Consider the following 46,421-nt stretch of genomic DNA (forward strand, 5'->3'; position numbering starts at 1 on the left):
GCATCGCGTGCACGCGATCGACGGCGGGGAGCCGGCAGGGAATGCACCGCTCCCGCCAGGCTTCGCGCACGCCGCGCTGCACACGTGGAGGATCGTCGCCGACCACGACCGCATAGAGGTCTTCCTCGACGGACGGCGTCAGCCGCTGGAGCTTGCGCCGCTCGGCGCCCCCGCCCTCGTCGGCGTGCATGCGCGGGGCGGCGGCGTGCGCATCGGCCACGTCGCCCTCACCGACACCACTCCCGATGAGTCCGATCGCCGGGCCGTCGTCCCGGTGCCGGGGAGGCTCTGGGCCGCGCTCACGCCCGACGCCCCGTCGACGCAGGGCGAGAGCCTCGCGCTCGCCGCAGGGGAGTCCGCCGGCTACCGCCTGCACGCCGCGCGTGGGGACACGTTCTCCCTGCAGCTCGCGGGGGTGTTCTCCGCCGGAGACGTCATCGGGGTGGATGCCGGAGGGGAGAGCACCCGCATCCTGGTGAGTCACGACGGTCACGTCGTGACGGCGGAGATCCGCCTCACGCACGGGGAGAACCCGCTGCGGATCTCCGCCGTGGCAGGCGGGCCGGTCATCGAGCTGATCACGGTCTCGCCCGGACTCGGCGATGGTGACGCGGGCCCGGTCGACGGCGCGCTCTCGGGCTACGGCAAGGCCCTCCTCGATCCGACCCCGCGCGCGGACGTCGACATCGAGGCGGCGCTCGCGTTCACGGCGACCGAGAGCGGCGGACACGGAGACCTCCTGGTGAGGGCGAGCGCCCTCTCCGAGGGAGGAGAGGGCGCAGACACCCGACTCGGCGTGAACTTCCTGCTCGGGTACTCCGTGCAGCTGCACGTCGACCGGGTGGTGCTGGCCCGGCACGACTACGACGAGCGCATCCTCGCCTCCGCGGCGGCGGACATCGAGTCCGAGGCGCCGCACCGTGTCGTCGTGAGGCTGCGCGGCGAGCGCATCGCCGTCGAACTCGACGGCGTGCCGATCATCGACGTCGCGGACGTCCTCCCTCACGCCACGGGCGCCACCGGCATCCGTGCGGCGGGCGGACATCTTCGCGTGGAAGGGCTCGTGGTGCGCGGGATCGCGCACACCTAGACCGGGACGGCGAACGTCCGTCTCGACGAAGAGAAGGAGCAGCGTCATGCAGAGATCATCCACGGGGCGGCGACGACCCTCCCGTCTGACGGCCGTCCTCGCGGCGGCGGTGCTGGGGGCGGCGGGCCTGGTGGCCCTCCCCACGGCGGCTTCAGCCTCACCGGGTTCGGTGGTCGCAGCGCCGTCGTCGCCGAGCGGCGCGGAGAACAACGACTACCCGCGCATCATCCGGCTGGGCGCCAGCGCGGACCAGAGCCGGCGGGGCGACCTGCTGGTGATGTACAGCGTCAACGACACCGGCGTGCGCACGCACTCCGTCGTCAAGCGGAGCACCGACGGCGGCCAGACCTGGTCGACGCTGAGCACCCTCTACTCGCCGACCGCCGGGTGGGGCATCTACTTCGGATCGATGTACGAGCTGCCGCAGGCGGCCGGAGGTCTGCCCGCCGGCACGATCATCGCCGCGGGCAACGCCTGGGACAACGTGAACTGGTCGAATCAGGAGGTGCAGACCTTCATCAGCACCGACTACGGAGCCACCTGGACCCGCCGCGGCAACTGCGTGACGAAGTCGGGGGCGCCCAACCAGGTGTCCACGGGCCTGTGGGAGCCGGAGATCGTGCTGAACGCCAACGGCGACCTCGCCTGCCATTTCTCCGATGAGCGTCTGCGCTCCTCCGGCTACAGCCAGAAGCTCGTGATGACGACGTCGTCCGACGGCGGCGCGACCTGGGGCAGCCAGACAGACGTCGTCGCGGTGGGGGACAGCAGCTCGCGCCCCGGCATGCCGATCGTGCGGAAGCTGCCCAACGGCACCTACGCGCTGGGCTACGAGCTGTGCCGCGACTCGGTGGGCAACGCCGACCAGACCTGTCGCGTCTACCTGAAGACCTCGCCGGACGGAGCCTCGTGGGGGTCGGCGACCGATCTCGGCACCCTCGTGCAGACGGCGGACGGCCGTCAGCTGCTGCACACCCCCGCACTCGCGTGGAGTCCGGCCGGAGGTCCGAACGGCACCCTCATCATGTCCGGCCAGCGAGTCGTCACGGGGGCGGACGGTCCGACGACGGTCGTCAAGCCCGAGTCGGGACGCGTGGTGTTCACCAACACCAACCTCGGCGTCGGCGCCTGGCAGGCCGTATCAGCGCCGATGACGATCGACCCCACCGGCGACTACAACAACGGACCGGGCAAGCACTGCGCCAACTACAGCCCGAGCATCGTGCCGACGGCATCCGGGTCGGCGATCATGATGGTCTCCCCCAAGTTCGTCGCCGGGTCGACCACGAGGTGCGACGTGCGGTTCGGCACCGGTCCGGTGGGCACTCTTCCCCTCTATGCGCCGTTCGACTCCGGCAACGACATGGGCTGGTCCACGTACGGCGGCGCCTGGTCGGTGAGCGGCGGGGTCTACTCCCAGGCCGGAGCCTCCAGCGGACCGAAGTCCCTGGTGGGCTCGACGGGATGGACCGACGTGACGCTCGACACCGACATCCGCCTCGACACCACCGGTCAGGCCGGCGTGCTGCTGCGCACTCGCGCGCCGGCGGTCGGAGCTGACGCGCACGCGGGGTACTACGTCGGCGTCGAGACCAACGGCACGATCTTCATCGGCAAGCAGAACAACAACTGGACCTCACTTGCCCTGCAGAACGTGACCGGCGGCGTGAGCGCCGGCACCTGGTACCACCTCACGGCGAGCATCGTCGGCTGCACGATCACCGCCACGATCAAGCCCGACAACGGCACGGCATCCACCACGGCGACCGCGACCGACGCCGGATGCTTCGCCTCGGGTCAGGCGGGCGTGCGCACGCACCTGAGCTCGGCGTCGTTCCGCAACCTCCAGGTCACCCAGGCCGGTGCGTCGACGGCAGCCGCCTACGCCGACTCGTGGGCATCCGGCGCCTCGACGGGGTGGGCGGGGTACGGCGGCAGCTGGTCGACGTTCGCCGGCGGCATCGAACGTCAGTCGGCATCCGCGACCGACGGTCCGAAGTTCGCTTCTCCGATCGCCGGTGACGCCTACACGGTGTCGTCCGACGTGCGGCTCACGTCGCTGACCGCGCCGAGCGGAAACGCCGGCGTGCTCGCGCGGATGACCTCTCCCGGAGTCGGCCCCGATGCGTACACGGGCTACTTCGCCGGCGTCGACGGCAGCACCGGACGGCTGTCGCTCGGCAAGGCGAACGGGTCGTGGACGCCGCTCGCCGACACCGGGGTGCCGGGCGGCGTACAGGTGAATTCCTGGTACCGGGTCACGCTCCGCACCTCCGGCTGCACGATCACCGCGACGGGGCAGCGCACCTCGTCGTGGGACCAGGCCAGGGTGTCGGTGACGGATCCGTCGTGCGCGACCGGTGGAACCGCCGGAGTCCGCGCGATGCTCGCCGCGGCCGACTTCAGGGAGTTCCTGGTCTCGAAGGGCTGACGACAGGCATCCGCTCTTCGGGCGATCCCCCGTTTCTCGGACGATCCGCGCAGGATCGTCCGAGAAACGGGCATCCGTCCGATAAACGCACGGATGCCGGACGGATGCCGCGCCCTCGAGCGGTCTGTGATGACGGGTGTTCGAGAAACTGTTTGCGCTTAGCCATTCTCAAACATTGACACAGTCCAAAAACAGCGAGAAGATCGCGCTCTCAGTGGTAACGCAAACATTCAACGGAGAGTGGGACACGATGGCGTGGACAAGACGACTTTCACTGATCGCAGCCGCGGGTGCGAGCATTCTGCTGGCGGGCCTCGCGTCCGTGCCGGCGGGCGCGGCCGTGACCGGGACGTACACGGTGACGGTGGGCAGCACCGGCACCTGGACGAAGCCGGATGACACCCCGGCCGCGAGCTACATCGACAAGGACGGCACCTACTACTTCCAGCAGGCGCACGCCCTCTACGGTGCGACACAGGAGCGGCGATGGTCGTTCTACTCCGGCACGAACATGGACACCGCGACCCTGTCGAGCGCGCTGACCGACTCGGTGAATCCGGCGAACGCGAACGACTCGAACAAGGACACCACCTGGCGCTGCAACAACAGCCCCACCGGACTCGTGTCCTCCTACGCGCCGAGCACGACCACGTACTCCCAGCGCAACTTCTGCGACCTCGCCGGAGTCTGGGTCGATCCGGACTCGGGCGACTGGTACGGCCTCGTGCATAACGAGTTCACCCCGCAGCCCTACGGCGACGGCATCCACTTCGACGGCATCGATCTCGCGGTGTCCAGGGATCAGGGCAGGACCTGGACCATCAGCGACCGGATCATCACCTCGCCGTTCGGCACGACGCGCGGCAGCAGCACGGACTTCCCGCAGCAGACCTACCACTACGGAGACGGCGACCCCCGGCTCGTCGTGGATGCCGCGTCCGGCTACTTCTACGTCTTCTACGGCTCGCGGATCGTGAACAAGAACGGCAGCTGGGCGGCGTTCCATGCGCACGTCGCCCGCGCCCCCATCTCCGGAAAGATGGCCCCGAGCAGCTGGCAGAAGTGGTACGACGGCCAGTGGTCGCAGCCGGGCATCGGCGGCAAGGAGAGCAACATGGTGCCGGTGACGACCTCGAACGCCAACGGGTACACGCCCGTCGGCGCCGAGTACTCGCCGTCGACCCCCGGCACGGTGGCCCAGCAGGTCGCCGCGGGCACGACTCCGCCGACATCTCCTCTCTTCGTGATGGACGTGGCCTGGAACGCCTACCTCGGCCTCTGGATCGGCGAGCCGCAGGCCGTCGATCAGAGCGGCAACGCCCCGCAGCAGATCTACGCGACCGACGACCTGTCCTCGCAGAAGTGGACCCTGATCGGAGACACCGGGGCGTATCACACGGCATCCTGGTACCGCTGGTTCCTCGATCCCGTGAGCAAGACCAGCTCGGCCATCGTCGGCAAGGACTTCCGGATGTACTGCTCGTTCGGATGCTCCGGCGGCAAGTCGGGTGAGTACGTGAACGTCTCGCTCGGCGGCACGGTCGCGACCCCCGTCGACACGACGAAGACCTACCGCATCGGCTCGGGCGGACGGATGCTGGTGCAGTCGACCGCCGACACGAGCGTGACTTCCGCGACAGCCGACAACGGCCGGGCGACCTGGAGGTTCTCGCCGACGGGAGACGGGGCGTTCACCGTCGCGAACGACGCCACGGGCGCCCTGCTCGGGGTGTCGTCGCAGTCGTCGGCCGGACGCGCCTGGGGCGCCCCGCTCACGGCCGTGGCCGCGGCATCCCCGTCTGCGGGTCAGCAGTGGTGGGTGGTGCAGAACCGCTCGGCCACGACGAACGCACCGGACGGCACCGTCCGCCTGGTCAACCGCTACAGCGGACTCGTCATCTCGGTGTCCGCCACGACCGGACGCCTCGCCGAGACCACCCCGGTCCGCAGCTGGACCGCCGCCGGAACCGCGGTCGGAGGCACCCGCAGCGCCGCAGAGCAGACGCTCTCCCTGACCCCGGTCGCGTCGACGGGAGTGCTCGACGGCATCCGCACCATCAGTTCGGGTGGGAAGTCGATCGACAACCCCAACCACAGCACCACGGCCGGAACGCAGCTGGTGATCTGGACGAGCAACACGGGAGCGAACCAGAAGTGGCAGTTCGCCCGGCAGGCCGACGGCTCGTACGAGGTGAAGAACGTCGAGTCGGGGATGTGCGCCGACGTCGACGGAGGGTCGGTCGCCGCGGGGGCCAAGATCATCCAGTGGACCTGCAGCGGCGGGACGAACCAGCGCTGGACCGCGGCCGTTCAGTCCGACGGCACGTACACGCTCACGTCGGTGAAGAGCGGGCTCCTGCTCACCGCGACGGCCTCGACGAACGGCACGGGGCTGACGCAGCAGGCCGTGTCGGCGAGCGCCGTCCAGAAGTGGCAGATCCAGTAGCCGGATGACGCGGATGCGCCCCGGGCTCTCGGAGCCCGGGGCGCTTCGTCCGTGGTTCACAACTCCTCACGAATCGAGTGCGCTCGCGCTGGACCCGGCTCTGCGGGCCCGATCTCGCGGATCCTTGAGGAGTTGTGAACCGAGACCGTTCAGCCCAGGAACTCGCGCGCCGCCGTCGACAGGGCGGTGACGCCGACCTCGATGGTCGGGTGGATCTCGGGGGCGAAGTAGGGCGAGTGATTGGTCGGGATGTCCTCGGCCACACGTCCGGCGGCGTTCGCCGCGGCGAACTTCGCCGGGTCGGCGCCACCCCAGAACCAGAACACCAGCGGGACTCCGGCATCCCTCGCGAACCACGAGACGTCCTCGCTGCCGGTGAACATGCCGGGGTCGATGACCGACGCCTCGCCGAGCACCCGCTGCAGCGCGGCGGTCACACGCGCCGTGGCCTCCTCGTCGTTGATCGTGGCGGGCAGCGTGTGGTCGGTGCGGATCTCCGGCTCGCGCTCGGCGCCGGATGCCGCGGCCTCGGCGCGCACGATGCGCTCCACGCTGGCGAGCACCTTCTCCCGCGCGTCCTCGTCCGGGTAGCGCAGGCTGAGCTCGAGCTTCGCCTCTGCGGGGATGATGTTGTTCTTCAGGCCGGCGTGGATCGAGCCGACCGTCACGACCGCGACGCCCTGGGGGTCGATCTCGCGCGAGGTGATGGTCTGCAGCCGCATGACGGTCGCGGCCGCCATGACGACGGGGTCGATCGTCGCGTGCGGGCGGGAGCCGTGGCCTCCGCGTCCGTGCAGGGTCACGGTGAGGCCGTCGGATGCCGCCATCTGGGTGCCGCCGCGCACGCCGATGATCCCGGCGGGGAGCGGGGTGACGTGCTGTCCGAGCACGATGTCGGGCTTCGGGTAGCGGTCGAGGACGCCGGCGTCCAGCATGGCGCGCGCCCCTGCTCCGTACTCCTCGGCGGGCTGGATGAGCACGACGACGGTGCCGCTCCAGTCGGCGCGCTCCGCGACGAGCTTCTCGACCGCGCCGATCATGGCCGTCACGTGCATGTCGTGGCCGCACGCGTGCATGACGGGGACGGTCGTGCCCGCGGGGTCGACGCCCTTCGCCGTGCTCGCGTACGTCAGTCCGGTCTGCTCCTCGACGGGCAGGGCGTCCATGTCGGCCCGGATCCAGACGACGGGGCCGTCTCCGGACTCCCCTGAGCCTGACGAAGGGTTGCGCAGCACGCCGACGACGCCCGTGACGCCGACGCCCTCCTCGACTTCGAGCCCGAGATCTCGAAGGTGCTGCGCCGCGATGCCGGCGGTGCGGGTCTCCTGGAACGACAGCTCAGGATGCTGGTGCAGGTCGATGTAGAGCGCTTCGAGGTCGATCGTCATGGCCCGAGCCTACCGGCGGGTCGGGGGCGCTCGAGGGCGCCCGGGGCGAGCGTCGAGCTCAGTCCTCGCGCAGGCGCTGGGGGCCGGCGCCCTGGCTGCCGAGGGCGTCGTCGGGGTTCAGCAGCCCGCAGGCCTTCATGGACAGGCATCCGCAGCCGATGCATCCGGTGAGTTCGCGTTCGAGCCGTTCGATGCCTTCGCGGCGCTTCTCCAGCTCGCGCTTCCAGCGGCGGGAGGCGCGCTGCCAGTCGGCGTGGCTCGGCGTCTGCGTGAGGGGCACGTCGGCGAACGCCTCCTGCACGTCGGAGAGGGGGATGCCGAGGCGCTTCGCCACGGTGATGAGGGAGACGCGACGGAGCATGTGCCTGGCGTAGCGGCGCTGGTTGCCGGAGGTGCGGGTGGAGGCGATGAGTCCGAGGCCCTCGTAGAAGTGCAGCGCGGAGGGGGCGACGCCCGTGCGTCTGCTCATCTCGCCGATCGTCAGGGGCTCGTCGGGGGCGTGCGGCGTGCGGTCCGTATCTGCGCTCATCGGGGCGTCCTTCGCTCGATTTGACCTCAAGTGTACTTGAGGTCTTAGCGTTGCAGACGTGACCCGAACACGAGAAGCACGCGCCCCGCATCGGACGGTGCGCGCCCGATGACCATGAACGACACGCGACCGGCGGCCCCGGTCCCCACCGAGGTCGGCGAGGGCCTCAAAGCCGCTTTCCGACAGCATCCGGCCGGCGTCGCGATCATCACCGCGGCGAGCCCCGCCGGGCCCGTCGGCCTGACCGCGTCGAGCGTCGCCTCCGTCGCCGTCGACCCCGCCGCCATCGTGTTCTCGGTGACCAGGGCGACCGGCAGCGCGGGGGCGATCCTCGCGGCCGACGGCTTCGTCGTCCACCTCGTCGACGACGAGCACTCCGCCCTGGCGCAGAGCTTCGCCGTGAGCGGGTCGGAGCGGTTCACCCCCGAGCAGGGATGGCGCACGCTCCCGACCGGGGAGCCGTACCTTCCGGAGGCCAGGGTCGCCCTGCGCTGCCGCCCGATCCAGAGCGTCCCCGTCGGCTCCTCCACCGTCGTCATCGCCGAGGTGCTCGAGGTGCGGCACGGCCGCCCAGGGCGTCCGCTCGTCTACGTCGACCGTCGATTCCACGCGCTGCCTTCCGGCGGCGAGCACTGACCCCCGAACCTCCATCGAAAGGAAGACGCATGTCCGCTCCGTACACCCTCCCCGAACTGCCGTACGACTACTCGGCCCTCGAACCGCACATCTCCGGAACGATCATGGAGCTGCATCACTCCAAGCACCACCAGGCGTACGTCACCGGCGCGAACACCGCCCTGGAGCAGCTCGCCGCCGCACGCGAGACGGGTGACCTCTCCGCCGTGAACAAGCTCGAGAAGGACCTCGCCTTCAACCTCGGCGGCCACATCAACCACTCGGTGTTCTGGGAGAACCTCTCGCCCGACGGCGGCGGCTCCCCCGAGGGCGAGCTCGCCGCCGCCCTCGACGACGCGTTCGGCTCGCTCGACGCCTTCCGCGCGCACTTCACGGCCACCGCGCTCGGCGTGCAGGGCTCCGGTTGGGCCGTGCTCGCCTGGGACGGCGTCGGCGCGCGTCCGGTGATCTTCCAGCTCTTCGACCAGCAGGGCAACGCGCCCCTCGGTGTCACCCCGCTGCTGCAGCTCGACGTCTGGGAGCACGCCTACTACCTCGACTACCGCAACGTGCGCGCCGACTACGTCAAGGCGTTCTGGGAGATCGTGAACTGGCCCGACGTGCAGCGCCGGTTCCAGCGCGCCCAGGAGGCGACGAAGGGGCTCATCGTCGCGAAGTGACGGATTCCCTCCGGATGCTGCCGCCACAGCGGTCCGGAGGAGCACAATGTACTGCCGGGGGTCCGTCCGATCCCCGGCAGTACGCCGTCGAGAGGAATCGCGCATGACAGAGCAGCACTGGTCCGGTACGGGCACGGCATCCGACCCGTGGCGGCTGAAGACCGCTCCGCTCTCGTCGGAGTACACGATCCATCGCGACGACGAGTCCGATCCCGCGCTCCTCGTGTGCCAGGTCGGTTCCACGAAGCTGACGTACCTCGCCCGCGCGGTCGACGACCTGCACGCCGAGCTGCTGCGCCGCGGAGACTGGGTCGTGCTGGGGGCTGCGGACGAGAAGAAGGATGCCGCGCCCGACACGGTCGAGGCGTGGGGTCGCTCCGCCGACAACCCGGTGGGTGGCTGGTACGGGCAGCGCAAGGGGTACCGGGGCCGGTTCGGCATGTACGTGCCTCCGCTCCTCGAAGCGCTCGGGCTCGTCGAGCTGGAGCACAACCCGCGCAACAACAGGGTGCGCGCGCTTCCCTCCGCGTGACCGCCGCGGCGTGACCTCTCAGGGAAGGCCGCGCACCGCCCGGTAGGCTGGGTTGCGGAGAGTCGGGAAGCCTGGTCGACACATCGTTGTCGAGACCCCGGGAGATCCCATGACCATCCCTCCGCACGTCGCCCCTCAGACCTTCCCTGCGCGCGGCAGTCACCGCGAAGCCCGCCGCATCGGCGCGCTCCTGCGCAAGGAGAGCGTCGGGGGGATCCTGCTCGTCGTCATGGCGGGCATCGCCCTCGTGTGGGCGAACTCGCCCTTCGCCGACGGATACTTCGCCCTACGCGACCTCGAGATCGGCTACGAGCCCTGGCACCTCAAGCTGAGCCTGGGCGCGTGGGCCGCCGACGGGCTGCTCGCGGTCTTCTTCTTCCTCGTGGGGCTCGAGCTCAAGCGCGAGTTCGTCGTCGGCGACCTCCGCGACGTGCGCACCGCGCTCGTGCCGGTGATCGCGGCCGTCGGCGGGGTCGTCGTCCCCGCCGTGATCTACCTCGCCGTGGTCGGCCCCGACCCCGTGCTGCTTCGCGGCTGGGCGATCCCCACGGCGACCGACATCGCCTTCGCCGTGGCGGTCCTCGCGATCATCGGCTCACATCTGCCGAGCGGGCTGAGGCTCTTCCTGCTCACCCTCGCGGTGGTCGACGACCTCATCGCGATCGTCATCATCGGCGTCTTCTACACCGACGACCTCAACCCGATGCCGCTGCCCGCCGCACTCCTCGGACTCGCCCTCTACGCGGCGCTCGCGCAGCGCCGCCGTGGCTTCTTCCTCCGTCACCGGTTCGCGGCGTGGGCGATCCTCCTCCCGATCGGCGTCGCGGTCTGGGCGTTCGTGCACGCCTCCGGCATCCACGCGACGATCGCCGGCGTGGCGCTGGCCTTCATGATCCCGGTGAAGCCCGCAGACGGCTCCTCAGAAGCCGGTCTCGCCGAGGAGTTCGAGCACCGGTTCCGCCCGCTCTCCGCGGGGTTCGCCGTGCCCGTCTTCGCGTTCTTCGCCGCAGGGGTCACGGTGGTGGGCGACGGCTTCGTGCAGACCGTGACCCATCCGGTGACCATCGCGATCGTCTGCGCTCTCGTCATCGGCAAGCCCCTCGGCATCGTCGCGGCCACCTGGATCACCACGACCGTGACGCGGAGCCGCCTGAGCGACGGACTGCGCTGGGTCGACCTCGTCGGGGTGGGGATGCTGGCCGGCATCGGGTTCACGGTGTCGCTGCTGATCGGCGAGCTCAGCTTCCCCGCGGGGGTCGCGCACGATGCGGCGAAGACGGCGATCCTCGGCGCCTCGGTGATCGCGGCGCTCGCGGCATCCGTCCTCCTCGGCCTGCGGAACCGCCGCTACCGCGCGATCTCCGAGAGGGAGGCTCTCGACGAGGACGGAGACGGCGTGCCCGACGTGTATCAGCAGGACGCCTGACACCGGGGCGTCGCGGTCGTGGCGGCGCCGACTCTGATTGGATGGCGGGGTGCGCGACGTCGAGGGGGAGAGGGCCGATGGCGCCCGTGGCGCAGGCATCGGAGCGCTCGTGTGGCTCGCCGTCGCCACGTTCTCGATGGGCATCGACGGCTACGTCCTCGCGGGCCTGCTCTCGCAGATCGCCGATGATCTGAGCGTCGGACCGGCGGCGGCAGGTCAGCTGATGGCGGTGTTCGCCCTGACGAGCGCCCTCGCCGGACCCGTGCTCAGCGCGCTCACCGGAGGGTGGGAGCGCAAGGCGACGATCGTCGGCGCACTCGGGGTCTTCGTGATCGGCAACCTCGTCGTCGCGCTCGCCCCCACCTACGCGGTAGCCATGACGGGGCGGGTGGTCTCGGCGCTCGGCGGCGCTCTGCTCAACGCCGTGATCAGCGCCTACGTGGTGGCGAAGACGCCTCCGGAGCGCCGAGGGCGCGCCCTCTCGCTCATCCTCGGCGGGTGGCTGACCGCCACGGCGCTCGGCGTGCCGCTCGGCCTGCTGCTCGGGCAGAGCGACTGGCGGATTCCGCTGTTCCTCGTCGTCGCCGTCGGCTCGGCGGCGCTCGTCGGCATCCTGCTCCGGGTCCCGCGGCTGCGCCTGCCTCCGCGCTCGCTCCGGGAGACGCTGCAGCCGCTGCGGGAGCCGCGTCTGCTGGCCGCGCTCGTCGTGCCCGTCGGCATCATGTGCGCGAGCTACCTCTGCTTCACCTATGCGACGCTCATCGTGGGTCCGAGGGTGGGCGGAGGGCTCGTCATGGTCCTGGTGATGTTCTGCTACGGCCTGCTGAGCCTGGTCGGCAACGTGCTCACGGGCAGGCTCACCGACCGACGCCCGCCCGTGCAGGTCGTCACCGGCATCCTGGGGCTGCTCATCGCCTCCGCGCTGCTCGGCTCGCTCGGACTGCTGCTGCCCGGCGCGCTGGGCACGGTCGCCGCGATCGTGTGGTTCTTCGCGTGCGCGGTCGGCAACGGCGGCTCCGGCGTTCCGCTGCAGGCTCGCCTCAGCGCGATGGCTCCGGACTCGGCGGCGCTCGTCTTCGCCCTCAACGGCAGCGCGATGGCGCTGGGATCGGCGCTGGGCAGCGGCCTGGGCGGGGCTGCGCTGGAGATCGGGGTGGCCCCCGATCGGCTGCTGCTGATCTCGGCCGTCGTGCTGGCGGCGACGATGCTCGTGCACCTCGCGGTGGGGCCGAGGTCCGCCGCGTCGGCGCTGCGCGCCTGAGGCTCTCGGCGGCCGAGGCCGTCAGGCGAGGAGCTCTCCCGCGAGGGCTTCGATGCGGCGGCGGATCTCGTCGCGGATCGGCCGCACGGCGTCGATGCCCTGACCGGCCGGGTCGTCGAGAGCCCAGTCCTCGTAGCGCTTGCCGGGGAAGAACGGGCACGCGTCGCCGCATCCCATCGTGATGACCACGTCGGAGTCCTGCACCGCCTCGGTGGTGAGCACCTTCGGCGACTCCGCGGTGATGTCGATGCCCAGCTCGCCCATCGCCTCGACGGCGATCGGGTTGATCTGCTCGGCGGGCAGGGAGCCTGCCGAGCGGACCTCGATGCGGTCGCCCGCGATGTCGCGCAGGAAGCCGGCGGCCATCTGCGAGCGCCCGGCGTTGTGCACGCAGACGAACAGGACGGAGGGCACGGAGGCGGTCATGACTCCAGGGTAGCCGCGCACAGGCTAGAGCAGGCGCGCGGTCGTACCGCGGACGTTCAGCTCGTACGGCAGCGCGACGGGCGCGCGGGTGGCGCCGTCGGCGGCGAGCTTGGCGAGCACGGCATCCGCCGCCCTCTCGCCCTGGCCCAGCGGGAACTGGTCGACCGTCGTCAGGCGGAAGAACTCGCCGAGTTCGTGGCCGTCGATGCCGACGATCGAGAGGTCCTCCGGCACGCCGAACCCGAGGTCGCGCGCGGCGAGGATCGCGCCGATCGCCATCTCGTCGGATGCCGCGAACACCGCGGTCGGACGAGGACCAGGCCGGCCGAGCAGCTGCTTGGCCGCGCGGTATCCGCCCTCGACGGTGAAGTCGGCGGGTTCGAGGAACGCCGGGTTGAGCGGGATGCCGGCCTTCGCCAGCGCCTTCTCGAAGCCGAGGCGCCGGTTGGTCGGGATGTGGAAGTCGATGTCGAACTCGGGGTTCGCGCCGATGTGCGCGATGTCGCGGTGGCCGAGGCCGATCAGGTGCTCGGTGGCGAGCTGCGCGACGGCGACGTCGTCGACCGTCAGGGTGTCGAGCTTCGGGTTCGGACCGCCGATCGCGATGACGGGCAGGCCGAGGTCGAGCAGGTACTGGGTCTCGTCGTCGTCGAGCTCGATCGAGACGGCGATGACGGCATCCACCCGCTGGCGGCGCAGGAACGTGTCGAACACGTGGCGACGCACGTCCTTGTCGGCGGTGATGTTGTACAGCGTGATGTCGTAGCCCTCGCGCATCAGCGCCGCGGAGACGCCGGAGAGCACGGTGCTGAAGAACCACCGGTCGAGGAACGGCACGATCACGCCGATGTTGCGGGTGCGTCCGGACGCCAGGCTGGACGCTCGCGACGACACCACGTAGCCCAGGGCGGATGCCGCCTCCTGCACCCGCAGGCGCGCGGACTCGGAGACGTGCCCGCGGCCGCTCAGCGCGCGCGACACGGTCGCCGTCGAGACCCCGGCGAGCCGGGCGACCTCATCGATGCTCGCCATGGGTGTTCCTTTCGGGGGTTCCTCGTTCCGGTCGCGGACTCGGTCGTGATCTGACGGTGCAGAGGACCAGGTTCGCGACCGGAACGGGGGAGTCGGCTCAGGCCGTGGTATACCAGACGGCCGTGTCGACCGGGAGGGCGTCTCCCGTGAAGGGCTGGCTCTTCAGGACCACGGCGGCGCCGGCGGGCAGGGGCAGCGGCGCGGTGCCGAGGTTGGCGAGCACGTGGACGTCGCCGCGGCGGAAGGCCACGGCATCCTTCCCCGCGTCTTCCCACACCAGCGAGCCGGAGCCGAAGCCGTGCTCACGGCGCGCGGCGAGCAGCTCCTTGTACAGCGACAGGGTCGAGACGGGGTCGCCCTCCTCGGTGTCGCGCGCGTAGCTCGCCCAGTCGGCCGGCTGCGGCAGCCACGAGAGGCCGGTGTCGTTGAAGCCGAACGCCGGAGCATCCGCCTCCCACGGCAGCGGCACGCGGCATCCGTCGCGTCCGTAGCGCTCGCCGTCGGTCCGGAACCACGTCGGGTCCTGACGGAACTCGTCGGGGATCTCCATCGCCTCGGGCAGACCCAGCTCCTCGCCCTGGTACAGGTACGCCGAACCGGGCAGGGCGAGCATCAGCGTGGTCGCCGCGCGGGCGCGGGCCAGGCCGATCTTCGTGTCGGGCTTGTGCGGGGTGTTCGGGCCGATGCCCTCGCCCTGCGGGTTGTCGGCCGTCAGCGCGAGGCGCGAGGCGTGCCGCACGACGTCGTGGTTGGAGAGCACCCAGGTGCTGGGGGCCCCGACGGCGCCGAAGTCGTCGAGCGACTCGCGGATGACGTCGCCGAGAGCCTTCGCGTCCCACGGGGTCATCAGGTACGGGAAGTTGAACGTCTGGTGCATCTCGTCGGGGCGCACCCAGAGAGCGGTCTGCTTCAGCGTCGGCATCCACGCCTCACCGCACAGCGCGCGGTCGCCGTCGTACTCGGCGAGCACCTTGTGCCAGTCGCGGTAGATGTCGTGCACGCCGTCCTGACCCCAGTACGGCACGTCCGCCTCACCGCCGCCCATCGAGTCGGCGTCTGCGGGGGGCGTGTAGTCGGGCAGCCCCTCGGCCTTGATCATGCCGTGCGCCACGTCGACCCGGAAGCCGTCGACGCCGCGGTCGAGCCAGAAGCGCAGTATGGAGCGGAACTCCTCGCGCACCTCTTCGTTGGTCCAGTCGAAGTCGGGCTGCGTGGCGTCGAAGATGTGCAGGTACCACTGGCCGGGCGTGCCGTCGGGCTCGGTGATGCGCTCCCACATGCCGCCGCCGAACACGGACTCCCAGTTGTTCGGGGGGAGCTCGCCGTTCTCGCCCTTGCCGTCGCGGAAGATGTAGCGGGCGCGCTCGGGGCTGCCGGGGGCCGCCTTCAGGGCCTCCTGGAACCAGACGTGCTGGTCGGAGGAGTGGTTCGGGACGAGGTCGACGACGACGCGGATGCCGCGGGAGTGGGCCTGCGCGAGCATCTCATCGAAGTCGGCGAGAGTGCCGAACAGCGGGTCGACGTCGCGGTAGTCGGCCACGTCGTAGCCGGCGTCGCGCTGCGGGCTCGTCATGAACGGGCTCAGCCAGATCGCGTCGACGCCGAGCTCCCTGAGGGAGTCGAGGCGGCTCGTGATGCCGGGCAGGTCGCCGATGCCGTCGCCGGAGGCGTCCGCGAAGGAGCGGGGGTAGATCTGGTAGATGACTGCGCTGCGCCACCACTCGGAACCGGGGGCTGCGATCTGCTCAAGCTGTGCCATGGGATCAGGCTAGTGCAAACGCTTACATTCTCGCCAGAGCAGGAATCGAATCGGTTCGACGGGGGGTTCTCCGCCGCGGGTCAGGGGCTTGTTGCATCCGTGTGGGCGGAGTGGAGGCGGGATCGCGCAGGCGGGACGGCGTCGCGGGATCGTGCAGGCGTGTCCCACCGTCGGCGAGGCGACCCGCGGCCAGGGGGATGCCGGGGAGTAGTGTGGCGGCATCCGACGAGTGGAGGCTGTCATGGTTCCCGAGATCAACTACTGGGCCGTCCTTCTGGCGACCGCGTCGAGCATGCTCGTCGGGTCGATCTGGTACGCGCCGAAAGTGTTCGGCACGCGGTGGTCGAAGCTGGCGAACGTCGACATGGACCGCCCCGGATCGAGCGCGACGATGGCGATCATCACGACCGTGATCGTGAGCTTCATCACGGCGTGGGTGCTGGCCGGAGCATCCGCCATCGCCTGGCACTTCTACGGAGGATTGTTCTTCTGGGGCGCGATCATCACCGCGGTCACTCTGTGGGCCGGATTCACCGCCGCGCGCTTCATCACCCACGACGCGTTCGAGGGGCGCCCGACCGCGCTGACCACCATGAACATCGCGCACGAGCTCGTGACCGTGGTGGTCATGGCCGTGCTGATCGGCGTGTGGCCGCCCGCACTCGGCTAGTCCGCGGAGAACTGATCGCGATGGCGTCTCCTCGGTCGCGGCGTCGGCATTCGACGAACGGACAGGGGATGCTGGACCTTCGCCGCTACCCCGTTGTCAACCAGCATGCCAGGATTCTGAACACGACCTCCTGGTCGTCCGCGCGTCCGCGCCCGTGGACCGCGGCTGAGTCCGAGAGGTCTCCATGCCGGGTTCTCCGTGTCGTTCCGCGCTGTGGGCCGTCGTCGCCGCGCTCGTCGTCGCGGCTGCGGTCGGGGGAGCGGCGCCGGCAGCATCCGCCGTCGTCACGATGCACGACCCTTCGGCGGCCGACGTGACCCCGCTCGACCCCGCGCTGTCGGTCGCGCGGGCCTACGAGTTCCTCGATGCGCGCGTCGACGAGTTCTGCGACGGCGACGGACACTGCCTGCCCCGCAGCTACCAGGGCGGGTTCTTCACCACCCCGAGCTGGGACTTCACGCCGTCGTTCGTGTACGACGACGCCCTGGTCGTGATCGCGTACACCGCCCGAGGGCTGCCCGACGACCTCCGCCGCGCGCGGACGGTCGGCGACACGCTGCTCTTCGTGCAGGCGAACGACCCCATCGGCGACGGCCGCGTCAGGACCTCCTACGAACCGCACGGGATCCGACAGGGGCGGGTGGAGATCACCGGGCCCGGAACCTTCACCGGCAACGAGGCCTGGGTCGGGATGGCCCTCGCTCGGCTCTTCCACGCGACCGGGGATCAGCGGTACCTCGACGGGGCGCTGCGGATCGGCGGGTGGATCCAGACGAACACGGCCGACATGACCAGAGCCCCCTACGGGTACACGGGAGGGCAGACGGATGCCGGCGCCTCCCTGACCTGGAAGTCGACGGAGCACAACGCCGACGTGGCGGGCTTCTTCACCCAGCTGGCGCAGCTCACCGGCGACGCGGTGTGGGCCGACAGGGCGGCCGTCGCATCCGGATTCGTCGCCGCGATGCAGGCGCAGGACGGACACGTCGACACCGGTACCCTTCTCGACGGCTCCACCGTCAACACGCATCCGATACCGCTCGACGCGCAGACCTGGAGCTCTCTCGCCACGGGAGACGGCCGCTACGGAGCGGCGCTGGACTGGACCCTCGCGAACCTCATGGCGACCGACGGCCCGTACCAGGGGCCCTCGATCAGCGACGTCGACGTCTCGAAGGTGTGGTTCGAGGGGGCCGGTCACCTGGCGCTGTCGCTCCGGCTCCGCGCCGGCGCAGGAGACGCCGATCGCGCGGAGAGTCTGCTGAGCAGCATCCGCCTGGCGCAGCGCGACGCCCCGAACGGCGACGGCAAGGGCATCGTCGCCACCTCGAGCGACGGCTTGGACTCCGGCTTCGGCGACCTCTACTACGCGAGCCTGCACACGGGGACGACGGCGTGGTACCTGCTCGCGGCCGCGGGCGACGACCCCTTCCGCCTCCCGGCCGACTGACCGGGCTCTGCCGACTGGCCGGTCCCGGCTGACTGAGCGGGCTCCGCCGACTGGCTGGGCCCCGCCGACTGAAGGGTCCAGTCGACTGGCCGGTTCCCGCTGACTGGCCGGTCCCGTCGACCGAGCGGGTCCCGCCGACCGGCGGCTCACCGGACGACTGCCCGGGTCCTGGCCGGCGGGCAGCCTCCCGACTTGCTGACCGGGCCCCGCAACGACGAAGACGGATGCCGCAGCTGCGGCATCCGTCTTCGGAAGGCTGATCAGGCGGCGACGCGCGCGACCGCGGCGATCGCGCTCGCGAAGAAGCCGACGCCGTCGACGCCGGAGCGCATGGCGGCCGCCGTGTCGGGTCCGAAGCCGGGCTCGGTGGCGTGCTCGGGGTGCGGCATGAGCCCCACGACGTTGCCGGCTTCGTTCGTGAGGCCGGCGATGTCGCGGAGAGATCCGTTCGGGTTCACGCCCGCGTAGCGGAAGGCGACGAGGCCCTCGCCCTCGAGGCGGTCGAGCGTCTCCTCGTCGGCGATGTAGCCGCCGTCGGCGTTCTTCAGCGGGATGACGATCTCCTGACCCGTGCGGAACGTGTTCGTCCACGCGGTGTCGGAGTTCTCGACCGTGAGCCGCTGGTCGCGGCGCACGAAGTGCTGGTGGTCGTTGCGGATCAGGCCGCCGGGCAGCAGGTGCGCCTCGACGAGCATCTGGAATCCGTTGCAGATGCCGAGGATCGGCATGCCCTTGGCCGCAGCATCCTTGACCTCCGACATGATCGGCGAGAGCGCGGCGATGGCGCCTGCACGCAGGTAGTCGCCATAGCTGAAGCCGCCGGGGAGGACGAGCGCGTCGACGCCGTCGAGATCGTGCGAGCCGTGCCAGAGGGCGACGGGCTCGGCGCCGGCGATGCGCACGGCGCGCTGCGCGTCGCGATCGTCGAGCGAACCGGGGAAGGTGACGACCCCGATGCGGACGGTCACTCGGCGACCTCGATGCCGACGACGTCTTCGATCACGGAGTTGGAGAGCACCTCGTCCGCGATGCGTCGGGCCTCGGCGAGGACCTCGTCGGTGACCTCGCCCTCGACGGTGAGCTCGAAGCGCTTGCCGATGCGGACGGCGGTGAAGCCCTCGACGCCCAGGCGGGTGAATGCTCCGGACACGGCCTTCCCCTGCGGGTCGAGCAGTTCGGGCTTGGGCATGACGTCGACGACGATGGTGGGCATGACGGCTCCGGAAGTCGTGGGAGGACGGGCGGTTTCAGTCTACCGGCTCGCGCGCACCGCCTTTTCGCGGGTCCCCGCCGACCTCACGTGATGTCGCCGAGGGAACGGGGCGTCGTCGAGCGAACGTGATGTCGACGAGTGAACGGGATGCTGACGCGAGGATGCCGTGCACTCGGCGATTGCACGTGATGTCGACCGCACTGGGCGGAGGGCGGGTCAGGCGTGGAAGACGGTGTGCAGGTCGCCGATGGCCTCGCGGCCGCCGAGCCCGTCGATCTCGAACAGCACCGAGATGCCGATGACGTGGCTGCCCAGGCGCTCGACCAGTTCGCGGCCCGCCGCGAGGGTGCCGCCGGTGGCGAGCACGTCGTCGATGAGCAGCACGCGCGACCCCGCGGGGAGGTCGTCGTGCATCTCGATCGTCGCGGTGCCGTACTCGAGGGCGTAGTCGACGGATGCCGCTGGTCGAGGGAGCTTGCCGGCCTTGCGGATCGGGACGAGGCCCACTCCGGCCGCGATCGCCGCGGCCCCGGCCAGGATGAACCCACGCGCCTCGATGCCGGCGACGACGTCGAACTGTCCCGCGAAGGGCTCGATGATCGCCTCGGTCGTCACGCGCAGCGCCTCGGCGTCGGCCAGGAGGGGCGTGATGTCGCGGAAGACGATGCCGGGCTCCGGATAGTCCGGGATGGAGCGGATCAGTGCTTCTGCGCGGGTGAGGGCGGGGGAGAGTTCGGGCACCGGTCAAGGCTACTCGGCGTGCCGGCATCCGCCGGCATCCGCCGGCATCCGCCGGCATCCGCCGGAATCCGGATGCTGGCCCGAGATGCGGATGACGGCGGGGGAAAGGACCGGATCTCGGGCGAGTGACCGGATCTCGGAGGCGCCGGTCCGCGCTTGACACTCGTGGGAGCGCTCCCATAGAGTGCTCAGAAGTTCATGGGAGCGCTCCCATAAACGGATCATCCCGCACCACGAACATCCCCACCACGCACACAAAGGAGTGCCCCGTGAATACGCATGCACGCAGACTGACGACGGTCGCCGCCGTCGCCTCCGTCTCCGCCCTCGCTCTCGCCGGCTGCGCCGGAGGCGCCGCCGAGTCCGGCGGATCTGGCGGCGAGATCACCCTCACCGTCGCGACCTTCAACGACTTCGGCTACACCGATGAGCTCCTCCAGGAGTACATGGACGAGCACCCGAACGTGAAGATCGTGCACAACCGGGCCGCGACCAGCAACGAGGCCCGTGAGAACTACTTTCAGAAGCTCGGCAAGAAGGGCCTCGCCGACATCGAGGCCATCGAGGTCGACTGGCTGCCGGAGGTCATGAAGTACTCCGACCTGCTCGCACCCGTCGACGACGGCCTCAAGGACCGCTGGCTGGACTGGAAGACGGCGGCCGCCACCGACAAGGACGGCAACCTCATCGGCTACGGCACCGACATCGGCCCGGAGGGCGTCTGCTACCGCAGCGACCTGTTCGCCGCCGCGGGGCTCCCCACCGACCGCGACGAGGTCGCCAAGCTCCTCGAGGGCGACTGGGCGCGCTACTTCGAGGTCGGCCAGCAGTACACCGACGCCACCGGCAAGGCCTTCTTCGACTCGGCCGGCGGCACCTACCAGGGCATGATCAACCAGGTCGAGGCGGCCTACGAGGACCCGAAGTCGGGCGACATCATCGCCACCGACAACGACGAGGTCAAGGACATCTACGACCAGGTGCTCACGGCATCCGCCACCCAGTCCGCGCACCTCGGTCAGTGGTCGGACGACTGGATGGCGGGGCTCGCCAACGGCTCCTTCGCGACCATGCTCTGCCCCGGATGGATGCTCGGCGTCATCGAGGGCAACGCCAAGGACGTCACCGGCTGGGACATCGCCAACGTCTTCCCCGGCGGCGGAGGCAACTGGGGCGGGTCGTACCTGACCGTCCCCGCGAACGGCGCCAACGTCAAGGCCGCGCAGGAGCTCGCCGACTGGCTGACCGCCCCCGAGCAGCAGATCAAGGCGTTCTCGAACGCGGGCACCTTCCCGAGCCAGAACGACGCGCTCACGGATGACGCGCTGCTCGGCGCCACCAACGCGTTCTTCAACGACGCCCCGACCGGTCAGATCCTCTCGGAGCGCGCACAGGCCGTCACGGTCGCCCCGTTCAAGGGCGCCTTCTACTTCCAGATCAACGATGCGATGCAGAAGGCCCTGACCCGTGTCGAGGAGGGCACGCAGGATGCCGATGCGTCCTGGACCCAGTGGACCGAAGAGGTCAAGGCGCTGAAGTAGCCGGACTCCCGGGTCGTCGAGCGGGCGCGTGTCGTCTCGCTGCGCTCGCTCGACGACCCGCGGGGAGACCGCCCCCGCCCGACGGCCCGGACCCACGACTGAGGACTCGACATGACCACCACTGCACCGCCGAGGCGATTCGGCTTCGGGTCAGCGCGGCTCTCGCGCTGGGACCTGAGGCTCTCGCCCTACCTCTACATCTCCCCGTTCTTCATCCTGTTCCTGATCGTCGGGCTGTTCCCGATCGCCTACACCGCCGTGATCTCGTTCATGGACTGGGATCAGGTGCGCGGCACCGGAACCTGGATCGGCTTCGAGCAGTACGCCTATGTGCTCGGCCAGCCGAAGTTCTGGATCGCGCTGCGCAACACGTTCAGCATCTTCGTGCTGTCGAGCGTCCCGCAGCTCATCGCCGCGGTGTTCATCGCCGCGATGCTCGACCGCAACATCCGGGCCAAGACCTTCTGGCGCATGGGCGTGCTGGTGCCCTACGTGATGGCGCCGGTCGCCGTGGCCCTCATCTTCTCGAATCTCTTCGGCGACAAGTACGGTCTGGTGAACAGCCTGCTGGAGGGCATCGGCCTCGGCCCCGTGCCGTGGCACTCGAACGCCTTCGCGAGCCACATCGCCATCGCGACGATGGTGAACTTCCGCTGGACGGGCTACAACACCCTCATCCTTCTCGCCGCGATGCAGGCCGTTCCGCGCGACTACTACGAGGCCGCGACGGTCGACGGGGCCGGCGCCGTGCGCCAGTTCTTCGCGATCACGCTGCCGAGTCTCCGGCCGACCCTGATCTTCGTGATCATCACCTCCACGATCGGCGGGCTGCAGATCTTCGACGAACCGCGCATGTACGACCAGTACGGCACCGGCGGCGCCGACAGCCAGTGGCTGACGATCACCCTGTACCTCTACAACATCGGCTGGGGCGAGTGGAACTTCGGCAGGGCCTCGGCGCTCGCCTGGATCCTGTTCCTCATCGTGCTCGTCATCGGCGCGATCAACCTGCTCATCACCCGCGCCCTGGTGCGCAGCGAGGGGAAGCGCTCATGACCGTGATCGACAGGACGGATGCCTCCGCCGGCGACGCCGCAGACGACCGGGCGCCCGTGTCGCCGAGGAGAGGAGCAGGTCGCACCCGCCGCATCCGCGGCTCCCGACCGGGGTGGTTCGTGTACGGGGCCCTCGGGGTGGTGCTGCTGAGCAGCCTCTTCCCCTTCTACTGGTCCTTCCTCATCGGCTCGGGCGACGCGTACACGCTGCGCGACCCGAACCGCTCCTGGATCCCCGGGGGCAACTTCATCCAGAACGCCCTGGAGGTCGTGAACGACCCGGCCGTGAACTTCTGGCGCGCGCTGTGGAACTCGATCTACACGTCCGCCCTGATCGCGGCATCCGTCGTGTTCTTCTCCACGCTCGCGGGCTGGGCGTTCGCGAAGCTGAAGTTCAAGGGCCGCGGCTGGCTGCTCGCCTTCGTCGTCGGGACCATGGCCGTGCCGACGCAGCTCGGCGTGGTGCCGCTGTACGTGCTGTTCAGCGAGCTCGGCTGGACCGGCACTCCAGGAGCGATCATCGTTCCCGCTCTGACCAGCGCGTTCGGCGTCTTCTGGATGACCCAGTACCTCACCCAGGCCGTGCCGGACGAGCTCATCGAGGCGGCGCGCATGGACGGCGCCTCCTCGTTCCGGACGTTCCTGACCATCGGGGTGCCGGCCGCCCGTCCCGCTGCGGCCATGCTCGCGCTGTTCACGTTCGTGTCGGCGTGGAACAACTTCTTCTGGCCGTTCATCGTGCTCGACCGGCAGGACCCGACCCTGCCCGTCGCGCTCTCCCTGCTCCAGTCGAACCACTTCGTCGACTACTCGATCGTGCTCGCCGGAGTGCTGCTCTCGACCATCCCGCTCCTGCTGCTCTTCGTGTTCGCGGGTCGGCAGCTGGTCAGTGGCATCATGGCGGGCGCGGTGAAAGGATGACCCCTATGACCCGCCCCTTCCCTCAGGAGTTCCTGTTCGGCGCCGCCACCGCGGCCTATCAGATCGAGGGCGCCGCCTTCGAGGACGGCCGCACGGCCTCGATCTGGGATGCGTTCGCGCGCGTGCCCGGCGCGGTGATCAACGGCGACGACGGCGACGTCGCGTGCGACCACTACCACCGTTACCCGCAGGACGTCGCGCTGATGAAGGAGCTCGGGCTGCAGACGTACCGCTTCTCCACGTCGTGGTCGCGGGTCCGGCCAGACGGCGGCGCGGTCAACGAGAAGGGCGTCGACTTCTATAGTCGGCTGGTCGATGAGCTGCTGGATGCCGGCATCGTGCCCTGGCTCACGCTGTACCACTGGGACATGCCGCAGGCGCTGGAGGCACAGGGCGGCTGGACCAGCCGCGACACCGTCGACCGCTTCCTGGAGTACGCGGGCACCATGCACGACGCGCTCGGCGACCGGGTGCGGTACTGGACGACGCTCAACGAGCCGTGGTGCTCGTCGTTCCTGTCGTACACGGCCGGCATCCACGCCCCAGGGCGGATGGATGGCGGAGACGGCATGCTCGCCGCGCACCATCTGCTGCTCGCCCACGGGAAGACCGTGCAGGAGCTGCGCTCGCGCGACTCCTCCCTCGATCTCGGCGTCACGCTGAACCTCACGGTGGCCGACCCGGCCGACCCCGACGCCCCCGGCGATGTCGACGCCGCCCGCCGCATCGACGGGCAGTTCAACCGCTGGTTCCTCGACCCGATCTTCCGCGGCGCCTACCCCGCCGACGTCATCCGCGACTTCCGCACCGTCGACTCCTCCGCTGTCGCCCGGTGGGAGCAGGCCGTGCAGCCGGGCGACATGGAGGCGATCTCATCTCCGCTCGACGCGTTCGGCGTGAACTACTACCACGGGGAGCTGCTCGCCGGCACCGCCCCGGCCGAGGAGCCGCCGGCGGGAGACGCCCCGACCGAGCGGGCCGTCGCCTCCCCGTTCCCCTCGCACGAGGGCATCCACTGGGTCGAGCGCGGGCTGCCCCGGACGGGCATGGGCTGGGAGGTGCAGCCTGAGGGTCTGACGCGTCTGCTGCAGCGGGTCGGGTCGGAGTACGCCCCCGGCATCCCGCTGTACGTCACGGAGAACGGCGCCGCCTACGACGACGTCCGCGAGGGCGACACGGTGCCGGATGCCGATCGCACCGCGTTCCTCGTCGCGCACGTCTCCGCGGTGCGCGACGCGATCGATGCGGGCGTCGACGTGCGCGGCTACTTCTACTGGTCCCTGCTCGACAACTACGAGTGGGCGTGGGGGTACGAGAAGCGCTTCGGCATCGTGCGGGTCGAGTACGACACCCAGGAGCGCGTCGTCAAGGACTCCGGCCTCCAGTACGCTCGGATCATCGCAGCGCGCGCCGTCTGAGGCTGCTGCCGCGACAGCATCAGAGCGGGGAGCAGGCGATGGTCAGGGCGACGATCGAGGAGGTCGCGGCGGCGGCGGGGGTGTCGCGCTCGACCGTGTCCCGCGTGGTGAACGGTTCGACGTCCGTGAGCCCCGAGGCGCTCGCCGCAGTGCAGGACGCGATCGCCCAGCTGCACTACGTGCCCAACCCCGCGGCCCGCACGCTCGCCAGCAGGCAGACGAACGCGATCGCCCTGGTCGTGCCGGAGGACACCACGCGCTTCTTCGGCGACCCGTTCTTCGCGACGATCGTCTCGGGCATCAGCGCCAGGATGACGAGGTCCGACTACATCCTCAACCTCCTGATCGCGAGCGAGGAGGGCGGCGCGAAGACCGCCGGATTCGTGCGCAACGGAGGCGTCGACGGGGCGATCATCGTGTCGCACCACACCAGCGACTCCTTCGTCGACCGCATCGCCGAGGCCGTCCCCGTCGTGTTCGGCGGACGCCCGGTGCGCGCGCGCCCCGGCGACTACGTGGTGGACGTCGACAACGTGCTGGGCGGCCGCATGGCGACGCAGTATCTGCTCGACCGGGGTCACCGGCGGATCGCCACGATCTCGGGTTCGCTCAGCATGCCCGCGGCGGTCGACCGCGTACAGGGTTTCCGGGACGCGTTGGCGGATGCCGGCATCCCCCCGGCCGCGGAGCTCGACGGCGACTTCACCGAGGAGGGAGGGGCGGAAGCCGCCCGACGTCTTCTCGCCGCGGGTTCGCCGCTCCCCGATGCCGTGTTCGTCGCGAGCGACCTCATGGCCAGGGGTGTGATGCGCGTGCTCCGCTCGGCGGGCATCCGGATCCCCGAGGACGTTGCGATCGTCGGGTTCGACGACTCTCAGGTGGCGGTCGCGGTGGATCCGCCGCTGACGACCGTGCAGCAGCCGATGTACGCGCAGGGCGAGGCGATGGCATCCGTCCTGCTCGACGTGCTCGCGGGGCGCGAGGCTCCGCGGTCGACGATCCTGCCGACCGAGCTGGTGGTGCGCGCCTCGGCGTGAGGTGTGGTGGCGGCGCTCCCGGCGGCGGTCTCTCCGCGTCTGCGCGCAGAAGGGGCCCGGCCGAATGGGCCGGACCCCCGCTGAGACGTCACGCCGTGTTGGGCGAGGGGCCTCAGTTTCCGTACAGCGCGACGATGCCCGCGCGGTCGGTGCTGGTCATCGACAGGTCGTCGGACGAGCCGTTGCACTGCGGGTAGTGCATGATCGACGCCGAGTCGTACGGGGTCAGCGGGCGCCAGTTGTTGTCCTCGAAGCAGGTGCCGGACTCCGGACGGGTGTGCTCGTGCCGGAAACCGAGGACGTGCCCGAGCTCGTGGCCGAGGATGTTCGTCGGGGTCCAGGAGCCCGAGCTCCAGATCGAGTCGTCGATGAGGACGTTCTGCTGGCGGTCCGGCGTGCTCGGGAAGAACGCGCGGGCGATGTACTGCGTCGTCTGCACGGGCTCGACCGAGAACACGACCGACTTGTTGCGCGTCGTGCAGTTGCCGTCGGCGCTGCTCACGTACTGGAACTTGATCTTCGACGATGCGGCCTCCCAGAGAGCGGCGCCGCTGGCCATGGCGTTCACGACGTCTGCGTGACGGGTGCCGAAGGCGGTGCTGACGCAGTACGTGAGGTTGCCGACCTGCTGCGCCGACCACTTGTCGTCGGTGCCGCTGACCGTGTTGACGATGAGGCCGTCGATCGGTGTCGCCGGGCCCACGAGCACGTCGTAGAACTTCCGCAGCTCGCCGCGGTTGGAGATCACCTCGTCTCCGTTGACGATGTAGCTGCCGTCGACGTCCCGGAAGGTCGACGCGGCGAACTCCTGGAAGGTGGGCACGTCGGAGCCGTCGTCCGGACTGGTCGCAGCGGCGGCCGGGATGACCGCGCCGATGCAGAGCGCTGCTGCCGCGGTGGCGGCGAGCGCGAGTGTTCTCGTGAGTCGCATGGATGATCCTTTTCGATCTGAGCGATGCCGCACGCCCGGTCGGCGAGCGGACTCCGATCCGGAGGACGGGCTTCCTTGCGCCGCCGCCGTGCCGAAGCCCGCTCACGGTAACCGCGTCGATTCGAGCGGGTCAAGGTCGGCGACGGCGTGCCCACGAATTCTTGTACTCAGGTAAACAATTGCGTGCGCTCAGCCTGGCCGAAGGTGTCGACCGGGCTCGACGGACGTCGATGTCTGACGTCCGTCGAGGAAGAGGGGAACACGGGTGCGGACATTTGTTATGCCCCCCGGCCAGGTCCGCACCCGTGGGTCTGTGGTCACCCGGTGAGGGTGCGCAGGATGTCTCCGCCGAACAGCGAGAACGCCGTCACCCCGGCGGAGAGCAGCAGCACGCCGGCTGTCGCGGCGATCGCGATCACCGAGACGCCGCTGCCTCCGAGGCGCTGTCCGCGCAGGCCGACCGAGACGCCGGCCCTGGCGGCGAGCTCGCCGGCGTTGTCGTCGCGATACAGCTCGGTGCGCGCGGCGAAGCGACGGTGGAACTCCTCGGCGAGGACCACGGCCGCGGCCATCGTGTCGGCGCGGTCGAAGCGCGTCCGCGCCGGCAGATACACGTAGAGACGGTCGGAGACGAGCTCGATCTCCGCGCCGGAGCCGAGATCGAGCACGCGGGCCATGAGGTCGGGCGTGAAGATGTAGAGCGCGTCCTGCTGGTATCCCTCGGGCACGATCAGGCGGAACACCGATGCGAACTCGCTCTCGAGCTGCATCTTCGCCGCGCCACGGCCGAGACCGAGGGTGGGGATGATGCTGCGTCGGCGATTCGCCAGCACGATGTGGGGCACCGCCGACGGCAGCGGCAGCTCGATGAAGGCGAAGGGACGCTGGATCGTCGCCGCCTCCTGGCCGCGCGCCACCGAGTGGTGCATGCCCAGCTCGAACGGCATCCGCTCGTCGTCACAGGCGACGACCGCGCGCTCCTGTCCTCGGTTCACGCGGGCGAACGCCGCGCCGGGGCGCCGCGTGCTCTCCAGGAGATCGGCGTAAGCCCAGCCGTTGCGCCAGGCGAAGGCCGCCACCTTGACTCTGCGGCCCAGTCCGATCGCGTACCAGACGAACCCCACGGCGGCGAGTACCGTGTAGCCCACCACGAACACCCCGAGGATCGGCGCGACGGCAAGGATGTCGCTGCGTCCGAGGAACCAGAGCGCCCCGAGCATCGCCACGGCGAACAGCAGCACCGCGACGAGGATGAACACGAAGCGGCGGTGCAGCGGCGTGCGGCAGATGCGCTCGTACGCGAGGATGTCGCGGAAGCCGGCCCCTCGTCGAAGAGGGTCGAGGTCTACGGTCACAGGCTCCATGACAGCGTCGCCCACGGACCGTTGCGCTTCGCGGTGGCCGCGGCCTGGAAGTCGACGCACCCGTCGCCGAACTTGTCGAAGGACTTCTCCTCGACCTTGCCGTCGCTCCAGTGCATCACGCGGCCGGCGATGTAGCTGAGGCCGAAGTCCGCCCACGACGAGAAGGCGGGGCGGCCCTCGACGTTGATGCGGTGGATGATCTGGCGCGCCTCGGCGACGTCGCCGTGTCCGAGCGCCACACCCCACGTGGTCATGCCCACGGCCTGGCCGAGCGCGTAGCCGTCGAGGGTCTTCACGAACAGGTCGGGCGTGACGATGTCCTTGCCGACGCGCTTGCGGATGAGACCCTCGGTGTACTCGATCGAGGTGACGAACGTGCGCGCATCGCGCTTGTCCCCGCCCTCGGCGACGATCGCGTTCAGCCACTCCTTCGCCTTGGGGACGCGGCCGAGCTGCTCGGCGAGCTGCGCGCGCACGGCGAGGTAGAGGACCCACATCTCGCGGCGGCGGCGCACGGTGACGAGGCGCTCGATGTTGTCGAGCCAGTCCTGGCGCGTGGGGACGCCCCACTGGTCGACGAGCACCTTCTTCTCGCGGTCGCCGAGGATCGACGCCGTCGGGTCGTTCCAGTGCCCGGACGGGAGGTTCACGATCTGCAGGAGGCCGAGAGCGATCTCGTTGGCCTCGGTGTCGGTGGTGGAGAACTTCTCATCGGCCTTGACCTTGAAGCCGGGCATGAGCCAGACCACGATGAAGAAGAGCACCACGGCGCCGACGATCGCCCACACCCACCACTGCGAGATGAGCCACTCGATCAGGGAGCCGAGGTCGTTGAGATCGACGCGGGCGAGGGGATGCATGGGGGCTCCTGGAAGTGGGGGATCTGACCGATCCTCATAGATTGAACGATTATTCAGTGAGTAATCTATACGGTGGGGGCCGTTCAGCAAAGACACTCGTCCGCATCGCAGAGGAGGATGCCTCGTGGCACGCTCCGATGAGCAGAACCGCATCGCCAGGGAGAGGGCGCGGGAGAACATCCTCCAGGCTGCGATCACCCTGTTCTCCGAGCGAGGAGTGGCCGGCGCCAGCATCGCCGAGATCACCTCCAGGGCCGGTGTCGCCCAGGGGCTCGTGAACTACCACTTCGGCGGCAAGGAGCAGCTGGTCTCCGCCGTGATCGACCGCTGGTTCGAGACCGTGCTCTCGTTCGCCCGCGTCGACGGCACGCCGGACGAGGCGCTCGCCGCCGTGATCGACGGCGCCCTCATGGCCACGGCCTTCGCGGTGCCCCTGCAGCGGGCTGTCCTCGCGATGCAGCAGCAGCCCGCGACGCACCGGCTGTTCGCCGAATCCGAGCGGCGTCACGCCGATGCGGTGACGGCGACGGAAGACGCCGTGCGCGACCTGTTCCGCGCGCGCGGCGCGGCAGACCCTGGTCTCGAGGAGGTCATGCTGCGCAGCCTGCTCGAGGGCGTGTTCGTGAAGTTCGCCGTCTTCGGAGACACCTATCCGCTGGAGGACGCGCGGCGCTGGGTCCGCCGCAGCTACGGGCTGCCAGAGCCCGAGGAGCCGCTGCCGCTGGCGATGCCTCCGCGGCGGGGTGAGCCGCGTCCGCGCGCGTCCGGTGCGATGTGCCCCGACACGGGCACGGTGGCCTGAGGTGCGTAGAGGGGGACGGATGCCGCGGCATCCGTGCCCCTCCAGGCGGGTCAGGCGGGGTCGCCGCCGAGCGGGCCGACCGCGGGGATGGGGCCGCCGTCGTCGGCGCCGCTCCGGCGCCAGCGGGCGATCGCGTTGCCCAGGTGGTAGATGACCAGAGCGGCGACCGTGCCCAGCACGATGGCGCCGAGCTGGAACGTGCCCCAGCTCATCATGAAGCCGGCGATCGCGATGACGAACGACACGGCGACCGTGTACTGGTTGACCGGACGCGAGAAGTCCACGCGGTTGTCGACCCAGATCTTGATGCCGATGACGCCGATCAGGCCGTACAGCGCCGTCGTCACGCCACCGAGGACGCCGGCGGGGATGCTGTTGAAGATCACGCCGACCTTCGGCGAGAACGCGAGGAGGATCGCGACGATGCCGGCCACCCAGTACGCCGCCGTCGAGTAGACGCGGGTCGCCGCCATGACGCCGATGTTCTCCCCGTAGGTGGTGGTGCCAGAGCCGCCGAAGCCTCCGGCGAGGGTGGTCGCGAGGCCGTCAGCGACGAGGGCGCGCCCGGTGTGCTTGTTGATCTCCGGGTCGTTGGTCATGGTCGCGACGCCGCGCACGTGGCCGACGTTCTCGGCGATGAGCACGAGCACGACGGGGAGGAACATCGGCACCAGCGCCCACGCCTTCGGGTCGCCGACGGCGGCGAGGTGGAAGTCGGGAAGGCCGATCCAGGCGGCCTCCGCGACGCCGTCGAACTTCACCTGTCCGGTGAAGAGGGCGACGACGTAGCCGACGACCACGCCGAGAAAGATCGAGATGCGGCCGAGGAACCCGCGGAACAGCACGCTGAAGAGCACGACGGCGGCGAGGGTGACCGTCGCGAGCTCCGGCTGCTTCTGGAAGTTGCCCCAGGCGGCCGGCGCGAGATTGAAGCCGATCAGGGCGACGATGGACCCGGCCACGACCGGGGGCATGAGCTTGTCGATCCAGCCGGTGCCGACGGCCTGCACGAGGAAGCCGATCGCGGCGAGCAGCACACCCGCGGCGACGACGCCGACGAGTGCCTGGGTGATCTGCTCGGCCGACTCGAGGGCCTTGCCGCCGTTGAGCGCGGTGATCGGGGCGATGAACGCGAACGACGAGCCGAGGTAGCTGGGCAGCCTGTTGCGGGTCAGCAGCAGGAACAGCAGGGTTCCGGCGCCCGAGAAGAGCAGCGTCGTCGACACCGGGAACCCGGTGAGGATGGGGACGAGGAACGTCGCGCCGAACATCGCGACGACGTGCTGGACGCCGATCGCGATCGTGCCGGGCCAGTTCAGGCGCTCATCGGGGCGCACGACGGCGCCGAGTGCGACGGTGCGGCCGTCTCCGTGCAGCTTCCACAGGGGCATTGCGGGCTCCTCAGGGTCGGGGGTGTCGGAGTGCTGGAGCCACACTACCGATTCCTGAGTGTTGCCTGGGTGTGCCGGATGCCGCGACTCAGGCTCCGAGGCGCTCGATCAGCTCGCGGTAGCGGGCGGCGGTGCGCTCGACGACGTCCTTCGGCAGCGCGGGCGGTTCGCCCTGCTTGTCCCAGTGCAGCGCCAGCCAGTCGCGCACGATCTGCTTGTCGAAGCTCGCCATCCGCGCGCTCGGAGTGGTGCCGACGGCCCAGGCCTCGGCATCCCAGTACCGGGAGGAGTCGCTCGTGAGCACCTCGTCGGCGAGGCGCAGGACGCCGTCGGCATCCGTCCCGAACTCGAACTTGGTGTCGGCGAGGATCAGGCCTTTCTCCTCGGCGATCGCGGCGGCCCGGCCGTAGACGGCCAGCGAGACGTCTCGCAGCTCGGCGGCGCGCTCGCCGCCGACCAGCTCGACGACTCGCTCGAAGGTGATGTTCTCGTCGTGCTCGCCCATCGGGGCCTTGTAGGCGGGGGTGAACAGCGGCTCGGGCAGACGGTCGCCGTTCTGCAGACCGGCGGGCAGCGGGATGCCGCACACGGTGCCGCTCTCCTGGTACTCGGCCCAGCCGGTGCCGGTGATGTAGCCGCGCACGACGCACTCGATCGGCAGCATCTCGAGGGACTGCGCGAGCATCGCGCGATCGGCGACGGACGCCGGGATCTCGCCCTCCGCGAGATGGTTCGGCACATCGGAGAGCGCGGAGAACCACCAGCGGCTGAGGCGGGTGAGCAGGGCTCCCTTCTCGGGGATGCCGGGGGACAGCACGTAGTCGAACGCGCTCACCCTGTCGGACGCCACGACGAGGATGCGCGTGTCCGCCGCATCCTCCGAGGCGTACAGGTCGCGGACCTTGCCGGAGTAGACGTGCCGCCAGCCGGGGATGCTCTGTGCTTCGCTCACCCAGCCATTATCCCGGTGTCGGAGGGTGGTCGTAGCGTGAGGGCATGCCTGAGGAGTTCTTCACCGAGCGTCTGGTGCTCACGCGACCGACACCCAGCGACCTCGATGAGGTCTTCGCGATCCACAACGACCCCCGCGTGTGGACCCACTTCCCGTCCCTGCGGCATCTCGACACGGAGCCGACGCTGGCGATGATGCGGAAGTGGGAGGAGGGGTGGGCGGATGCCGGACTCGGGTCCTTCGTGGCGCGGCTGCGCGAATCCGGGGAGATGGTCGGCAACGGCGGAAGCTCGGTGCGGGGGTTCGGCACCGAGGGAGCGGTGTGGAACGTCGGGTACCGGATCGCGCCCGACCACCACGGGCGCGGGTATGCGACCGAGCTCGCGCGGGCGGGGGTCGAGCTCGCGCGCGAACGCGTCCCGGAGTGGCCGCTCATCGCCTATCTCGTCGAGCACAACACGGCGTCGGCGCACGTCGCGGAGAAGCTGGGACTCGAGCTGGTGCATCGCGGTCCGGATGCCGGAAACCCTGACCCCGCGGTGATGCGTCTGGTCTACGCGGACCGTCCGCTCACCGAGGCGCAGCTCGAGGTGGCGCTGCGCTGATCCGAGCTTGCCGTCGGGGTCGTATCGGGCGTATAGTCCACGTGGACTAATTGGAATGGACTAACAATGCCGGATGCCGTCGACAAGCTCACCCCGATGGGGGTGATGGTGCTCGCGCTGCTGCGCGAGGGCGACATGCACCCCTATGAGATGGTGCGGCTGATGCGCGCGCGCCGCGACGATCGCCTGCTCCCGATCACGAACGGCACGCTCTATCACACGGTCGCGCGCCTCCAGCGGGCAGGACTGCTCGACGAGGTCGGTGTGGATCGCGACGGCAACAGGCCGGAGCGCACCACATACACGCTGACCGCCGAGGGCCGTGAGGCGGTCATCGGCTGGGTGCGGCGCGAGCTGTCGCGCATCGACCGTCCGTCCGACTTCCGCATCGCGCTCGCCGAGGCGCACAACCTCGAACGACCCGACGCGATCGACAGCCTCCGCATCCGGCGGGCGGCTCTCGCCGATGCCCACACGCAGCACAGCGACGGGCTGCGCGGGGCCCGCGCCAACGGGGTCCCCGAACAGGTCCTCGTCGAGTTCGAACGCCAGGAGATGCTGCTCGACGCAGAGCTCCGCTGGCTCGACTCCCTCCTCACCCGTCTCGAGGCCGCCGCGTTCCCCTGGGGACCGCACGCCTTCGAAGACACCGAACGCTATCTCGCCCAGCGAAAGGCCGCACAGCAATGACCGAATCCGCATCGACCGGGGCCGCGGCATCCGCCCCCTCGTCTTCAGGGCCGTCCACCGGCACCTACTCCGTCGGCCACAGGCCGAAGAGCCCCTGGCCCGCTCTGTGGGCGCTGGTCATCGGCTTCTTCATGATCCTCGTCGACACGACCATCGTCTCGGTGGCGAACCCGGCAATCAAGGCCGCCCTCGACCCGACGACGAACAACCTCGACAACGTCGTGTGGGTCACCAGCGCCTACCTCCTCGCCTACGCCGTTCCGCTGCTCATCACCGGGCGCCTCGGCGACCGCTTCGGGCCGAAGAACATCTACCTCATCGGCCTCGCGGTCTTCACGCTCGCCTCCCTGTGGTGCGGCCTGTCGACGACGCTCGAAGGGCTGATCGTCGCCCGCGCCGTGCAGGGGCTCGGCGCCGCATTCATGACGCCGCAGACGATGGCGGTCATCACGCGCACGTTCCCCGCCGAGCGCCGGGGAGCGGCGATGGGTCTGTGGGGCGCGACCGCCGGTGTGGCGACGCTCGTCGGCCCGCTCGTCGGCGGCCTGCTCGTCGACGGCCTCGGCTGGGAGTGGATCTTCTTCGTGAACCTGCCCGTCGGCGTGATCGGCTTCGTGCTGGCGTGGATCTACGTGCCCAAGCTGGCCACGCACCCGCATCGCTTCGACGTGCTCGGCGTCGTGCTCAGCGCCGTCGCCCTCTTCCTCCTCGTCTTCGGACTGCAGGAGGGCGAGAAGTTCAAGTGGGGCGTCATCTGGGGCCCGATCTCCGTGTGGAGCCTCATCATCGCGGGCCTCGTCGTGCTGGCCCTGTTCATCGTGCAGCAGGCCCGCACGCGCAGCGAGCCGCTGGTGCCCCTCGACCTGTTCCGCGACCGCAACTTCTCGGGAGCCAACGTCGCGATCGCCGCCGTCGGCTTCACCGTGACGAGCATGTCGCTGCCGATGATGTTCTTCCTGCAGATCGCACGCGGCCTCACCCCGACCGAGGCGGCGCTGCTGTTGATCCCGATGGCGGTGCTGTCCGGAGTGCTCGCGCCGTTCGCGGGCAAGCTGCTCGATCGCGTCGATCCGCGCATCATCCTGGTGCCCGGTCTGCTCTGCGTGGGCATCGCCCTCGTCTGGTACTCGGCGCTGATCAACATGGACACCCCGATCTGGATGTTCCTGCTCCCGTCCGCCCTGATGGGCATCGGCAACGCCGGCATGTGGGGTCCCCTCGCGACGACGGCGACCCGCAAGCTCCCGCCGCGCCAGGCCGGCGCCGGTGCGGGCATCTACAACACCACCCGCACGATCGGATCGGTGATCGGCTCGGCATCCATCGCGGCGTTCATGCAGTCGCGGCTGGAGGCCAACCTCCCCGGACTGTCCGACGCGGCCGGAGGCATCGGCACCGGAGGCGCGCTGCCCCCGCAGGTCGCCGACGGGTTCTCCGCGGGAATGGCGCAGGCGATCCTGCTGCCGGCCTGCGTCATGGTCGTCGCCCTCGTCGCGTCGCTGTTCCTCGGACGCTACGAGTCCGAGCCCGCGGCCGCGCCGGGAGGGAAGGGCTGACGCCCTGACGCGGCACCGGATTCCCGGCATCCGCGTCTCGACGTCCCCCCCTCCGAGTTCCGACGCCCCACCTGACGCACGACAGACAGGTGGGGCGTCGGTGTCGGGTGGGGCGTCGGCGGCTGGTAGGGCGGACGGGTTTGGCGAGAGCGACCGCGTGTGATGTCATCGGGTGATGACGATCGCGCTCATCCGACCAACGACCGACCTCTATGACAGCTGGGCCGCCGCCGTGGCGGAGTTCGGCGGAGGTCACATCGACGGTTCGGGTCTGCAGGCCCCTGTCATCCCGGGGCGGGTCACCCTCGACGAGCTGATCGCGGATGCCGCACGGCTCGCCGACACCTCGATCGCGCCTCCCGAGGACCGCGTGCACAACGACCTCTACTGGATCGTCGACGACGCCGAGGTGATCGGATTCCTCTCGTTCCGCCACGACCTCAACGAGTGGCTCCGCGAGGCCGGCGGGCACATCGGCTACGCGGTGCGGGAGTCGCGTCGCCGCCAGGGCTACGCGTCGAAGGCGCTGGCCCTCGCGCTCGACCGTGCGCGCGAGATCGGGCTGGACCGCGTGCTGGTCACCTGCGACGACGACAACGTCGCCTCCGCCCGCACGATCGAGGGCGCCGGCGGTGTGCTGCAGGACGTGAGCGACCAGACCGAGCGCGGGCACGCGCTGCTGCGCCGCTACTGGATCACGCTGTAGTCAGCCCACCGGCCCTTGTGCCGGTTCTGCGTGCGAGAACGCGACCGGAGGCTAGGGTTGTTGGTCGGCGGCCAACCGGTCGTCGTCGTCGATCCCGGGAGCATCCGTCGTGATCCGCAATCCTTCCTCCGCCTCCGCGCGCCTGCGCAGGTTCGGGCGCACCGCGGGAGCAGCCGTCCTCACGGCGTTCCTCGCCGTCGGCGCCCTCCTCGTCGCGCCGACCGCGGCGACCGCCGCCGATGAGAAGTACGTCATCGGCACCGACACCACCTTCGCGCCCTTCGAGTTCACGAACTCCGACGGCCAGCTCGTCGGCATCGACATGGACCTGCTCCGCGCGATCGCGAAGGACCAGGGCTTCGAGGTCGAGATCCGTCAGCTCGGATTCGACGCCGCCGTCCAGGCGCTCCAGGCGAACCAGGTCGACGCCGTCATGGCCGGCATGTCGATCACCGACGAGCGCAAGAAGACCTTCGACTTCAGCGACCCCTACTTCACCAGCGGCATCCAGCTCGGAGTGATGAAGGACAGCGACGTCCAGTCGCTCGACGACCTCGACGGCAAGACCGTGGCCGTGAAGACCGGCACCCAGGGTCAGACCTTCGCCGAGGAGAACAAGAAGAAGTACGGCTTCACCATCACGCCGTACCAGGACACGACCGACATGGTCGACGCCGTCAAGGCGGGCCAGGCCGTCGGCTACTTCGAGGACTTCCCGGTGCTCGCCTACGGCATCCAGCAGGGGTCGGGCTTCCGTCTGGTCGGCGCCCCGGAGCTCGGCGGCGAGTACGGCTTCGCGGTGAACAAGGGGCAGAACCCCGAACTGGTCGAGATGTTCGACAAGGGCCTCGCGAACCTCAAGAAGTCGGGCGAGTACGAGACGATCGTCGACCGGTACCTCTCCGGCGGCGAGGAGTCGGCGCAGCCGACCGACATCATCTCGGTGGCCGTGAAGTACTGGCCGGCGCTCATGAGCGGTCTGTGGCTCACGATCCTCGCGACCCTCGTGGCGCTGGTCGCCGCCTTCGTGCTCGGCATCGTCTTCGGCTTCGGCCGCATCTCCGGGTTCTTCCTGTTCCGCTGGCTCGCCACGGCGTACGTCTTCGTGTTCCGCGGCACCCCGATCCTGGTGCAGGCGTTCTTCGTGTTCTTCGCCATCCCGCAGCTGTTCCCCGGGCTGACGTTCAACCCGTTCGTCGCCGGAGCGATCACCCTGTCGCTCAACACCGGCGCGTACATGACCGAGATCATCCGCGGTGGCATCCAGGCCGTCGACCCGGGCCAGAACGAGGCCTCGCGCTCGCTCGGCCTCGGCCACTGGAAGACCATGCAGAAGGTCGTGCTGCCGCAGGCGTTCCGCATCATGATCCCGTCGTTCGTGAACCAGGGCATCATCACCCTCAAGGACACGTCGCTGATCAGCGTGATCGGCCTGGCCGAGCTGACGTTCCAGTCGCGGCAGATCATCGCCTCGACCTACCTGTCTGCACAGGTGCTGACGATCGTCGCCCTCATCTACTTCGTCGTGATCACGCTGCTCACGCTGCTCGCCAACCGCCTGGAGAGGAAGTTCACCGCATGAGCAAGATCGAAGTCCGGGACCTGCACAAGTCCTTCGGAGACAACCACGTGCTCAAGGGCATCGACCTCCGGGTGGAGGACGGCGAGGTCATCGCCGTGATCGGTCCCTCCGGTTCGGGCAAGTCCACGCTGCTGCGCTGCCTCAACAAGCTCGAGGAGCCCACCTCGGGTCACGTCATCATCGACGGCGTCGACCTGACCGACAAGAGCGTCAAGCTTGACGAGGTGCGCCAGCGCATCGGCATGGTGTTCCAGCACTTCAACCTGTTCCCGCACATGACCGTGCTGGAGAACATCACACTCGCGCCGATCGAGCTCGGTCGGCTGTCGAAGGCGGATGCCCGGGCACGGGCGCTGTCCCTGCTCGACCGGGTCGGGCTCAAGGAGAAGGCGGATGCGAAGCCGGCATCCCTCTCCGGCGGTCAGAAGCAGCGTGTGGCCATCGCCCGCGCGCTGGCGATGGACCCCGAGATCATGCTCTTCGACGAGGCGACCAGCGCCCTCGACCCCGAGATGGTGGGCGAGGTGCTGCAGGTCATCCGCGATCTCGCGTCCGGCGGCATGACGATGGTGCTCGTCACCCACGAGATGGGGTTCGCCCGCGAGGTCTCCGGTCGCACCGTGTTCATGGACGGTGGCGTGGTCGTCGAGGAGGCGCCGCCCTCCGAGCTGTTCGGATCCCCGAAGAACGAGCGCCTGAAGGACTTCCTCTCGAAGGTGCTCTGAGTCGCGTCCGCGGCATCCTCCGTCGACTTCCCGTGAACTCGCCGAGTGCACGGGAAGTTTGCGTGTGCAGGCCGCGCACTCGCCGACTACTCGTGAACTCGCCGAGACGAGACGAGACGCGACGAGACGGGGCGCGGGGTCAGGCGCGCGAGGCGGGGGTGGGATGCCGGCGGATCGTGCCGCTCACGAGGGCCGCGACGGCGCACAGGCCGGCGGCGGCGAACCAGGCGATCGTGTACTGGCCGGTGTGGTCGCGGACCATGCCCGCGAGCACCGAGGCGATGCCGGCGCCCACCTGGTGCGCGGCGAACACCCAGCCGAAGACCAGCGGACCCCGCTCGCCGAAGACCTCGCGGCACAGGGCGATCGTCGGCGGCACGGTCGCGACCCAGTCCAGACCGTAGATCACGATGAACACCACGATGCTGGGCTGCACCGACGCCGACAGCAGGCTCGGCAGGAACAGCAGGCTCACCCCGCGCAGCGCGTAGTACGCCGCGAGCAGGATGCGGGGATTCACCCGGTCGGTCAGCCACCCCGAGAGCACGGTGCCCGCGATGTCGAAGACGCCGACGACGGCGAGGAGGCCGGCCGCCGTGGTCGTCGGCATCCCGTGGTCGTGGGCGCTGGGGATGAAGTGCGTGCCGATGAGGCCGTTGGTGGTGGCGCCGCAGATCGCGAAGCCGATCGCCAGAGCCCAGAACGTCTTGGTGCGGGCGGCATCGCGCAGCGTCGTGAGGGCGAGTCGAGCCGCGCCCCAGGCGCTGCCGCGGGGAGCAGGAGCGGATGCCGCGACCGGCGCCGTCTCGCCGTACCGGCCGACGCCGAGGTCGGCCGGTCGATTGCGCAGGAAGATCCACACGAGCGGGACCACGGCGAGAGCACCTCCCGCGATGATGAGCGAGGCCGCACGCCAGCCCACGTCCTCGGCGGTCGCCGCGATGACGGGCAGGAAGATGAGCTGGCCGGTCGCACTGCCCGCGGTGAGCACGCCGGAGACGAGTCCGCGACGGGTGGCGAACCACGTGTCGGTGATGGTGGCGGCGAAGACGAGGGCCATCGACCCGGTGCCGAGGCCGATCAGCACACCCCACGTCAGGATCAGCTGCGCCGGGGTGGCGACGAAGACGCTGAGCGCGGACCCCGCGCCGATGACCAGCAGTGCGGTGACGGTGACGGCGCGGATGCCGAAGCGCTGCATGAGCGCGGCAGCGAACGGAGCGGTGAGCCCGAACAGCAGGAGGTTGACGGTGACGGCGAGGGAGAGCTCCGCCGTGGTCCACCCGAACTCCTCCTGGAGCGGGAGCATCAGCACGCCGGGGGCGGCGCGGAACCCCGCGGCGCCGATCAGCGCGATCAGGGCGACGAGAGCGACGATCCAGGCGGGGTGGATGCGGCGGCGGGTGCCGGTCGGCTCCTCGACGGACTCGGCGGTCATGCGGCGCTCGATGCGGTGACTTCGGAGGGGGAGCTCGCCCCGGTCGGGCCGGGCGCCGCGCTCGATCCGGTGAGGGCGAAGGGCTCTCCGCCCATGCTGCGGCGTGACCATCGGGTGCTGTCCGCGTCGAGGGGAGCGGCGCAGACCGCGCACCAGTCGACGGATGCCGCGGTCGCCCCGCACCGGCCGCACGTGACCGTGAGGCCCCACGGCCCATCGGGGTCGGTGACCTGGGTGAAGCGGGCGTAGGCGTGCAGGATCGGAAGCGTGGAGCGTCCGGCATCCGTCATCCGATAGCCGGCGCGCGCCGCCGCGGGGTCTTCGCGCTCGATGAGACCCGCGTCGGTCATGGCCGTGAGTCGCCGCGAGAGCACGGAGTCGGCGGCGCCGGTGGCCGCGCGCAGCTGGTCGAAGCGCGTGCGTCCGGAGAACATCTCGCGCAGGATCAGCAGCACCCACGGGTCGGCGAGCACGTCGGCGGAGTGGGCGATCGGGCAGGTCGCCGAGGACCAGTCGGAGCGGAGCGGCATCCGCTAACTTTCTTGAAGAAAGCCAGGGCTGTCAAGAGTGAACGTGCAAGAGTTCGGAGAATGGCAGGAATCTCGGACGATCAGGCAGGAATCCTCCGAGAAACGCGCGTTCATCCGAAGAACGGATGCTGCGGCACGGCGCCGCGCGCCTACTCCGCGACGCGGGCGGCGATGTCGGTGCGGTAGTGCGAGCCGTCGAGAGAGATCTTCGCGATCGCCTCGTAGGCGCGGGTACGTGCGGTGCGGAAGTCGGATGCCACGGCGACGACGTTCAGCACCCGGCCACCCGTCGCGACGAGCGAGCCCCCGGGGGCGTCGGGGCTGGCGGTCGCGGCGTGGACGAGGCGGACGCCCTCGACGGCCGCGGCATCCGCCAGGCCCTCGATCGGACGCCCGGTCTGCGGCGCCTCGGGGTAGCCCTCGCTCGCGAAGACGACGGTGATCGCGACGTCGTCGCTGAACACGGGCTCCGGCTGGTCCTCCAGGGTGCCGGATGCCGCGGCGAACAGCAGCTCCGACAGCGGGGTGACCAGGCGCGGCAGCACGATCTGCGTCTCGGGGTCGCCGAACCGCGCGTTGAACTCGATCACGCGCACGCCGGCGGGCGTGAGGATGAGGCCCGCGTAGAGCAGTCCGATGAACGGCGTGCCCTCGGCATCCAGCCGGCGGATGACGGGAAGGGCGACGTCGCGCGTGACCTCCTCGACGAAGGCGCGCTCGCTGCCGAACTGCTCATCGAGCCAGGGCAGCGGCGAGTACGCGCCCATGCCGCCCGTGTTGGGGCCCTCGTCGCCGTCGAGAGCACGCTTGAAGTCCTGCGCGGGGCTGAGCGCGCGCACGGTGTCGCCGTCGCTGAGGAAGAACAGCGAGACCTCGGGGCCCGACAGGAACTCCTCCACGAGCACGGGGCCGGAGGGCAGGTAGTGCTCCGCGTGCGCGAGCGCCTCGGCGCGGTCGGAGGTCACGATGACGCCCTTGCCGGCGGCGAGACCGTCGGCCTTGACGACGTGCGGGGCGCCGAGCTCGTCGAACGCGGCCTCGACCTCGGCGACGGTGGCGGCGCGCACGGCGCGGCCGGTGGGGACGCCCGCGGCATCCATGATCCGCTTCGCGAACGACTTCGACCCCTCGAGCTGGGCTGCGGCCTTGCCCGGTCCGAACACGGGGACGCCGTGCGCGCGGAGCACGTCGGCGACGCCGGCGACCAGCGGAGCCTCAGGCCCCACGACGACGAGGTCGACCGCGTGCTCGTTGGCGAACGCGGTCACCGCGGCGCCGTCGAGCGGATCCACCGTGACAGGCGTGGCGTCCTGCGCGATGCCGGCGTTGCCTGGGGCGACGAAGATCTCGTGCTCCGTCTGCTCGGCCCGCAGGGCGAGGATGATCGCGTGCTCACGGGCACCGGAACCGAGGACGAGAATCTTCACCCGTCCAGACTACCGAGGCCGCGCGTCCGGATTTCGGACCGGGTGCGGCGCAGGCGGATGCCAGAACTCCGGAGAATCACCGCGGCTCCCGGCCATGGAGCGGCTCGGAGCCCGATCATGACGGAATCTCCGGAGTTCTGGCGCGCGACGGCGCGTGATTCGGATGCCGGGGCGCAACGCGGGCACGGGCCCGAAGCCTCGGAGCGGGTGGCTCAGACCGTGACGGGCCGCTCGACCGTGGGGTCCCAGGGGATGGTCCAGCCCGTGGCGTCGAACAGCGCGTCCAGGACCATCGCGGTGAAGCCCCACACGATCGTGCCGTCCACGTCGAACGCCGGGCCCTTCCACGTGCGGCCCATGCGGCTGATCGTCGACGTGAAGCGGATGTCAGGGTCGAGCAGGTGCGCGACGGGCACGCGGAACACCTCGACGGTCTCGGCGTGATCGACCGCGACGACCCGCGACGGCGACCGCCACCAGCCGAGCACGGGGGTCACGAGGTGGTTGCTCGCGGCGAGGGGCAGCTCCGACAGTGTCGCGAGCACCTCGACGCCCGCGGGGTCGAGTCCGGTCTCCTCCTCCGCTTCGCGCAGCGCCGTGGCGACGGCATCCGCGTCCTGCTCCTCCCTGCGCCCGCCGGGGAACGACACCTGGCCGGGGTGCGACGAAAGGGTCGCCGCCCGTCGCTGCAGCAGCACGTCGAGGTCGGCCGCCACCGTCAGCTCGTCGGTGCGAGCGGGGATGCTGTCGAGCATGCCGAACAGCACCAGGACGGATGCCGCGTGCGCGCCGTCGTCGGTCGGAGGGAACGGCGCCGCCCAGCGCGCGCTGCGCTGCGCTGCCGCGATCAGCTCGGCGCGCGCCCCGTGCAGGGTCTCGTTCGGAGTCATCGCTTCGAGCCTAAGCCTGCGGGCAGGGGTCGGGCGCGGATCTTGTGCGCTCCCGACAAGCACCGGCACCGCCGAGCGGGCGCCCCCGCCGCGTACCCTGATCCCATGCCCCCGAAGAGGATCGACATCATCGACGGACGTGCGGCGCTCGCCGCCGTCGGCGCCGCGGATGCCGCGGGTGAGAAGCCGGCGCGCACCGCCCTGGCGACGGCCGTGCGCTATCTGCTGCAGCTGCTCGACGAGAAGGCGCCGGGAGGCACCGTGGAGGTGCGCGTCCCGCCGTTCGGCGCCGTGCAGGTCATCCAGGGGCCGCGGCACACGCGTGGGACCCCGCCGAACGTGGTCGAGATGGACGCCGCCACCTGGATCGCCGTCGCGACCGGGGCGGAGCGATGGGCGGATGCCGCGGCATCCGGTCGTGTCCAGGCATCCGGCACCCGCGCCGACCTGGCCGAGGTGCTGCCCCTGCGTCCCTGACCTGGTCGCACCTGCCCGGTTCAGCGCCGCGCCACCACCAGGGGGATCCCCGTCGAGGGGTGGGGGAAGACGTCGACCGGCTGCCCGTAGACCTGCTCGATCCTGGCGGCGGTGAGCACCTCGGACGGGGCGCCGGATGCCGCCACCCGTCCGTTCGAGAGGAGGGTGACGCGGTCGGCGTGGGCGAGAGCCGCGTTCAGGTCGTGCAGCACGATCGCCACCGCCGCGCCATCGGCGGCCTGCTCGCGGATCAGGCGCATCACGTCTTCGTGGTGCTTGAGGTCGAGGGCGGCGGTCGGCTCGTCGAGGAGCAGGATGCCGGTGCGCTGAGCGAGCACGCGTGAGAGGGCCACCCGAGCGCGCTCGCCGCCGGAGAGCGACGTCACGGCGCGGAGGGCCAGGGGCAGGACCTCGGTCGCCGTCATCGCGGCGATCACGATGTCGTCGTCCTCGGCGGACGAGGGCGTGCGAGCCCACGGCGCCCGCCCCATCCGCACCACCTGCTCGACGGTGAAGGGGAAGGTCACCGCGTTCTCCTGCAGCAGCACGGCGCGCTGTCTCGCCAGCTCCTGCGCACGGATGCCGCCGAGCGGACGTCCGTCGAGCGCCACCGCTCCCGCGGCGGAGACGTCACCGGCGAGCACGCCGAACAGCGTCGACTTGCCCGCCCCGTTGGGCCCGACCAGCGCGTGCACCTCGCCCGCCCTGATGTCGATCGCGGCGTCGTCGAGGATGGTCCGCCCCTCACCCACGCGCACCGTGAGGCCGGTGCCGCTGAGACGCACGGTCATGCCCAACCTCCCGAGCGCCGTCGGGTGCGCACCAGCAGCCAGAGGAAGAACGGGCCGCCGACGAGCGCCGTGATCATGCCGATCGGAAGGTCGGCGAGAGGCACGGCGGTGCGCGCGACGAGGTCGGCCAGCGAGATCAGCAGCGCCCCGCCGAACGCCGATGCGATCACGAGGGGCAGGTGCGCGGGGCCGATGATCATGCGCATGAGGTGCGGCACGACGAGTCCGGCGAACCCGATGATCCCCGCGAAGGCCACGGCCGCGCACACGAGCACGGCGACGGTCACGATCACCACGATCCGCAGCAGCTCGACGTTGAGGCCGAGGTGCCTGGCCGTGCGCTCGCCGAGTGCGAAGAGATCGAGGCCGGGTGCGACGACGAGTGCGACGATCACGCCGACGGCGACCAGCGGGGCGACGAGCGCCGTGTGCGACCACAGTGCGCCGTTGAGCGACCCGAGCTGCCAGAAGACGATCTGCTCGCGCGTCGACGTGGTGCCGAGGAACGTCAGGAAGGCCATGCCGGCGCCGGCGATCGCGTTGATCGCGATGCCGGTCAGGAGCAGCGTGACGACCTCGGTGCGCCCGCCGGATCGGCTGATGAGGTAGACCGCCATCACGGCGACGAGGCCGCCGAGGAACGCGAAAGCCGGTGTCGTCCACATCCCGAACGACGCGAGCCCGAGGGTGATGCTCGCCGCGGCGCCCAGGGCCGCGCCGGAGGAGACGCCGACGACTCCGGCATCCGCCAGCGGGTTGCCGAAGATCGCCTGCATGAGCACGCCGGAGACGGCGAGGGCGGCGCCGACGAGCAGGCCGAGCACGAGGCGGGGGAGCCGGATGCTGTAGATGACGCCGTAGTCCGTGGCGCTGTCGGGAGCCCACGCGGTGTCGATGCCGATGCCGTGCAGGAGCACTCCGACGAGGCCCGACGGCGACAGCTGGTACTGACCGCTCGTGATCGACGCGACGCACGTGATGACGAGGGCCGAGATCAGCCCGATCAGCACGAGCGCGAACCGCAGGCCCCGGTGCGTCGTCGGCGTCGGGGTGACGACCTCTCCGGTCACTTCGTCGTCTCGGGGGCGTAGAGGGCGCGGGCGATCGCGAGGACGACGTCGGCGGAGCGCGGGCCGAAGCTGAGCACCTCGGTGTCGGCCATGTCGATCACGCGGCGGTGGGCGCCGGCCGGGGTCTGGGCGACGGCGGGGATGCGTTCGATGAGGCCGTCGACGCCGCCGACCGACTCCAGTCCGTCGGTCATCATGACGATCACATCGGGCTGCGCCTCGACGAGCGCCTCCGCCGTCATCGGCTTCATGCCCTGCCAGCCGATCTCGCCCGCGACGTCGATCCCGCCGACCGCGTCGATGAGCGAATCGGCGCCCGAGTCCTCACCGAAGATGTAGTAGACGTTCGCGCTGCCGCGCACGTAGAGGAACAGCATCCGCGCCCGGTCGGACTCCGCAGCGGGGGTCACCTCGGCGATCTGGGTGATCGCGTCGTCGAGTCCGGCGTCGAGGCGCTCGATCAGGGCCTTCCCGCGGCTGGGGACGCCGAGCGCCGCGGCGATCTCCGTGACGAGCTCGTCGGTGGTGTCGAGCCTGCGGTCGCTGGAGATCACGACGACCGCGATGCCGGCGTCGCGCAGCTGCTGCCTGACCTCCTTCGGGCCGATCGTGGTGTCGGTGAGGACCACGGTGGGCGCCAGCTCGAGGATGGCCTCGGCGTTGAGGGTGTGGCCCGACTTCGTGACGACGGGCAGTTCCTCCGTGCCGGGGAAGTCGGTGGACGAGTCGCGTCCGACGACGCGGTCGCCGAGGCCGAGGGCGAACACGGTCGACGAGATCGTGCCGGAGATGTCGATGGGCAGGATGCGGTCCGCATCCGTCACGGTCACTTCGCGCCCCTCGCTGTCGGTCACCGTCACGGGGAGCTTCGGGGCGGTCTCGTCGGCGACGGGCTCGATGGCGTGGCTGGGAAGGCAGGCGGTCGACTGCCCCTTCGCGGCGCGGACGTTCTTCACGAGGTCGAGCGAGGCCAGGGGTGCGGAAGCCGCGGGGCAGTCGTCCTGCGAGGCCGCGGGGGAGGCCGGTGCTCCGGTGCCGCCGCAGGCGGAGAGACCGAAGGCGAGCGTGGAGACCAGGAGGACGACGAGAGTACGACGCATTAGGCAAGGCTAACCTAAAAGTTGACGCGCCCTGCGACGTCCGTCTACTGTCGGAGATGATGCGACTTAGCTAAGCCTAACCAACATCTACCCTTCCCGCCCGACTGCACAGCGGCACCGCCGGCGCGTGTGCCCGCGCGCCCCGGAGTCCGGAGAGAATCCGTGAACGACACAGCCCCAGCCTCCACGGCGAGCACGCGCCTCCGCGCAGGCCTCGCCGCCCTGATATCGCTCTTCCTCATCGTCGCCGGACTCGCGGCCGCGCAGCCTGCGCTCGCCGCCGACGGGATCGTCTCCGTCAGCGTCGGCTCGGCGGACTCCAGCGGCGTCTCCGTGCAGGTGCAGGCCTCGGGCCTCCCCGCCGATGCCACGGGAGCGTATGCGGCGCTGATCGTGACGGGAACCGAAGGGGGGCTGACCGGTGGCGGCGGGTACGCGGCGTTCACGATGCCGGTCGTCACGACCGGCGCCAGCGCGTTCACGCTGACCGCATCCGCCGACAAGCTCGACCGCACGAAGACCTACGAGGTGCTCGTCTGGGCGAAGCACTCCAACCCCGACGCGACGACGATCTACGGCCGCGGCGCCGTCAGCATCAGCGGCGCGCAGTGGGATGCCGTCTTCGGCCCCGTTCCTGGTACCGATCCGGGGACTGACCCCGGCACCGATCCCGGTACTGACCCCGGCACCGATCCGGGCACTGACCCCGGTACCGATCCGGGCACTGACCCCGGCACCGAGCCGGGCACCGACCCCGGCACCGAGCCGGGCACCGACCCGGGTACGACGCCTCCGGCATCTCCGTCTCTCTCGGTGTTCCTCGCCGACGGTGTCACCCCTGCGACCGGTGTCGCGCTCAAGACGGGCGACACG

The 46,421-nt window shown here is 70.2% G+C and carries 43 protein-coding genes and 1 pseudogene (1 of these 44 running past the window's edge); 24 read left to right on the forward strand and 20 right to left on the reverse strand.

Annotated elements, in window-relative coordinates:
- From CQ047_RS05055 to CQ047_RS05065, 3 genes are all read left to right on the forward strand, one after another.
- Positions 1-1,090: the 3' portion of a glycoside hydrolase family 43 protein gene (locus CQ047_RS05055; RefSeq protein ID WP_105673193.1), read on the forward strand. 1,064 nt of this gene lie to the left of the window's left edge; the window shows 1,090 of its 2,154 coding nt (coding positions 1,065-2,154); its start codon lies beyond the left edge, outside the window; it ends in the stop codon at positions 1,088-1,090.
- A 46-nt stretch (positions 1,091-1,136) separates the two neighbouring features.
- A complete protein-coding gene (locus tag CQ047_RS05060) occupies positions 1,137-3,521 on the forward strand; it encodes a family 16 glycoside hydrolase (RefSeq protein ID WP_105673194.1) in 2,385 nt (794 codons plus the stop codon).
- Between the two features lie 250 nt (positions 3,522-3,771).
- Positions 3,772-5,967, forward strand: a complete 2,196-nt coding sequence (locus tag CQ047_RS05065) for an RICIN domain-containing protein (RefSeq protein ID WP_105673195.1) — start codon at positions 3,772-3,774, stop codon at positions 5,965-5,967.
- Between the two features lie 149 nt (positions 5,968-6,116).
- Here the strand turns inward: CQ047_RS05065 and CQ047_RS05070 are convergent, their stop codons facing one another.
- Both CQ047_RS05070 and soxR read right to left on the reverse strand, forming a co-directional pair.
- A complete protein-coding gene (locus tag CQ047_RS05070) occupies positions 6,117-7,355 on the reverse strand; it encodes an amidohydrolase (RefSeq protein ID WP_105673196.1) in 1,239 nt (412 codons plus the stop codon).
- A gap of 58 nt (positions 7,356-7,413) precedes the next feature.
- The gene (gene soxR / locus CQ047_RS05075; RefSeq protein WP_105673197.1) at positions 7,414-7,884 is read right to left on the reverse strand and encodes a redox-sensitive transcriptional activator SoxR; all 471 of its coding nucleotides are present in this window, start codon (positions 7,882-7,884) and stop codon (positions 7,414-7,416) included.
- Positions 7,885-7,992: 108 nt separating this feature from the next.
- Here soxR and CQ047_RS05080 point away from each other — a divergent pair, with 108 nt between their 5' ends.
- The 5 genes from CQ047_RS05080 to CQ047_RS05100 all read left to right on the forward strand — a co-directional run bounded on the left by CQ047_RS05080 (position 7,993) and on the right by CQ047_RS05100 (position 12,398).
- The gene (locus CQ047_RS05080) at positions 7,993-8,520 is read left to right on the forward strand and encodes a flavin reductase family protein (protein ID WP_223587254.1); all 528 of its coding nucleotides are present in this window, start codon (positions 7,993-7,995) and stop codon (positions 8,518-8,520) included.
- Positions 8,521-8,549: 29 nt separating this feature from the next.
- On the forward strand, positions 8,550-9,179 hold the full coding sequence (locus CQ047_RS05085; protein WP_105673198.1) for a superoxide dismutase: 630 nt from the start codon (positions 8,550-8,552) through the stop codon (positions 9,177-9,179).
- A gap of 103 nt (positions 9,180-9,282) precedes the next feature.
- Positions 9,283-9,711, forward strand: a complete 429-nt coding sequence (locus CQ047_RS05090) for a DUF6855 family protein (protein WP_105673199.1) — start codon at positions 9,283-9,285, stop codon at positions 9,709-9,711.
- Positions 9,712-9,820: 109 nt separating this feature from the next.
- Positions 9,821-11,137 (forward strand): Na+/H+ antiporter NhaA, encoded by a 1,317-nt coding sequence (gene nhaA / locus CQ047_RS05095; RefSeq protein WP_105673200.1) that lies wholly within the window; start codon positions 9,821-9,823, stop codon positions 11,135-11,137.
- Positions 11,138-11,186: 49 nt separating this feature from the next.
- Entirely contained in the window at positions 11,187-12,398 is a 1,212-nt protein-coding gene (locus tag CQ047_RS05100) for an MFS transporter (RefSeq protein ID WP_258132488.1), read from the forward strand.
- A gap of 21 nt (positions 12,399-12,419) precedes the next feature.
- On the opposite strand, the gene CQ047_RS05105 is transcribed toward CQ047_RS05100, so the two are convergent.
- From CQ047_RS05105 to CQ047_RS05115, 3 genes are all read right to left on the reverse strand, one after another.
- Entirely contained in the window at positions 12,420-12,824 is a 405-nt protein-coding gene (locus CQ047_RS05105; protein ID WP_105673201.1) for an arsenate reductase ArsC, read from the reverse strand.
- A gap of 24 nt (positions 12,825-12,848) precedes the next feature.
- A complete protein-coding gene (locus tag CQ047_RS05110) occupies positions 12,849-13,856 on the reverse strand; it encodes a LacI family DNA-binding transcriptional regulator (protein WP_105673202.1) in 1,008 nt (335 codons plus the stop codon).
- 97 nt (positions 13,857-13,953) lie between these two features.
- Positions 13,954-15,615, reverse strand: coding sequence for a glycoside hydrolase family 13 protein (locus CQ047_RS05115; protein ID WP_105673203.1), 1,662 nt, complete (start codon positions 15,613-15,615; stop codon positions 13,954-13,956).
- Positions 15,616-15,856: 241 nt separating this feature from the next.
- Between CQ047_RS05115 and CQ047_RS05120 the strand changes: the two genes are divergently transcribed.
- Both CQ047_RS05120 and CQ047_RS05125 read left to right on the forward strand, forming a co-directional pair.
- Positions 15,857-16,285: a DUF1761 domain-containing protein gene (locus CQ047_RS05120; protein ID WP_105673204.1), complete on the forward strand. Its 429-nt coding sequence runs from the start codon at positions 15,857-15,859 to the stop codon at positions 16,283-16,285.
- 184 nt (positions 16,286-16,469) lie between these two features.
- Complete coding sequence (locus CQ047_RS05125; RefSeq protein ID WP_105673205.1) at positions 16,470-17,735, forward strand: hypothetical protein; 1,266 nt, start codon at positions 16,470-16,472, stop codon at positions 17,733-17,735.
- Positions 17,736-17,995: 260 nt separating this feature from the next.
- Here CQ047_RS05125 and purQ read toward each other — a convergent pair whose 3' ends face one another.
- The 3 genes from purQ to CQ047_RS05140 form a co-directional block, all read right to left on the reverse strand.
- Positions 17,996-18,703: a phosphoribosylformylglycinamidine synthase subunit PurQ gene (purQ, locus tag CQ047_RS05130; protein ID WP_105673206.1), complete on the reverse strand. Its 708-nt coding sequence runs from the start codon at positions 18,701-18,703 to the stop codon at positions 17,996-17,998.
- On the reverse strand, positions 18,700-18,948 hold the full coding sequence (gene purS / locus CQ047_RS05135) for a phosphoribosylformylglycinamidine synthase subunit PurS (RefSeq protein WP_105673207.1): 249 nt from the start codon (positions 18,946-18,948) through the stop codon (positions 18,700-18,702). The genes purQ and purS overlap by 4 nt, the downstream gene beginning before the upstream one ends.
- 216 nt (positions 18,949-19,164) lie before the next feature.
- Positions 19,165-19,689 (reverse strand): adenine phosphoribosyltransferase, encoded by a 525-nt coding sequence (locus tag CQ047_RS05140; RefSeq protein ID WP_105673208.1) that lies wholly within the window; start codon positions 19,687-19,689, stop codon positions 19,165-19,167.
- Positions 19,690-19,958: 269 nt separating this feature from the next.
- Between CQ047_RS05140 and CQ047_RS05145 the strand changes: the two genes are divergently transcribed.
- The 5 genes from CQ047_RS05145 (at position 19,959) to CQ047_RS05165 (ending at position 25,661) form a co-directional block, all read left to right on the forward strand.
- Positions 19,959-21,230, forward strand: coding sequence for an ABC transporter substrate-binding protein (locus tag CQ047_RS05145; RefSeq protein ID WP_105673209.1), 1,272 nt, complete (start codon positions 19,959-19,961; stop codon positions 21,228-21,230).
- A gap of 111 nt (positions 21,231-21,341) precedes the next feature.
- Complete coding sequence (locus tag CQ047_RS05150) at positions 21,342-22,286, forward strand: carbohydrate ABC transporter permease (RefSeq protein ID WP_105673210.1); 945 nt, start codon at positions 21,342-21,344, stop codon at positions 22,284-22,286.
- Entirely contained in the window at positions 22,283-23,206 is a 924-nt protein-coding gene (locus CQ047_RS05155) for a carbohydrate ABC transporter permease (protein WP_105673211.1), read from the forward strand. The genes CQ047_RS05150 and CQ047_RS05155 overlap by 4 nt, the downstream gene beginning before the upstream one ends.
- A gap of 5 nt (positions 23,207-23,211) precedes the next feature.
- Entirely contained in the window at positions 23,212-24,624 is a 1,413-nt protein-coding gene (locus tag CQ047_RS05160; RefSeq protein WP_181155836.1) for a GH1 family beta-glucosidase, read from the forward strand.
- A 38-nt stretch (positions 24,625-24,662) separates the two neighbouring features.
- Positions 24,663-25,661 (forward strand): LacI family DNA-binding transcriptional regulator, encoded by a 999-nt coding sequence (locus CQ047_RS05165; RefSeq protein WP_105673213.1) that lies wholly within the window; start codon positions 24,663-24,665, stop codon positions 25,659-25,661.
- Positions 25,662-25,773: 112 nt separating this feature from the next.
- On the opposite strand, the gene CQ047_RS05170 is transcribed toward CQ047_RS05165, so the two are convergent.
- From CQ047_RS05170 to CQ047_RS05180, 3 genes are all read right to left on the reverse strand, one after another.
- A complete protein-coding gene (locus CQ047_RS05170; RefSeq protein WP_105673214.1) occupies positions 25,774-26,592 on the reverse strand; it encodes a M57 family metalloprotease in 819 nt (272 codons plus the stop codon).
- A 317-nt stretch (positions 26,593-26,909) separates the two neighbouring features.
- Positions 26,910-27,956, reverse strand: coding sequence for a hypothetical protein (locus CQ047_RS05175; RefSeq protein WP_146114270.1), 1,047 nt, complete (start codon positions 27,954-27,956; stop codon positions 26,910-26,912).
- Positions 27,944-28,816, reverse strand: coding sequence for a DUF1266 domain-containing protein (locus CQ047_RS05180; protein ID WP_181155837.1), 873 nt, complete (start codon positions 28,814-28,816; stop codon positions 27,944-27,946). The genes CQ047_RS05175 and CQ047_RS05180 overlap by 13 nt, the downstream gene beginning before the upstream one ends.
- Before the next feature lie 124 nt (positions 28,817-28,940).
- Between CQ047_RS05180 and CQ047_RS05185 the strand changes: the two genes are divergently transcribed.
- Positions 28,941-29,618, forward strand: coding sequence for a TetR/AcrR family transcriptional regulator (locus CQ047_RS05185; protein WP_105673217.1), 678 nt, complete (start codon positions 28,941-28,943; stop codon positions 29,616-29,618).
- 50 nt (positions 29,619-29,668) lie between these two features.
- On the opposite strand, the gene CQ047_RS05190 is transcribed toward CQ047_RS05185, so the two are convergent.
- Together CQ047_RS05190 and CQ047_RS05195 are read right to left on the reverse strand one after the other, a co-directional pair.
- On the reverse strand, positions 29,669-31,009 hold the full coding sequence (locus tag CQ047_RS05190) for a uracil-xanthine permease family protein (protein ID WP_105673218.1): 1,341 nt from the start codon (positions 31,007-31,009) through the stop codon (positions 29,669-29,671).
- Positions 31,010-31,097: 88 nt separating this feature from the next.
- Positions 31,098-31,961: a phosphoribosylaminoimidazolesuccinocarboxamide synthase gene (locus tag CQ047_RS05195; protein WP_105673219.1), complete on the reverse strand. Its 864-nt coding sequence runs from the start codon at positions 31,959-31,961 to the stop codon at positions 31,098-31,100.
- 44 nt (positions 31,962-32,005) lie between these two features.
- Here CQ047_RS05195 and CQ047_RS05200 point away from each other — a divergent pair, with 44 nt between their 5' ends.
- The 6 genes from CQ047_RS05200 (at position 32,006) to CQ047_RS05225 (ending at position 37,825) form a co-directional block, all read left to right on the forward strand.
- Positions 32,006-32,566, forward strand: coding sequence for a GNAT family N-acetyltransferase (locus CQ047_RS05200; RefSeq protein ID WP_105673220.1), 561 nt, complete (start codon positions 32,006-32,008; stop codon positions 32,564-32,566).
- Positions 32,567-32,632: 66 nt separating this feature from the next.
- Positions 32,633-33,256 carry a PadR family transcriptional regulator gene (locus CQ047_RS05205; protein WP_105673221.1) on the forward strand — a complete coding sequence of 208 codons (624 nt, stop codon included), beginning with the start codon at positions 32,633-32,635 and terminating at the stop codon, positions 33,254-33,256.
- Complete coding sequence (locus CQ047_RS05210) at positions 33,253-34,812, forward strand: DHA2 family efflux MFS transporter permease subunit (RefSeq protein ID WP_105673222.1); 1,560 nt, start codon at positions 33,253-33,255, stop codon at positions 34,810-34,812. Before CQ047_RS05205 ends, CQ047_RS05210 begins: the two co-directional genes overlap by 4 nt.
- Positions 34,813-34,987: 175 nt before the next feature.
- Positions 34,988-35,518, forward strand: a complete 531-nt coding sequence (locus tag CQ047_RS05215; RefSeq protein ID WP_105673223.1) for a GNAT family N-acetyltransferase — start codon at positions 34,988-34,990, stop codon at positions 35,516-35,518.
- A 109-nt stretch (positions 35,519-35,627) separates the two neighbouring features.
- Positions 35,628-37,100 carry an amino acid ABC transporter substrate-binding protein/permease gene (locus CQ047_RS05220; protein ID WP_105673224.1) on the forward strand — a complete coding sequence of 491 codons (1,473 nt, stop codon included), beginning with the start codon at positions 35,628-35,630 and terminating at the stop codon, positions 37,098-37,100.
- A complete protein-coding gene (locus CQ047_RS05225) occupies positions 37,097-37,825 on the forward strand; it encodes an amino acid ABC transporter ATP-binding protein (RefSeq protein ID WP_105673225.1) in 729 nt (242 codons plus the stop codon). The genes CQ047_RS05220 and CQ047_RS05225 overlap by 4 nt, the downstream gene beginning before the upstream one ends.
- Positions 37,826-37,964: 139 nt before the next feature.
- Here CQ047_RS05225 and CQ047_RS05230 read toward each other — a convergent pair whose 3' ends face one another.
- From CQ047_RS05230 to CQ047_RS05245, 4 genes are all read right to left on the reverse strand, one after another.
- Positions 37,965-39,263, reverse strand: a complete 1,299-nt coding sequence (locus tag CQ047_RS05230; RefSeq protein WP_105673226.1) for an MFS transporter — start codon at positions 39,261-39,263, stop codon at positions 37,965-37,967.
- Positions 39,260-39,793, reverse strand: a complete 534-nt coding sequence (locus tag CQ047_RS05235) for a helix-turn-helix domain-containing protein (protein ID WP_105673227.1) — start codon at positions 39,791-39,793, stop codon at positions 39,260-39,262. Before CQ047_RS05235 ends, CQ047_RS05230 begins: the two co-directional genes overlap by 4 nt.
- Positions 39,794-39,942: 149 nt before the next feature.
- Entirely contained in the window at positions 39,943-41,220 is a 1,278-nt protein-coding gene (purD, locus tag CQ047_RS05240; protein WP_105673228.1) for a phosphoribosylamine--glycine ligase, read from the reverse strand.
- 212 nt (positions 41,221-41,432) lie between these two features.
- Entirely contained in the window at positions 41,433-42,110 is a 678-nt protein-coding gene (locus CQ047_RS05245; RefSeq protein ID WP_105673229.1) for a CoA pyrophosphatase, read from the reverse strand.
- A gap of 105 nt (positions 42,111-42,215) precedes the next feature.
- Here CQ047_RS05245 and CQ047_RS05250 point away from each other — a divergent pair, with 105 nt between their 5' ends.
- A complete protein-coding gene (locus CQ047_RS05250; RefSeq protein ID WP_105673230.1) occupies positions 42,216-42,587 on the forward strand; it encodes a sterol carrier family protein in 372 nt (123 codons plus the stop codon).
- Between the two features lie 20 nt (positions 42,588-42,607).
- Here CQ047_RS05250 and CQ047_RS05255 read toward each other — a convergent pair whose 3' ends face one another.
- The 3 genes from CQ047_RS05255 to CQ047_RS05265 are packed head-to-tail and all read right to left on the reverse strand — an operon-like array spanning position 42,608 to position 45,548.
- Positions 42,608-43,378 (reverse strand): heme ABC transporter ATP-binding protein, encoded by a 771-nt coding sequence (locus CQ047_RS05255; protein ID WP_105673231.1) that lies wholly within the window; start codon positions 43,376-43,378, stop codon positions 42,608-42,610.
- Positions 43,375-44,448, reverse strand: coding sequence for an iron ABC transporter permease (locus CQ047_RS05260; RefSeq protein ID WP_105673232.1), 1,074 nt, complete (start codon positions 44,446-44,448; stop codon positions 43,375-43,377). Before CQ047_RS05260 ends, CQ047_RS05255 begins: the two co-directional genes overlap by 4 nt.
- Positions 44,445-45,548, reverse strand: a complete 1,104-nt coding sequence (locus CQ047_RS05265; protein WP_105673233.1) for a hemin ABC transporter substrate-binding protein — start codon at positions 45,546-45,548, stop codon at positions 44,445-44,447. The genes CQ047_RS05260 and CQ047_RS05265 overlap by 4 nt, the downstream gene beginning before the upstream one ends.
- 162 nt (positions 45,549-45,710) lie before the next feature.
- Between CQ047_RS05265 and CQ047_RS05270 the strand changes: the two are divergent.
- Positions 45,711-46,421, forward strand: a pseudogene (locus CQ047_RS05270) (hypothetical protein); the annotation flags it as partial.

This window comes from Microbacterium sp. MYb72 (genome assembly GCF_002979415.1).
In the GTDB taxonomy this organism is placed as follows: domain Bacteria; phylum Actinomycetota; class Actinomycetes; order Actinomycetales; family Microbacteriaceae; genus Microbacterium; species Microbacterium natoriense.

Excerpts from the sequence above, each read along its gene's own strand:
- CQ047_RS05150 (WP_105673210.1), top strand. The coding sequence starts at position 21,342 with ATGACCACCACTGCACCGCCGAGGCGATTCGGCTTCGGGTCAGCGCGG.
- CQ047_RS05165 (WP_105673213.1), top strand. The coding sequence starts at position 24,663 with ATGGTCAGGGCGACGATCGAGGAGGTCGCGGCGGCGGCGGGGGTGTCG.
- CQ047_RS05125 (WP_105673205.1), top strand. The coding sequence starts at position 16,470 with ATGCCGGGTTCTCCGTGTCGTTCCGCGCTGTGGGCCGTCGTCGCCGCG.
- CQ047_RS05090 (WP_105673199.1), top strand. The coding sequence starts at position 9,283 with ATGACAGAGCAGCACTGGTCCGGTACGGGCACGGCATCCGACCCGTGG.
- CQ047_RS05110 (WP_105673202.1), bottom strand. The coding sequence starts at position 13,856 with ATGGCGAGCATCGATGAGGTCGCCCGGCTCGCCGGGGTCTCGACGGCG.
- CQ047_RS05190 (WP_105673218.1), bottom strand. The coding sequence starts at position 31,009 with ATGCCCCTGTGGAAGCTGCACGGAGACGGCCGCACCGTCGCACTCGGC.
- CQ047_RS05235 (WP_105673227.1), bottom strand. The coding sequence starts at position 39,793 with ATGCCGCTCCGCTCCGACTGGTCCTCGGCGACCTGCCCGATCGCCCAC.
- CQ047_RS05120 (WP_105673204.1), top strand. The coding sequence starts at position 15,857 with ATGGTTCCCGAGATCAACTACTGGGCCGTCCTTCTGGCGACCGCGTCG.
- CQ047_RS05225 (WP_105673225.1), top strand. The coding sequence starts at position 37,097 with ATGAGCAAGATCGAAGTCCGGGACCTGCACAAGTCCTTCGGAGACAAC.
- purS (WP_105673207.1), bottom strand. The coding sequence starts at position 18,948 with ATGCCCACCATCGTCGTCGACGTCATGCCCAAGCCCGAACTGCTCGAC.
- CQ047_RS05255 (WP_105673231.1), bottom strand. The coding sequence starts at position 43,378 with ATGACCGTGCGTCTCAGCGGCACCGGCCTCACGGTGCGCGTGGGTGAG.
- CQ047_RS05115 (WP_105673203.1), bottom strand. The coding sequence starts at position 15,615 with ATGGCACAGCTTGAGCAGATCGCAGCCCCCGGTTCCGAGTGGTGGCGC.
- CQ047_RS05155 (WP_105673211.1), top strand. The coding sequence starts at position 22,283 with ATGACCGTGATCGACAGGACGGATGCCTCCGCCGGCGACGCCGCAGAC.
- CQ047_RS05065 (WP_105673195.1), top strand. The coding sequence starts at position 3,772 with ATGGCGTGGACAAGACGACTTTCACTGATCGCAGCCGCGGGTGCGAGC.
- CQ047_RS05105 (WP_105673201.1), bottom strand. The coding sequence starts at position 12,824 with ATGACCGCCTCCGTGCCCTCCGTCCTGTTCGTCTGCGTGCACAACGCC.
- CQ047_RS05230 (WP_105673226.1), bottom strand. The coding sequence starts at position 39,263 with ATGACCGCCGAGTCCGTCGAGGAGCCGACCGGCACCCGCCGCCGCATC.
- CQ047_RS05200 (WP_105673220.1), top strand. The coding sequence starts at position 32,006 with ATGCCTGAGGAGTTCTTCACCGAGCGTCTGGTGCTCACGCGACCGACA.
- CQ047_RS05060 (WP_105673194.1), top strand. The coding sequence starts at position 1,137 with ATGCAGAGATCATCCACGGGGCGGCGACGACCCTCCCGTCTGACGGCC.
- CQ047_RS05160 (WP_181155836.1), top strand. The coding sequence starts at position 23,212 with ATGACCCGCCCCTTCCCTCAGGAGTTCCTGTTCGGCGCCGCCACCGCG.
- CQ047_RS05265 (WP_105673233.1), bottom strand. The coding sequence starts at position 45,548 with ATGCGTCGTACTCTCGTCGTCCTCCTGGTCTCCACGCTCGCCTTCGGT.
- nhaA (WP_105673200.1), top strand. The coding sequence starts at position 9,821 with ATGACCATCCCTCCGCACGTCGCCCCTCAGACCTTCCCTGCGCGCGGC.
- CQ047_RS05180 (WP_181155837.1), bottom strand. The coding sequence starts at position 28,816 with ATGCATCCCCTCGCCCGCGTCGATCTCAACGACCTCGGCTCCCTGATC.
- CQ047_RS05245 (WP_105673229.1), bottom strand. The coding sequence starts at position 42,110 with ATGACTCCGAACGAGACCCTGCACGGGGCGCGCGCCGAGCTGATCGCG.
- CQ047_RS05250 (WP_105673230.1), top strand. The coding sequence starts at position 42,216 with ATGCCCCCGAAGAGGATCGACATCATCGACGGACGTGCGGCGCTCGCC.
- CQ047_RS05080 (WP_223587254.1), top strand. The coding sequence starts at position 7,993 with ATGACCATGAACGACACGCGACCGGCGGCCCCGGTCCCCACCGAGGTC.
- CQ047_RS05175 (WP_146114270.1), bottom strand. The coding sequence starts at position 27,956 with ATGGAGCCTGTGACCGTAGACCTCGACCCTCTTCGACGAGGGGCCGGC.
- CQ047_RS05070 (WP_105673196.1), bottom strand. The coding sequence starts at position 7,355 with ATGACGATCGACCTCGAAGCGCTCTACATCGACCTGCACCAGCATCCT.
- CQ047_RS05215 (WP_105673223.1), top strand. The coding sequence starts at position 34,988 with ATGACGATCGCGCTCATCCGACCAACGACCGACCTCTATGACAGCTGG.
- CQ047_RS05210 (WP_105673222.1), top strand. The coding sequence starts at position 33,253 with ATGACCGAATCCGCATCGACCGGGGCCGCGGCATCCGCCCCCTCGTCT.
- soxR (WP_105673197.1), bottom strand. The coding sequence starts at position 7,884 with ATGAGCGCAGATACGGACCGCACGCCGCACGCCCCCGACGAGCCCCTG.
- CQ047_RS05170 (WP_105673214.1), bottom strand. The coding sequence starts at position 26,592 with ATGCGACTCACGAGAACACTCGCGCTCGCCGCCACCGCGGCAGCAGCG.
- CQ047_RS05205 (WP_105673221.1), top strand. The coding sequence starts at position 32,633 with ATGCCGGATGCCGTCGACAAGCTCACCCCGATGGGGGTGATGGTGCTC.
- CQ047_RS05085 (WP_105673198.1), top strand. The coding sequence starts at position 8,550 with ATGTCCGCTCCGTACACCCTCCCCGAACTGCCGTACGACTACTCGGCC.